Genomic DNA, 44,559 nt, shown 5'->3' on the forward strand with positions numbered 1-44,559 from the left:
GAACCGGCGATGCCCAATGCCGAGGTCGCGCACTGGGCTTGGCAGACATATCTGGCTACAGAGCCGACAGACCTTTCCCAGCTCCAGCGGTCTATTCTCAACACCACTCAGCCTTTACTGGATGAACTGCTGAAAAGCCTGCTGGACGCCGAGCATGGCTGGCTTTGCCTGGCTAACGGCGAGGCCCCGGATGAGCGCTGGCAATAACCCAACCCACGCCGGGATTGTTACCTCAAACGCAACGGCGCTTTTCCAAGAATTAACCATTGCGTACAAAGTTTTCTTGTAAGATAGCGCAATCTCAGCCAATGGAACCTCCTGCTCCAGGCGGCGCCCAAGTAGATAGCTGACACCACCCCAACCCTGAACCGGCGATGCCCAATGCCGAGGTCGCGCACTGGGCTTGGCAGACATATCTGGCTACAGAGCCGACAGACCTTTCCCAGCTCCAGCGGTCTATTCTCAACACCACTCAGCCTTTACTGGATGAACTGCTGAAAAGCCTGCTGGACGCCGAGCATGGCTGGCTTTGCCTGGCTAACGGCGAGGCCCCGGATGAGCGCTGGCAATAACCCAACCCACGCCGGGATTGTTACCTCAAACGCAACGGCGCTTTTCCAAGAATTAACCATTGCGTACAAAGTTTTCTTGTAAGATAGCGCAATCTCAGCCAATGGAACCTCCTGCTCCAGGCGGCGCCCAAGTAGATAGCTGACACCACCCCAACCCTATCCGGAAGGAGCACCACCATGACCACCTGGACCAAACCTGCCTACACCGACCTGCGCATCGGCTTCGAAGTCACCATGTACTTCGCCAACCGTTAAGCAGCGCTGCAGTGCAACGCCTCGGCCCGCCGGGGCGTTTTCGTTTCATGGACAGGGTCGTCCGGCAAGAGAGTAGCCATGTATATCCAGATTCTCGGTTCCGCCGCCGGCGGCGGCTTCCCCCAGTGGAATTGCAACTGCGTCAACTGCAAGGGTTTTCGTGACGGCAGCCTGCGCGCCACCGCCCGCACCCAGTCGTCCATCGCCCTGTCCGACGACGGCGAACACTGGATCCTGTGCAACGCCTCGCCGGACATCCGCGCCCAGCTCCAGGCCTTCGCGCCCATGCAACCGGCGCGCGCCCTGCGCGACACCGGCATCGACGCCATCGTGCTGCTCGACAGCCAGATCGACCACACCACCGGGTTGCTCAGCCTGCGCGAGGGCTGCCCGCACCAGGTCTGGTGCACCGACATGGTCCACCAGGACCTGAGCACCGGCTTCCCGCTGTTCACCATGCTCAGCCACTGGAACGGCGGGTTGCAGTGGAACCGCATCGAACTGCAGGGCAGCTTCGTCATTCCGGCCTGCCCGAACCTCAGGTTCACTCCCTTCCCGCTGCGTAGCGCCGCACCGCCCTACTCGCCGCACCGCTTCGACCCGCACCCGGGCGACAACCTCGGCCTGCTGGTCGAGGACACCCGCACCGGCGGCAAGCTGTTCTATGCCCCAGGGCTGGGCCAGGTCGATGCCGCGCTGCTGGAGATGATGCACGGCGCCGACTGCCTGCTGGTGGACGGCACCCTGTGGGAAGACGATGAAATGCAACGTCGCGGCGTCGGCACCCGTACCGGCCGCGAGATGGGTCACCTGGCGCAGAACGGCCCTGGCGGCATGCTCGAAGTGCTCGACGGCTTCGCGCGCCAGCGCAAGGTGCTTATCCACATCAACAACACCAACCCGATCCTCGACGAGGCGTCGCCCGAGCGCGCCGAAGTCCTGCGCCGTGGCGTGGAAGTGGCCTACGATGGCATGAGCATCGAGTTGTAAGGAGCCCCGATGAGCGACGCACTGCCGATGTCCCCTGCCGAGTTCGAGCAGGCCCTGCGCGCCAAGGGCGCCTACTACCATATTCATCACCCGTATCACGTGGCCATGTACGAAGGCCGCGCCACCCGCGAGCAGATTCAGGGCTGGGTGGCCAACCGCTTCTATTACCAGGTGAACATCCCGATGAAGGATGCTGCGATCCTGGCCAACTGCCCGGACCGTGAAGTCCGCCGCGAGTGGATTCAACGCCTGCTCGACCACGACGGCGCACCCGGCGAGGACGGTGGCATCGAAGCCTGGCTGCGCCTCGGCCAGGCAGTGGGCCTCGACCCGGAGCAACTGCGGTCCCAGGAACTGGTACTGCCCGGCGTGCGCTTCGCCGTCGATGCCTACGTCAACTTCGCCCGCCGCGCCAGTTGGCAGGAAGCGGCCAGCAGTTCGCTGACCGAACTGTTCGCGCCGCAGATTCACCAGTCGCGCCTGGACAGTTGGCCGCAGCACTACCCGTGGATCGATCCGGCTGGCTACGAGTACTTCCGCACGCGCCTGGGCCAGGCCCGCCGTGATGTGGAGCACGGTCTGTCGATCACCCTGCAGCACTACACCAGCGCCGAGGGCCAGGCGCGCATGCTGGAAATTCTGCAATTCAAGCTGGATATTCTCTGGAGCATGCTCGATGCCATGAGCATGGCCTACGAACTGAACCGCCCGCCGTATCACAGCGTCACAAGCGAACGTGTCTGGCACAAGGGGATCGCACCATGAGTCTCGACCGCAACAAGGTGCCGAACTGGCGCCCGGGCTACCGTTTCCAGTACGAGCCCGCCCAGCAAGGCCATGTGCTGCTGTACCCCGAGGGCATGATCAAGCTCAACGACAGCGCCGGACTCATCGGCGGGTTGATCGATGGCCAGCGCTCTGTCGCCGCGATCATCGCCGAGCTGGAACAGCAGTTCCCCGGCATTCCCCAAGTGGCCGAGGACATCGAGCAGTTCATGGAGGTGGCCCGTGCCGAACACTGGATCGTCCTCGCCTGAAGTGCCGGTGGGCCTGCCGCTCTGGCTACTGGCGGAACTGACCTACCGCTGCCCGCTGCAATGCCCCTATTGCTCGAACCCGCTCGACTTCGCCGAACAAGGCAAGGAACTGAGTACCGAGCAGTGGTTCAAGGTGATGGCCGAAGCCCGCGAAATGGGCGCGGCGCAGATCGGTTTCTCCGGCGGTGAGCCGCTGGTGCGCCAGGACCTTGCCGAGCTGATCGGCGAAGCTCGGCGCCTGGGCTACTACACCAACCTGATCACCTCCGGCATCGGTTTGACCGAACAGAAGATCGCCGCCTTCCGCCAGGCTGGGCTGGACCACATCCAGATCAGCTTCCAGGCCAGCGACGAGCAGGTGAACAACCTGCTGGCCGGCTCGAAAAAAGCGTTTGCGCAGAAGCTGGAGATGGCGCGGGCAGTGAAGGCCCATGGGTATCCGATGGTGCTCAACTTCGTCACGCACCGGCACAACATCGACCGCATCGACCGCATCATCGAGCTGTGCCTGGCCCTGGAGGCCGACTTCGTCGAGCTCGCCACCTGCCAGTTCTACGGCTGGGCGCACCTCAATCGCCTCGGCCTGCTGCCGACCCGCGAACAGCTCGAACGCGCCGAACGGATCACCAACGAGTACCGTGACCGGCTCAAGACCGAAGGTCATCCGTGCAAGCTGATCTTCGTCACCCCGGATTACTACGAAGAGCGCCCCAAGGCCTGCATGAACGGCTGGGGCAGCCTGTTTCTCACCGTCACCCCGGATGGCACCGCGCTGCCCTGCCACGGCGCGCGGCAATTGCCGGTGCAGTTTCCCAACGTGCGCGAGCATGACCTGCGCCACATCTGGTACGACTCCTTCGGTTTCAACCGCTTCCGCGGCTACGACTGGATGCCCGAGCCTTGCCGTTCGTGCGACGAAAAGGAAAAGGACTTCGGCGGCTGTCGCTGCCAGGCCTTCATGCTCACGGGTGATGCCAGCAAGGCCGATCCGGTGTGCGCCAAGTCGCCGGACCACGGCATCATTCTCAAGGCGCGCGAAGAGGCGCAGACCGCGCAAATGGAGATCGAGCAGATGACCTTCCGCAACGAGCGCAACTCCCGGGTCATCGCCCGTGGCTGAGTTCAGCGCCGCCCAGGCCGTGGCCGCTGGCACCGACTTCGCCGAGCTGAAGGTGAGCGCGCAGGGGGTGTTCTGGAACGAGTTTCGGCCGGCGGATGGCGCCTGCCGGATCTGGCGCTGGCACCAGGACCAGGCCCAGTGCCTCACGCCGGACGGGTTCAGCGTGCGCAGCCGGGTGTACGAATATGGCGGCGGCAGTTTCTGCCTGGCGCATGACGCCGTGTTTTTCGTCAATGAACAGGACCAGCAAGTCTACCGACAGGCGCTCGACGGCGCGGCGCCGCAGGCACTCACCTCCATGGCGGACTGCCGCTACGGCGACCTGCTGTGGCACGACGGTCAACTCCTGGCAGTTGAGGAACGGCATGCCGAGCGCGTCGAGCATCGGCTGGTGGCGTTGACGGTCGAGGGCCGCGAGGTGCTGGCCGAAGGGGCAGATTTCTACGCCTCACCGACGCTGAGCGCCGACGGTAAACGCCTGGCCTGGATCGAATGGGACCGCCCCGCGCAGCCTTGGACCGTGACGCGACTGATGTGCCGCGAACGGCTAGAAGCCGGACATTGGGGCACGCCACGCTGTGTCGCTGGCCTGGACGAATCCTTGCAGCAGCCGCGCTTCGACGCCGAAGGTCGCTTGTACTGTCTGTCGGACCGCGATGGCTTCTGGCAGCCCTGGGGCGAAGTCGACGGCCGCTGGCAAGCCCTGCCAGCGCTCGCCGCCGACCACGCCGCAGCGCCCTGGCAACTCGGTGCCTCGACTTGGCTGGTGCTCGGCGCGCAACAGTACGTGGCCACCTGGTTCGAGAACGGTTTCGGCGTGCTGAGCCTGCGCGAGGGCAACGATGTCCGTACCTTCGCCCAGCACTACACCCGTTTTCGCAGCCTGGCGCTGGATGCGCAGCACCTCTACGCGATTGCCGCCTCACCCACGCGGCCTCCGGCGGTGCTCGCCATCGCCCGCGACGGTTCCGACTGCCAGGTACTGGCCGGCGGCAGCCAGATACTGCCCGATGCGCACATCAGCCAGCCGCAACCGATCAGCTATCCCAGTGGGGACGACCAGGCCCACGGTTTCTTCTACCCCGCCCAAGGCGGCGACCCCCTGCCGCCGCTGGTGGTCTTCATCCATGGCGGCCCAACCTCCGCCTGCTACCCGGTTCTCGACCCCCGTATCCAGTACTGGACCCAGCGTGGCTTCGCCGTCGCCGACCTCAACTATCGCGGCAGCAGCGGCTATGGCCGCGCCTATCGCCAGGCCCTGCACCTGCGCTGGGGCGAAAGCGACGTGCAGGATGCCTGCGCCGTGGTCGACTACCTCGCTGGCCGTGGATTGATCGATCCGCACAAGGCCTTCATCCGCGGCGGCAGCGCCGGTGGCTACACCACCCTGTGCGCATTGGCCTTCGCCGACGTGTTCCGCGCAGGCGCGAGCCTCTATGGGGTCAGCGATCCCATCGCCCTGGGCAAGGCCACGCACAAGTTCGAAGGGGATTATCTGGACTGGCTGATCGGTGACCCACAGGCCGACGCTGACCGTTACCGCGCACGCACGCCGCTGCTGCATGCAAGGCGAATCAAGACGCCGGTGATTTTCTTCCAAGGTGAACTGGATGCGGTGGTGGTGCCGGAACAGACCCGCAGCATGCTTGAGGCCTTGCAGGCCAACGGCGTGGAAGCGGTGGGGCATTTCTACCCTGGGGAGCGTCATGGCTTTCGCCAGGCAGGCAACTTGGCCCATGCGCTGGAGCAGGAATGGGCGTTCTATCGCCGGGTGCTGCAACGCTGAAAACACGCCGGGGCCGCGAGACGGCCCCGGCTTCGTTCAGCGCTTGGCGATGATGTACACCGCATGCACGATGCCCGGGATGTAACCGAGCAAGGTCAGCAGGATGTTCAGCCAGAACGCACCGGCGAAACCGACTTGAAGAAAAACACCCAGTGGCGGCAGAAGAATAGCGATGATGATGCGAATGAAGTCCATGGGAATCTCTCCTGAATAGTCTTCAACACAGACTAGCCCGGCGCCCCGGAGGTTCAACCGCTGAAAGCGAAGCGGGTTGAATACCTGAAATAAAAAAAGACCGCCTACCGATCAACGGCAGGCGGTCTTTTCGTTTCAGGCCGATTCGGCTATCAGCACGACAGGCCGAAGTCTTCCTCTTTCATCGCCATCAGGTTGTCGGCACCGGACAGGATCGCCGCCATGTGGGCACGGGTGCGCGGCAGGATGCGCTGGAAGTAGAAGCGCGCGGTCTGCAGCTTGGCGGTGTAGAAGGCCGCTTCGCCGGTGCCGGCGGCGAGCTTCTCGGCGGCCACACGGGCAATGTCGGCCCAGAAGTAGGCCAGGCAGGCGTAACCGGAGTACATCAGGTAATCCACCGACGCCGCCCCCACTTCCTCGCGGTCCTTCATGGCCGCCATGCCGATCTTCATGGTCAGCTCGCCCCATTCCTTGTTCAGCGCCGCCAGCGGCTCGACGAACTCTTTGGTGGCGTCGTTGCCTTCCTGGCCCTGGCAGAACTTGTGCACGATCTTGGTGAAGCCCTTGAGCGCCTCGCCCTGGGTCATCAGCACCTTGCGCCCGAGCAGGTCGAGGGCCTGGATGCCGGTGGTGCCTTCGTACAGCATGGAGATGCGGCTGTCGCGCACGTTCTGCTCCATGCCCCATTCGGCGATGAAGCCGTGGCCGCCGTAGATCTGCACGCCGTGGTTGGCGGCCTCGAAGCCGACTTCGGTCATGAACGCTTTGGCGATCGGGGTCAGGAAAGCCAGCAGGGCGTCGGCCTTCTTGCGCGCCTCTTCGTCCTGGCTGTACTTGACGATGTCCACCTGCTGGGCGGTGAAGTACACCATCGCCCGGTTACCCTCGGCGAAGGCCTTCATGGTCAGCAGCATGCGCCGCACGTCGGGGTGCACGATGATCGGGTCTGCGGCTTTTTCCGGGGCCTTGGGGCCGGTCAGCGAACGCATCTGCAGACGCTCGCGGGCGTACTTCAGGCCACCCTGGAAGGCCACTTCGGCGTGGGCCAGGCCTTGCAGCGCGGTGCCCAGGCGTGCGGTGTTCATGAAGGTGAACATGCAGTTCAGGCCCTTGTTGGCAGGGCCGATCAGATAGCCGGTGGCCGCGTCGAAGTTCATCACGCAGGTGGCGTTGCCGTGGATGCCCATCTTGTGTTCCAGCGAGCCACAGCTCACCCCGTTGCGCTCGCCCACGCCGCCCTCGGCGTTGGGCAGGAACTTCGGCACGATGAACAGCGAAATGCCCTTGGTGCCGGCCGGCGCATCGGGCAGGCGAGCCAGGACGATGTGCACGATGTTGTCGGCCATGTCGTGTTCACCGGCCGAAATGAAGATCTTGGTGCCGGACACTTTGTAGCTGCCGTCAGCCTGAGGCTCGGCCTTGGTGCGCAGCATGCCCAGGTCGGTGCCGCAATGCGGCTCGGTCAGGCACATGGTGCCAGTCCATTCGCCAGACACCAGCTTGGTCAGGTAGACCTGTTGCTGCTCAGGCGTGCCGTGCTCGGAAATGGTGTTCATCGCGCCGTGGGACAGGCCTGGGTACATGCCCCAGGACCAGTTGGACTCGCCGACCATCTCGCTCAGGGTCAAGCCCAACGATTCAGGCAGGCCCTGGCCGCCGTGCTCGACATCATGGGCCAGGCTCGGCCAGCCACCTTCGACGAACTGCTTGTAGGCTTCCTTGAAGCCGGTCGGCGTCTTCACGCCCGACTCGCTCCAGGTGCAGCCTTCCAGATCGCCGACGCGGTTCAGCGGCGACAGGACCTGCTCGCAGAACTTCGAGCCTTCTTCAAGGATGGCATCGACCATGTCCGGGGTGGCGTCCTGGCAACCTGGCAGGCTCTGATAGTGCGCTTCATACCCGAGCAGCTCGTCACGGACGAAGCGAATATCACGCAAGGGGGCTTTGTATTCGGGCATGGCGATGAACCTCTGGCTAGTTCGTTGGGGACCGCGGGCACCGACCAGCTCTTGGCGGCTTTCGGTCAAACAGTTGTTTGAAACTTACGTTTAGCCCGGAACAATGTCAAGGAGGGACCATGGTGCCAATTTGGTCGCGCAAGAGGGCGTTTCGGTCATGGCAGGGCGGCAGCAACGCCCGAAGAGCGGGCGCGCTGGGAGAGCGGGATCAGGCGTAGGTATCGATGAACTTGCCGAGCATTTCGTCGGATGCCTTGGCGACTTTCACGCCCAGCTCGACCTCGTGCTTGCCCAGGGCGAGCTGCACGGTGCTGGTGGCCAGGTCTTGCTGCTGGCTGCGGTCCACGCCACGCAGGCGCTCAGCCTGGAAATCGGTGGACTGGTTGCTGGTCGCGCGTTCGACGCCATTGCTGGCGATCTGATTGGCGGCCTGGTCGAGGCGGTTCTGACCGTTCTGGATGGCGCCCAGACCTGCGTAGAAAGCAGAGCTGCCGTTGATTTCCATGTCAGGACTCCACATGACGGATTGAGAAACGAGCCCTGATTAAACCAGCCTGGCGGCAAAAAGGCCCGTTTAAATCCCTAATAGCCCAGTGCCATCCGATAGAGAGAGGGCATGTGCCCGCCCGCGACCGCTATTGCAGCACGTCCAGATGCAGGTACTCGGCCACCATCTGCGCCTGGGCCGTTTTCAGCCAGGGCACGCGTCCCAGACACGGCGCGGGCAAGCGCTCAGCGAGGCTGGCGAGGTTGTCTTCCAGCCGTGCCGTTCGCGGATCCACCACATTGGCCACCCAGCCGGCCAATTGCAGACCGTCGCGGGCGATAGCCTCGGCGCTGAGCAGGGCATGGTTGATACAGCCCAGGCGCACACCCACCACCAGGATCACCGGCAACTTCAGCGCCACTGCCAGATCGGACAGGTTGGCCTGGTCGGACAACGGCACCCGCCAGCCACCGGCGCCTTCGATCAGGGTGAAGTCGGCGCCCTGTGCCAGCACCTGTCGCATGGCGTCGCGCAGGGCTGGCACGGCCAGCGCCACACCGGCCTCGCGGGCGGCCACGTGCGGCGCGATGGCGGGCTCGAAGGCACAGGGATTGACCTGCTCGTACGGCAGCTTGATCGAGCTCTGTTCGATCAGTGCCAGCGCATCGCTGTTGCGCAGGCCCTGGGCCCCGAGCACGCAACCGGAGGCTACCGGTTTGCCGGCCAGGGTGCTCCAGCCCTTTCGTTGCGCGGCATTGAGCAGGCCGGCGGCGATGGTGGTCTTGCCGACGTCGGTGTCGGTGCCGGCGATGAAGTAGGCGTGGTTCATGTCAGTGCTCTTGATCGTTGCGCAGGACGCCATAGACCACTTGGTACGTGGCGGGCAGCCCTTGGGCGTCGCGGAACTGTTCGTAGGCCTGGAGCATGCCCTGCACCCGCGCCCGCCCTGTCAGGCCCGAAGGGCGTCCGGGATTGAGGTTGTGGGCGCCGAGGGCCTTGAGTTCGTGGGTCAGGCTGCGCACGTCCGGGTAATGCAGCACATGGGCGCGACGCTCCAGGCCAAGCACGGTCAGGCCACTGTCGGCGCACAGGCGTTGGTAGTCGTCGAAACGGCGGAAGCGGTTGACGTGCACCTGCCCGTCCACCGCCTGCCAACTGGCGCGCAGTTCCTCCAGCGTGCCGACGCACAGGCTGCTGAACGCCAGCACCCCGCCCGGGCGCAACGCCCGCTGCGCCTCGGCCAGCACGCTGGCAAAGGCGTCGCACCATTGCACTGCCAGGCTACTGAAAATCAGGTCGAAGACCTGGTCGCGCACCGGCAGGCGCTCGGCATCGCCCGCCGCATGATGATGCGCCCGGCCGTGCTGACGCGCGTGCGCCAGCATGCCTTCGGCGATGTCCAGCGCCAGGCCGTGGGCGCCCGGGAAGCGTGTGGCCAGGGCTCGGCTGAAATGGCCGGTGCCGCTGCCCAGGTCGAGCCAGCGCGCGGGGGGCAGCGATGCCGGCAGGCGTTCGAGCAGCGCCTCGCCCACTGCGCGTTGCAGCGCAGCGACGCTGTCGTAGCTGGCCGCTGCGCGGGAAAACGAGGCCGCCACCTGGCGCTTGTCGGGCAAGGCGCCGGGCAACGGCGGATGGGAAAGGTCAGTCATCGCCACTCTCATGCAAAAAACTCTTGATGCCCGACGCCAGCTCCTGCGGGTACTCCAGCAGGAATGCGTGGGAACTGTCTTCGACCAGACCCACTTCGACGTCTGGCAGCAATTCGCTGAGGGCCTTGGCCGCATCGGCCGGCACCAGCGCGTCGCTGCCGGCGTACAGGTGCAACTGCGGCCCGGCGTAGTGCTCCAGGGCCTGTCGGGTGTCCAGTTGCGCCAGCACCTCCAGGCCATTGGCCAGGTACAGCGGGTCGGTGTCCGGCACGCCCACGCCGAGTTGACGCAGCAGCGTGCGCGGCTGCTGTGCACCCTCGCTGCACAGGCTGCGAAAGCGCTTGAGGGTCACCTGCGGATGGCTGCGACAGCCGTCGAGGAAGGTGCCGAAGGTGTCCTCGGCCATGCCATGGGGCCAGTCGGGGCGCGCCACGAAACTGGGGTTGCTGGCCAGGGTCAGCAGGCCGCAGCAATGATCGCCGCGTTTATGCGCCAGGGCGCTGGCGAGCATGCCGCCCAGCGACCAGCCGCCCAGCCAGACATCGGTGGGCAGCTTGCGGTCCAGGTAGTCGATCCAGACCTGCGCACTGGCCTCGGCCAGCTCGGGCAAGGGCGCCAGTTCGACGTGCAGGCGCGGGTCCTGGGCGCGCAGGCTGGCGGCCAGGGGTTGCAGTGAAGCGGTGCCCAGCCCCCAGCCGGGCAGGAGGATCAGTCGATTACGCATGGGCGGACTCCAGCTGTGCATGACACTCGGCCAATGCATTCAACAATAGCTGGACCTGCGCCTCGCTGTGCGCCGCACTGAGGGTCACGCGCAGGCGAGCGCCGCCAGCCGGAACCGTGGGCGGACGAATCGCGGTCACCAGTAGCCCGCGCTGGCGCAGCATCGCCGACAACTTCAACGCCCGCGCCGCATCGCCCACCAGGATCGGCTGGATGGCCGTGGGACTGTCCATCAACACCAGGCCGATCTGCTGCGCGCCCGCGCGGAACTGGCCTATCAGCGCCGCCAACTTCTCCCGCCGCCAGGTTTCGTCGCGCAGCAGTTGCAGACTTTTCAAGGTGGCGCAGGCCAGCGCCGGGGGCTGGCTGGTGGTGTAGATGTAGGGCCTGGCGAACTGCACCAGCGCCTCGATCAGGTCGTCGCTGCCGGCCACGAAGGCGCCTGCCGTGCCGCAGGCCTTGCCCAAGGTGCCGATCAGCACCGGCACCTCGTCCACGCCCAGGCCGAAGTGCTCGACGATGCCGCCGCCCCGGGCGCCCAGCGTGCCGAAGCCATGGGCGTCGTCGACCATCAGCCAGGCGCCCTTGGGCCTGGCCACGGCCGACAGCGCGGGCAAGTCGGCCAAGTCGCCGTCCATGCTGAACACGCCGTCGGTGATCACCAGCGTGTCGCCACTGGCCTTGCCCAAGCGGTTCGCTAGGCTGGCCGCATCGTTGTGCAGGTAACGGCTGAAACGCGCGCCGCTGAGCAGCCCGCCATCGAGCAGTGAGGCATGGTTGAGGCGGTCCTGTAGCACCGTATCGCCCTGGCCCACCAGCGCCGTGATGGCGCCCAGGTTGGCCATGTACCCGGTGCTGAACAGCAGCGCACGCGGGCGTCCGGTGAGTTCGGCCAGGGCTTCTTCGACCGCATGGTGCGGCGTGCTGTGACCAATCACCAAATGCGAGGCTCCGCCGCCGACGCCCCAGCGCTCGGCGCCGTCGCGCCAGGCCGCGATCACGTCGGGGTGATTGGCCAGGCCCAGATAATCGTTGCTGCAGAAAGCCAGCAGGCGCTGGCCATCGACGATGACCTCCGGGCCTTGCGGGCTTTGCAGCAGCGGCCGTTGCCGGTACAGGTCCGCGGCGCGGCGTTCGGCCAGACGCGCCGCCAGATCGAACGCCATGTTCAGGCCGATGCGGCGTCGTAGAACAGTTCGCTGCTGCGCTGCTCGACCAGTGCCTGCTCAATGGCCGCCTGGTGCACCTCATCGGCGTGCTCTTCGCGGGCTTCGGGCTTGATGCCCAGACGGGCGAACAGTTGCATGTCCTTGTCGGCCTGCGGGTTGGCGGTAGTCAGCAGTTTCTCGCCGTAGAAGATGGAATTGGCCCCGGCCATGAACGCCAGCGCCTGCATCTGCTCATTCATCTGCTCGCGACCGGCGGACAGGCGCACGTGCGACTTGGGCATCAGGATGCGCGCTACGGCCAGCATGCGGATGAAGTCGAACGGATCGACATCGGCCTCGTCGGCCAGCGGCGTGCCGGCGACCTTGACCAGCATGTTGATCGGCACCGACTCCGGGTGCTCGGGCAGGTTGGCCAACTGGATCAGCAGGCCCGCGCGGTCGTCCAGCGACTCGCCCATGCCGAGGATGCCGCCGGAGCAGATCTTCATGCCGGCGTCACGCACATAGGCCAGGGTCTGCAGGCGCTCGCTGTAGGTGCGGGTGGTGATGATGCTGCCGTAGAACTCCGGCGAGGTGTCCAGGTTGTGGTTGTAGTAGTCCAGGCCGGCCTGGGCCAGCGCCTGGGTCTGCTCCTGGTCGAGCTTGCCGAGGGTCATGCAGGTTTCCAGCCCCATGGCCTTGACGCCTTTGACCATTTCCAGCACGTAGGGCATGTCTTTGGCCGAGGGGTGTTTCCAGGCAGCGCCCATGCAGAAGCGGGTCGAGCCGATGGCTTTGGCCCGTGCGGCTTCCTCCAGCACTTTCTGCACTTCCATCAGCTTCTGCTTTTCCAACCCAGTGTTGTAGTGACCGGACTGCGGGCAGTACTTGCAATCTTCCGGGCAGGCGCCGGTCTTGATCGACAGCAGCGTGGAGACCTGCACGCGGTTGGGGTCGAAGTGCGCGCGGTGGACGATCTGGGCTTGGAACAACAGGTCATTGAAGGGTTGCTGAAACAGCGCTTTGACCTCGTCCAGGGACCAGTCGTGACGTGTTGTTGCAGTTGCGCTGGCGCTCATCGGCGTTTCCTTATCTAGGCTCTGACAGGCGCCGGGACAGGTAGAGCCCGCCAGCGCATCACGGATAGCGCGCATAGTCAGGGAAGGCCCATGCACTGTCAACCACGCTTAAAACAACTGGTCAACAACTGGTTAAATAGTAACCATTTCTGTTTGCTGTGCGATGCGCGGGCCGAACAGCCTTATCCACTCTGTCCGGCCTGCGAGCACGACCTGCCCTGGCTCGATGAGCAGTGCTCGCGCTGCGCCCTGCAACTGCCGATGCGCGGCCTCACCTGTGGCCCGTGCAAACGCCGGCCGCCGCCGTTCGAGCAGGTGGTGGCGCCATGGCACTTCGGTTTCCCGCTGGATACCGCTATCAGTAGCTTCAAGCACCGTGCGCAGTGGCCGCTGGGGCGGCTGCTGGCGCAGTTGCTGGGGCACGCCTTGCAGCACCGCTATGACCAGGACCTGCCCCGACCCGACCTCCTGCTGCCGGTGCCCCTGTCCAGGCGACGGCTGCGCCAGCGCGGTTTCAACCAGGCCGGCATGCTCGCGCGCTGGTTGTCCGGCCCGTTGCTGATCCCCTGCGAAGAGCGCTGGCTGCTGAGACCACGCGACACCGTGGCGCAACAGAGCCTCGACGCCAAGGCGCGCTGGCAGAACTTGCGCCAGGCCTTTGCACTCGCCCCACAGGCGGTGCTGCAAGGGCGGCATGTGGCGCTGGTGGACGACGTGCTGACCACCGGTGCCACGGCCCGCGCGCTGGCCAGCCTGCTGCGCCAAGGCGGCGCGCGCCGCGTCGATGTCTACTGCCTGGCCCGCACGGCCAGACCCGAGCAGGCTTGACGTGCCTGGCCGGCAGAGGCAAGTTTCTGCCCTATCGCCTTCCTGGTCATCGCACCCATGTCACTGCCCGCCCTGCTCGCTCAACACATCCTGCGCCGCCCCCAGCGCATCGGCCTGCTGCAGCACATCGCCGAACAAGGCTCGATCACCGCGGCCGCCAAGGCGGCGGGCATCAGCTACAAGAGCGCCTGGGACGCCATCGACGAGCTCAACAACCTGGCCGCGCAGCCGCTGGTCGAGCGCAACGCCGGTGGCCGGGGCGGTGGCGGTGCCCGGCTGTCGGCAGAAGGCGAGCGCGTGCTGCGCCTGTATCAGCGGTTGCAGGCCCTGCACAGCGAAATCCTCGAGTCCAGCGATGAGCCAGGCGACTTGGACCTGCTGGGGCGGTTGATGCTGCGTACCAGTGCCCGCAACCAGTTGCGCGGACAGGTCGGCCGGCTAGTGCGCGACGGACGCCATGACCGCGTGACCCTGACCCTCGGCGGCGGCCTGGAAATCGATGCGCTGATCACCCCGGACAGTACCGAGCGCCTGGAGCTGGCGCCGGGCAGCACGGTGGTGGCGCTGCTCAAGGCCGGCTGGGTCACGCTGCTCGGCGCCACGGCGCAGGCCGACCCGCACAGCAACTGCGTACAGGTGCGAGTCGAAGAGATCCTCGCCGATCAGGCCGACACCCGCGAACTGCGCCTGGCCCTGGGCAACGGCCAGACCCTCTGCGCGTTCGCCGAAGCCGCTTGGCTGCAACAGGAAGGGCTGGCGGCGGGCAGCACCGTGCGGGCGCAGTTCCACCCCTCGTTCGTGCTGCTGGGCGTGCCGGTCTGAGCACAGGCGCCAGAGTTGGCCGCAGCGCAATGGGTTACCATGATCGGCCTGCCTTCCCTTGCCGGAGCTTTCATGTCCCACCCCTTCGACACCCTCACCCCCGACCTGGTCCTGGACGCCGTCGAAAGCCTGGGCTTTCTCAGCGACGCGCGGGTACTGGCGCTCAACAGCTACGAGAACCGTGTCTATCAGGTGGGCATCGAAGGCCAGCAGCCACTGATCGCCAAGTTCTATCGCCCGGACCGCTGGAGCGATGCGGCGATCCTCGAGGAGCATGCGTTCAGCTTCGAGCTGGCCGAGCACGAAGTGACGATCGTCGCGCCCTTGCAACATGAGGGTCGCAGCCTGTTCGCCCACCAGGGTTTTCGCTTCGCCCTGTTCCCGCGCCGCGGCGGACATGCGCCGGAGCCCGGCAACCTCGATCAGTTGTACCGCCTGGGTCAATTGCTCGGGCGCCTGCATGCCGTGGGGGCGACGCGACCGTTCGAGCACCGCGAAACCCTGGCGGTGGACAACTTCGGCCATGCCTCGCTCAAGACCCTGCTCGACGGCCACTTCGTGCCTCGCGAACTGCTACCGGCCTTCGAGTCCGTCGCGCGCGATCTGCTGGCGCGGGTCGAGGCGATCTACGCACGCACCCCGTGCCAGGCCATCCGCCTGCACGGCGACTGCCATGCCGGTAACCTGATGCACCGTGACGACGTCTACCATGTCGTCGACCTGGACGACTGCCGCATGGGCCCAGCGGTACAGGACCTGTGGATGATGCTCGCCGGCAGCCGCGAAGAACGAATGGGGCAACTGGCCGAACTGGTGGACGGCTACAACGAGTTCCATGACTTCGACCCGCGCCAGTTGGCCCTGATCGAGCCGCTGCGCGCCCTGCGCCAACTGCACCACAGCGCCTGGCTGGCGCGGCGCTGGGACGATCCGGCGTTCCCGCGCAGCTTCCCCTGGTTCGGCCAGCCCCGTTACTGGGGCGATCAGATCCTGGCGCTGCGCGAACAGATCGCCGCGCTGGACGAAGCGCCACTTAAAGTGTTCTGACCCCAAAGTCCCACCCAGTCGTTCAAGCAAGGACTCTGCATGCAAGCCGCCAACCCGCAACGCGGGTACATCCTGGGCCTGAGCGCCTACATCATCTGGGGCCTGTTCCCCCTGTATTTCAAAGCCATCCAGAGCGTGCCGGCGGTGGAGATCATCGTCCACCGGGTGCTGTGGTCGGCACTGTTCGGCACGCTGCTGCTGGCGGTCTGGAAGCATCCGCAGTGGTGGCGCGAACTGCGTGACAACCCGCGCCGCCTGGGCATCCTGGCGCTGAGCGGGACGCTGATCGCCGCCAACTGGCTGACCTACGTGTGGGCGGTGAACAACGGACGCATGCTGGAGGCCAGCCTGGGCTACTACATCAACCCGCTGATCAACGTGCTGTTGGGCCTGCTGCTGCTTGGCGAGCGCCTGCGCCGCCTGCAATGGCTGGCGGTGGGGCTGGCGGCCGCTGGGGTGGCGCAACAGGTCTGGCAGGTCGGTGGCTTACCGTGGGTGTCGCTGGGCCTGGCCTTGTCGTTCGGTTTCTATGGCCTGATCCGCAAGCAGGCACCGGTGGCGGCGCTGCCGGGTCTGGTGGTGGAGACGTGGATGCTGGTGCCGTTGGCCCTGGGCTGGCTGCTGCTGCATCCAGAGGCCAACAGCGCGCACCTGGCATTCTTCGGCAGCAGCGAGGCGCTGTGGCTGATGGCCGCGGGCCCGGTGACCCTGGTGCCGCTGCTGTGCTTCAACGCGGCGGCGCGCCACCTGCCCTATACCACGCTGGGTTTCCTGCAGTACCTGGCACCGACGCTGGTGCTGCTGCAGGCGGTGCTGCTGTTCGACGAGCACCTGTCGGCGAGCACTCTGGTGGCCTTCTTCTTTATCTGGGCAGGGCTGGCGATCTATAGCGTCGACGCCTGGCTGACCCTGCGCAAGCGCAGATGATCGACGCGCCGCAGACAGGAACGCTCCAGCAAAACGAAACGGCCCGAGAATCGTGTACCGTTTTTAGATTTATCTGGAACAATCTGTCTGTTTTTTGCGAACATGCCTTTTCCTAGCGTGACCCCAAGCGACCGAGCGGTCGCGGGACGACGCTTTTAGTCTGATGTTCACGCGTCTGGCGCATCATGTAGTATTCGCCAGCGCAGACTACAAAACGTCGTCCGGGGGTCTGCCGAGGCGCCTGTGACACCATGCGATTCGTCCTCCAGCCCGCTGGCTGGCCGGACACTTCGCGTGTTGGGAGAAGCGCTACAGGCTCAATACAGAAGAGCGAAACAGCTGAGCAGAGTGAGGCAAGCAATGACTGGATACGTTCAAGTCGGTGGCCTTCAGGTCGCCAAGGTTCTCTACGACTTCGTCAACGACGAAGCCCTGGCGGGGACCGGCATCGTCGCCGAGCAGTTCTGGAGCGGTGCAGAGAAGATCATCAACGACCTCGCTCCAAAGAACAAAGCCCTGCTCGCCAAGCGCGACGCGCTGCAAGCCAAGATCGATGCCTGGCACCAGGCACGCCAGGGTCAGGCCCACGACGCCGCGGCCTACAAGGCATTCCTCGAGGAAATCGGTTATCTGCTCCCCGCAGCAGGCGACTTCCAGGCCACCACGCAAAACGTCGACGAAGAGATCGCCCAGATGGCCGGTCCGCAGTTGGTGGTGCCGGTGATGAATGCCCGCTTCGCCCTGAACGCCGCCAACGCCCGCTGGGGCTCGCTGTATGACGCGCTGTACGGCGCCGACGCCATCAGCGAAGACGGCGGCGCCGAAAAGGGCCAGGGCTACAACAAGGTGCGCGGCGACAAGGTCATCGCCTTCGGCCGCGCCTTCCTCGACGAGGCCGCGCCCCTGGCAGCCGGCTCGCACGTCGACGCCACCGCCTACCGCATCGACGCCGGCAAGCTGGTCGTGGCGCTGAAGGGCGGCAGCAACAGCGGCCTGCGCGACGACGCGCAACTGATCGGCTTCCAGGGCCAGGCCAGTGCGCCGACAGCCGTGCTGCTCAAGCACAACCGCCTGCACTTCGAGATCCAGGTCGACGCCAACACGCCGGTCGGCAGCACCGATGCCGCCGGGGTCAAGGACATCCTCATGGAGTCGGCGCTGACCACCATCATGGACTGCGAAGACTCGGTCGCGGCGGTGGACGCCGACGACAAGGTCATCGTCTACCGCAACTGGCTGGGCCTGATGAAGGGCGACCTGGCCGAAAGCGTGAGCAAAGGCGGCAAGACCTTCACCCGCACCATGAACCCTGACCGCGAATACAGCGCGCCGAACGGCGGCACGGTCACCCTGCACGGCCGCTCGCTGCTGTTCGTGCGTAACGTCGGTCACCTGATGACCAACCCGGCGATCCTCGACGCCCAAGGCCACGAGGTGCCCGAAGGTATCCAGGACGGCCTGTTCACCAACCTGATCGCCCTGCACAACCTCAACGGCAACACCACCCGCCGCAACACCCGTTCGGGCAGTGTGTACATCGTCAAGCCGAAGATGCACGGCCCCGAGGAAGTGGCGTTCGCGGCTGAAATCTTCAGCCGCGTCGAAGACCTGCTGGGCATGCCACGCAACACCGTGAAGGTCGGCATCATGGACGAGGAGCGCCGTACCACGGTCAACCTCAAGTCCTGTATCCAGGCTGCCGCCGAACGCGTGGCGTTCATCAACACCGGTTTCCTCGACCGCACCGGCGACGAGATCCACACCTCGATGGAGGCCGGCGCCATGGTGCGCAAAGGTGCCATGAAGAGCGAGAAATGGATCGGTGCCTACGAGAACAACAACGTCGACGTGGGCCTGGCCACCGGCCTGCAGGGCCGTGCGCAGATCGGCAAGGGCATGTGGGCCATGCCGGACCTGATGGCGGCGATGCTCGAACAGAAGATCGCGCACCCGATGTCCGGCGCCAATACCGCCTGGGTGCCGTCACCGACCGCTGCCACGCTGCATGCCCTGCACTACCACAAGGTCGATGTGCAGGCACGTCAGCGCGAGCTGGCCAGCCGTACCCCGGCGTCGGTGGACGACATCCTGAGCATCCCGCTGGCGACCGACCGCAACTGGTCGGACGACGAGATCCGCAACGAACTGGACAACAACGCCCAGGGCATCCTCGGCTATGTGGTGCGCTGGATCGACCACGGCGTGGGCTGCTCCAAAGTGCCGGACATCAACAACGTCGGCTTGATGGAAGACCGCGCCACGCTGCGCATCTCCGCGCAGTTGCTGGCCAACTGGCTGCGCCATGGCGTGGTGACCCAGGAGCAGGTGCTGGAAAGCCTCAAGCGTATGGCAGCGGTGGTCGACCGGCAGAACGCCGGCGATGCGCAGTATCGCCCGATGGCGCCGAACTTCGATGACAACATCGCGTTCCAGGCCGCCGTGGAACTGGTGATCGAAGGGGCCAAGCAGCCCAACGGTTACACCGAGCCGGTGCTGCATCGTCGTCGTCGCGAGTTCAAGGCCCGCAACGGGCTGTAAGCCGTTCCGGCCCCGTCGCGCTCACTGCGCGCGCGGGGCCGGACTAATCAAGCCGCAACTCCGTCTTCACCAACTCCAGCAGCTTGCCCAAGTCGACCGGCTTGAGCAGGAAGTCCAGCACGCCCAGGTGCATCACATCCACCGCTTCCTTCACGTCGGTGTCGCCCGACACCACGATGATCGACACTTCCGCGCGGTCCGACTCGCGCACCTTGCGGATCAGCTCCAGTCCGTCCACCGGCAGCATGCGCAGGTCGGTGATCATCAGTGCGATGCGCGGCTCGTAATGCAGCTTGAACAGCGCTTCTTCGGCACCGTCGGCCGTCATGCAGTCGATACCGCGGCTTTTCAGGTACAGGCTCAACGCCTCGCTGTTCACCGGATTGTCGTCCACCACCAGCACCACCGGCCTGGGTGGGGTCGGCGCACTCACCACGGCCAGGGCCTCGCGCTCGGCGTCACTCAATATGTCGTCATGCTCAGCCATGGCCATCTCGTCAAAAAAATCCCGCAGTGTTGTTAAGACCGTCGAAACCGTCGTAACGGCCTTCCTTTCGTCGGAACCTTGACGGAGCCCTCGCCCGCTAGACTTACGTCCAATGGGCATCCCCCGACGCTCGGCCGACCATGGGGTTCGACAACAACAAAGCCGCCCCTATAGATAGATATATATAGTTCGGCATAAGGCAGACGGTCAGCCCCATGAGCAAAAAGGACGCCTTCACCCAGGCCGGCAGGACAGCCGTCCTGCAGAACGTTCAAGGCACGTTGCAATTCCTGCAGCGTTTTCCGCCCTTCAACCAGATGGAACAGGGTCACCTGTCGTACTTGGTAGAGCAGTGCCAACTGCGCTTCTATGCCAGCGGCGAGAGCATCATCAAGCCCGCCGACGGCCCCGTGGAGCACTTCTACATCGTCAAGCAGGGCCGGGTGATGGGCGAGCGCCAGCACGTGACTGGCCCTGGCGTGGAAACCACCTTCGAGATCGCCACCGGCGAGTGCTTCCCCCTGGCCGCGTTGCTCGGCGAACGGGCCACGCGCACCGAGCACCTGGCCGGCGAAGACACCTTCTGCCTGCAACTGAACAAAGCCGCGTTCATCCGCGTGTTCTCGCTGTCCGACGTGTTCCGCGACTTCGCCCTACGCGGGGTCAGCAGCCTGCTCGACCAGGTCAACCAGCAGGTGCGCCAGCGCGCGGTGCATACCCTCGGCACCCAGTACTCGCTGAATACGCCACTGGGCGAACTGGCCATGCGTCACCCGGTGGTGTGCCCGCCGGGCATGCCGCTGCGCGATGCCGTGCGCCTGATGCACGAGCAGCAGGTGGGCAGCATCGTGATCGTCGATACGCAGCGTTTCCCCATCGGCATCTTCACCCTGCGCGACCTGCGCCAGGTGATCGCCGACGCCAGCGCAGAGCTGGATGCGCCGATCCAGCGCCACATGACCGCCGCGCCCTTCTCCCTCGCGCCACAGGCCAGCGCCTTCGATGGCGCCCTGGCGATGACCGAGCGGCACATCGCCCACATCTGCCTGGTGGATAACGGGCGGCTGTGCGGCGTGGTCTCCGAGCGCGACCTGTTTTCCCTGCAGCGCGTCGACCTGGTGCACCTGGCGCGCACCATCCGCCACGCGCCACGGCTGGAAGCGCTGGTGGCCCTGCGTGGGGAAATCGGTCAACTGGTCGAGCGCATGCTCGCCCACGGCGCGTCCTCGACGCAGATCACCCAGATCATCACCCTGCTCAACGACCACACCGTGTGCCGGGTGATCGAACTGGCCCTGGCCGAACACGGCGATCCGGGGATCGCCTTCAGTTGGTTGTGCTTCGGCAGCGAAGGCCGCCGCGAACAGACCCTGCACACCGACCAGGACAACGGCATCCTCTTCGATGCCGCAGACGCCGCCGAGGCCGAAGCGTTGCGCGCGCGCCTGCTGCCGTTGGCGAACAGCATCAATCAGGATCTGGCCCAGTGCGGCTTCAGCCTGTGCAAAGGCAACGTCATGGCCGGCAATCCCGAGCTGTGCCTGTCACGCGCCGAATGGGCACAACGTTTCGCCGGTTTCATCCGCGAGGCCAGCCCGGAGAACCTGCTGGGTTCGAGCATCTATTTCGACCTGCGCGTGGTGTGGGGCGACGAGCAGGGTTGCGAACAGTTGCGCCAGAGCATCCTGGCGCAGGTCGCGGACAACCGCATCTTCCAGCGCATGATGGCCGACAACGCCCTGCGCCAGCGCCCGCCCGTGGGGCGCCTGCGCGACTTCGTGCTGACCCGGCAGGGCAACGACAAGACCGCCACCCTCGACCTCAAGGTCCAGGGCCTGACCCCCTTCGTCGACGGTGCGCGGCTGCTGGCCCTGGCCAACGGCGTCGCCGCCAACAACACCTTGGAACGCCTGCGCCAACTGGTGGCCAAGGGGGTCATCGACGCCCTCGACGGCGCCGCCTTCGAGGAGGCCTATCACTTCATCCAGCAAACTCGCATGCAGCAGCACCAGCGCCAGAGCCGCGACAACCAGCCCTACTCCAATCGCCTCGACCCGGACAGCCTCAATCACCTGGACCGGCGCATCCTGCGCGAATCGCTGCGCCAGGCTCAGCGCCTGCAAAGCAGTCTGGCCCAGCGGTATCAACTGTGAAACTGTTCCCCTGGCTGCGCCCGCGCACGCCGACGCTCGACGTCGATCTGCAACAGCGCCTGGCCAGCCTGCCACGTCCGGCCGCGCTCGGTGTGTGCTCGCTGCGCGAGCAGCGCTGGGTGGTGCTGGATCTGGAGACCAGCGGCCTGAACCTGCAACGCGACCAGGTGCTGTCGATCGGCGCGGTGGCCATCGAGGACGGCGCCATCGCTCTGGGTGGGCAATTCGAGCGCACCCTGCGTCGGCCAGAGCAGAAGACCAACGCCAGCGTGCTGATCCACGGCCTGGGCCCCAGCGCCCTGGCTGCCGGCAGCGATCCTGCCCAGGCGCTGGTCGAGTTGCTGGAGTTCATCGGCGACAGCCCGGTACTGGCCTTCCATGCCCCATTCGACCAAGGCATGCTCGGCCGGGCACTCAAGGACACCCTCGGTTACCGCCTGCAACAGGTCTTCATCGATGTCGCCGAACTGGCGCCCATGCTCAACCCCGACACGGTGCTGCGCGAGGCGGGGCTGGACGACTGGGTGGCACGCTTCGGCCTCGAGGTGCAGGCGCGTCACCACGCCAGCGCCGACGCCCAAGTGACCGCCGAGCTGGCGCTGATCCTGTTCAGCCAGGCGCGGCGCCAGCAACTGGATAGCCCCCTGCAACTGGAGCAGCGGCTACGCCAATGGCGGCGGCGCGCGCTGCAGCCTCACGGTCTGTAAAAGCCGCGGAGCAACGTCGAGCATTCTGACAAGCGTCAATTGCATCCTCCGGTGCAGCTCTGCCACAATCGCGAATCATTATCGTTATTTAACGCATTCTTTTCGGGGAACGCCCTTGTCGTCCGTGCACAGCCCACATGCCGAGCTGGTCGGCAGCCTGTACCGCGACCATCGCGGCTGGCTGATGGCCTGGCTGCAGCGCAGCACCGCCTGCCGCCAGCGCGCCGAAGACCTGAGCCAGGACACCTTCGTGCGCCTGCTGGGGCGCGAGCAGTTGAGCGCGCCACGCGAGCCGCGCGCGTTCCTCGTCGCCGTGGCCAAGGGTTTGCTGTTCGACCACTTCCGCCGCGCCGCGCTGGAGCAGGCCTACCTCGCCGAACTGGCGCTGCTGCCCAGCGCCGAACACCCCTCCCCGGAAATGCAGCACCTGATCCTCGAAGACCTCAAGGCCATCGACCGGCTGCTGGGCAAACTGTCGAGCAAGGCGCGCGCGGCGTTTCTGTACAACCGCCTGGACGGCCTGGGCCACGCCGAGATCGCCGAGCGCCTGGGCGTCTCGGTCTCGCGGGTGCGCCAGTACATCGCCCAAGGCCTGCGCCAATGCTACGTGGCGCTGTACGGAGCGCCGACGTGAACAACCTGCCGGTCTCGGCCAAGGTGCTGGAAGCCGCCATCGCCTGGAAGCTGTGCCTGGAAGGCGGCGATGGCACGGCCGATGAGCGCGATGCCTTCAAGCGCTGGCAGGCCGCCAGCGAGGAACATGCCCGAGCCTGGTTTCAACTGAGCCTGCTCGACCAGCGCGTCGGCGCGGCGACCGGTCCGGCCCGCCATGCCCTGCTGCAATCGCGTGCGGGCCTGCGCCAACGGGTCGGCAAGCTTGGCGGCGGGCTGGCCGGCATGCTGCTGCTCGGCGGGCTGCTGGCCTGGAGCGCAGCACCCTCGCTGGCGCCCAGTTACTGGCTGGCCGACCAGCGCACCGGCACCGGGGAACTGCGCACCCTGCGCCTGGAAGATGGCACGTTGCTCAGCCTGGACACCCACACGGCGGTGGATATCGACTTTGCCGGCGAACAGCGGGTGATCGTGCTGCACCAGGGCGAGATTTCGGTCGAAACCGGTCACGACGACCCGCGCCCGCTCTGGGTACGCACCGACGACGGCCGCCTGCGTCCGCTGGGCACGCGCTTTTTGGTCAAGCGCGAGACCGCCGGGACGCGGCTGGAAGTGCTGCAGGCCCGGGTCGCGGCGCAACCGCGTGATCAAGGCAACGAACAGGTGCTGGAGGAAGGCCAGCAGGTGCTGATGAATGCCCAGGGGCTGGGGTTGATCGGCCCGGTCCAGCCCGGCGCCGATGCCTGGACGCGCGGCATGCTGGTGGTGGACAACGTGCGCCTGGGCGACCTGGTGGCCGAGTTGAGCCGCTACCGCAGCGGCCACCTGAGCGTATCCGGCAAGGTCGCGCAACTGCGGATCAGCGGCAGCTTCCCCTTGACCGACACCGACCTGGCGCTGGCCTCGCTGGTACCGGCGTTGCCGGTGAAGATCGAACGGCGCACGCCGTGGTGGGTGACGGTCGAGGCCAAGTGAGCCTTCGACCTCCCGCCTTCTGTAGCAACCCAAAAATTTTCAAACAGCCCTGTCACTTTTCATCGTTCGCTCGGCAAGGAAGCAGTCAGCACTTATCCGTTTAGGAGCCACTGCATGTCCCGCGCTGTCGAGTCTTACCTGCGTCCCAGCCTCATGGCCCTGGCCATCGGCCTTGCCACCCCTGTGTTCGGTCCGCTGGCGTTCGCCGCCGAACAGGCCGCCGTACGCACCTATGATGTGCCCAGCGGCCCCTTGGCCGCGACGCTCAACCGCATCGCCAGCGAAGCCGGCATCGCCCTGGCCCTGGACCCGAGCCTGGCCAGCGGCCGCACCTCGGCGCCGGTCAAAGGCAGCTTCAACGGTGTCGGGGCCTTGCAGGCCGCCCTCCGCGGTACCGGCCTGCAACTGCAACTGGGCAGCGCCGGCAGCTACAGCCTGGTGAGTGTGCCGCAGGGCAGCGTGGCGCTACCGGAAACCACCGTGAATGCCAGCGGCGACAGCGAGAGCGCGTGGGGCCCGGTCGACGGTTACCTGGCCAAGCGCACCGCAGCCGGCAGCAAAACCGACACCGCGCTGGTGGAAGCCCCCCGCTCGATCTCGGTGGCCACCCGGCAACAGATGAGCGACCGCGGCGTTCACAGCCTGGATGACGCGGTGAAGTACATGCCCGGCATCGTCTCCTCCAGCTTCGGCAGCGACACCCGCTACGACTGGATGCGCGTGCGCGGCTTCGAGCCGACCCAGTTCCTCGACGGCCTGCCGCTGCCGCGCGGGGTGTATGCCAACCCGAAACCGGAAACCTGGAACCTTGACCGCCTGGCCCTGCTACGCGGTCCGGCGTCGTCGGTGTACGGCCAGACCCCGCCAGGCGGGCTGCTGGACATCGTCAGTCGTCGCCCGCAAGCCGAAAGCCTGCACGAAATCGAAGTGCAGTACGGCAGCGACAACCATCGCCAGATCAACTTCGCCAGCACCGGCAAGATCGACGACGACGGCCGCCTGCTCTACGGCGTCAGCGGCGTGGTGCGCGATGGCGGCACGGCCATCGACCATATCGACGACAAACGCTACAACATCGCCCCGAGCCTGACCTGGCATATCGACGAAGACACCTCGCTGACCTTGTTGAGCCAGTTCACGCGGGACGATACCGGCGTCACCAGCCAGTTCTACCCGATTCAGGGCACCAAGATCGACATGCCGTTCGGCAAGGTGTCACGGCACAAGAACCTGGGCGATCCCAACTACGACTTCTACGACCGCACCTACTACGCACTGGGCTATGCCTTCGAGCATCGCATCAACGATGTCTGGCAGTTCCGTCAGAACCTGCGCTACACCAAGTCGGACCTGTCCTTCCAGAACGTGACCGTCAACAGTTACAACCCTGGGTTCGGCATGGTGGTGGACAATCAGGGCAACACGGGTCGCGGCACCACCAATGTCGATGAAGACATCAGCCAGTTCGCCGTCGACAACAACTTCCAGGGCGACTTCGACACCGGCAACATCCGTCATACCCTGCTGGTCGGCCTGGACCACCAGCGCATGAACAACAACTACCTGGCCATCTTCGGCGGCGCACCGGCGATCAACCTCAACCGTCCGGTCTATGGTCTGCCCATCGAGCGCCCGGACCGATCCACCGCGTTCTACGACTACGACCAGAAGACCCGCCAGACCGGCCTCTACGTTCAGGACCAGATGGCCCTCGACAACTGGCGCCTGACCCTCGGCGGGCGCGAAGACTGGGTGCACACCGGGACGCAGTTCCGCAATCAAGGCGACGCCACCAACACCCAGCGCGACAAGAAATTCAGCGGCAACGCCGCGATCAGCTATGTCTTCGACTCAGGATTCGTGCCTTATCTGTCCTACGCCGAGTCATTCCAACCCAGCAGCAAGGCTGATGTATCGCCCACCAACGGCCTCAAACCCACCGAAGGTCAGCAATGGGAGCTGGGCATCAAGTATCAGCCACCAGGCTCCAACACACTGCTGAGCGCAGCGGTCTATGACTTGACCCAAAAGAATGTGGCCGTCACCAACAACGTAGGCAACGTCACCGTCACCAGCCAGACCGGCGAAGTAAAAGTCCGCGGCCTGGAACTGGAGGCCACCTCCGAGGTGACCGAGAACCTCAAGGTGATCGCCGCCTACACCCTGGCCAAATCCGAGGTGCAGAACGGCCTCTACAAAGGCAACCGTCTGCAACTGATGCCCAATCAGCAAGCCTCGCTGTGGACCGACTACACCTGGCACAGCGGTGTGCTCGACGGCTTCGGCGTCGGCGCCGGGGCGCGCTACACCGGCAACACCTACGGCGACCAGGGCAACACCTACCTGGGCAAGGCCAAGGCCTACACCGTGTTCGATGCCGCCGTGCACTACGACCTCGGCCGCCTGGACAACAGCCTCAAGGGCGCCTCGGTGGCGGTCAACGCCACCAACCTGCTGGACAAGAACTATTTGTCCACCTGCGACAGCTACTACTGCTACTACGGTGACCCACGCAGCGTGGTGGTCAGCGCCAAGTACCAGTTCTGATCGACTGCGCCCTCGCAAACCCGCTGCGCGAGGGCGCGGCCCAAGACCCCTGCGGGACCTGAGATGAAAAGCCAAACCCTGCGCCGCTGGTCGGCGATCCATACCTGGAGCAGCCTGGTCTGCACGCTGTTCCTGCTGCTGCTGGCCCTGACCGGCCTGCCGCTGATCTTCCACCACGAACTCGAACACCTGCTCGGCGACGCGCCCGAGCTGCGCGAATTGCCGTCCGGCACGCCTCACCTGGACCTGCAACAACTGGTGCTCAAGGCCGAGCAGCATCGACCCGGCGAGGTGATGCAGTATTTCGGTTTCGATGAGGACACTCCCGACGGCGTGGTGGCGATCACTGCCGCCACGGCGAGCAGCGATCCCAACTCATCGCACACCTTCATGCTCGACGCGCGCACGGGCGAGGCGGTGGCCATGCCGGCGGCCAATGGCGGTCTGATGATGGTGCTGCTGCGCCTGCATGTGGATATGTTCGCCGGCCTGCCCGGCAAGCTGCTGTTGGCCTTCATGGGCCTGCTGTTCATCGTCGCCCTCGTTTCCGGCACCGTGCTCTATGCGCCGTTCATGCGCCGCCTGCGCTTCGCCTCGGTGCGCACCGACAAGTCGTCGCGGGTGCGCTGGATCGACCTGCACAACCTCATTGGCATCGTCACCCTGACCTGGGCGCTGGTGGTGGGCGTGACCGGCGTGATCAGCGCCCTGTCCGACCTGGTCATCGCCGCCTGGCGCAACGACAGCCTGGCCGCGATGGTCGCGCCCTATCGCGAGGCCGCGCCGTTGACCGAACGCGCCCCGGCCACGCAGCTACTGAGCATCGCCCAGCAAGCCGCGCCGGGCATGCGCCCGGACTTCATCGCCTTTCCCGGCACCCGCTTCTCCAGCGAGCACCACTACGCGGTGTTCATGAACGGCGCCACGCCCCTCACCTCGCACCTGTTCACCCCGGTGCTGATCGATGCCCGCACGCTGCAAGTGACAGCCGTCGGCGAGCGTCCCTGGTACATGGACGCCATGGGCCTGTCGCAACCGCTGCACTTCGGCGACTACGGCGGACGACCGATGCAGATCCTCTGGGCGGCGCTGGACCTGCTGACCATCGTCGTGCTGCTCAGTGGCCTGTACCTGTGGTGGGGCAAGCAGCGCAAACGGCGGGAGGTGCCAGCATGAGTCACAGATCGCAAAGCACGCGACGCATTTTCGCCTGGCCGCTGGTCATCGCCGTGCTCGGCGGCGCCGGGCTGTTCGCCGCACTGCTGGGCGATGGGGCCTGGGACGCGCTCGCCTGGGTGGGCCTGGGCGCACCGGTACTCCTGGCTGTGCGCGGGTTATGCGCCAAGTGAGGTAATCGACTAACGCGCGCGCCGCAGCAAGGCGCGCCAGGCTCGCACGCTCCCCCACCACGGAGCGCCGCTCATGAGTCTTCAGCAGTTCATCGCCTTCGATCAACAATTGAGCGACCTGCTCGCCTCGCCACCCAGCCCCGACGCTCAACTGCCCTGGCTGAGTGCGCGCCAACGTTACTTTGCGGACCTGGCCCAGTACTGGCTCGATACGGACGTCACCGGCCAGACCCGCCAGGCGCGGATGACGGCCGTGCTACGTGAACAGATGCTGGCGCAGATCACCCTGCGCGTCGGCGATCACACCTTGGGCTCGAACCACGCCGAACTGATGGAAACCTGCATACGCCTGCCGTTGCCCTGGCAGCGTCAACACCTGGGCAGCGCGGCGCGCCCGCAGGTGTACCGGCCCGTCCTGGACATCGGCACCCCCAGTTGGCGCAGCTACCTACCCGGTGCTTTCGTCATCGTCGAGGGAGGCCCCGAGGGCCGCATGCCCGATCCGCAACAACCCAGCGAGTACGCACTGCTGTGCAGCCTGTCCCATGGCATCGAGGCCTTCGATGACCTGGCAGAACTGCATGTCGAGCTGTGCGAGCGGCTGGACGATCCGCAGCAAAGCCAGCCACTGCTGCGTCATATGGCCAGCGACCGCGACCGGGACCTGGCGCTCAATGCCGAGCGTCTGCGCTACGAGTGGTTCAGCGATGATCTGCTACTGGCCCAGGCACAGGTCTTGATCGACGGGCAACGCACACGCTTGACCCAGGTGTGGGAAGATCTCGCCCAGCGCGATCCGCTCGACCGCGCGCAGTTGGCAAGCCGACTGCAACAGGCCGTCGACCTGCTGCCCTGGGCCGGCAGCCAGTCGGCCCTGCAGACACGCTATGGCCTGCTGCTGGAGCGCAACTCACCCGCCTGGCTGAAGAACGCCTCGCCCCAGGCCCTGACCCACATCATGCAGACCATGCAGGAGCTGGTGATCGCCATCGACCGTGCAGCGGCACCGGGCATCCTCAGCCACGAACAATTCCTCGATCAGAACGCCCTGAACATCTGGACATGCCAGCAATTGCGCGCCCGATTGCGCCATCAGTACCAATTCGATATCGATCCGTTGGAGGTTCATGTGAGCGTGACCTTGGCGCGACAACGCGGCCCGGTCATGCATCCAGGCCTGGCCAGCGGCTACATCCCCGTCGCCAGCCGGCCGCAGGTGGGCGATACCATCGAACTGGTGCCACGCACCTACCGCCTCGACGAGCTGGCCGCGCTCAATGTCGCCTGGCTCGACGTGGACTATTGGTTGACGGCACGCGTTCACCGCAAGGACGGCAGCCCCATCCCCGAGATCACGGCCGAGCAGGTCAAGCAACTGGTGCGCGAGTTGAACGTGGGCGAAAGCTACAGCCAGTACCTGCGTCTGCACCTGCTGGAATCGCCGACCGGCCACTGGCGGCAAGAGCGCTTCGTCGCCATCGGCAAAGCACGCATGAACGCCGAGGCGGCCAAGGCGCGCTATGCCGGTCACTACCTGGAGGATCCGTTCGAGCGCGGTTATGCCTGGAGTCGCACCGTCATCGACTACCCTGCCAGTGCTCAACGCGGCGCGCTGGGCCATCGACTGAAAGTGCGCCAATGGATGATCGACAACCACACGGTGATGGGCGTGCTTTTGATCACACCCGAGATCGCCGGCCTGCAGCGCTTCGTGGTGTACACCCCCGACGCACCGGATCGCCGCGCCTGGCGTGAATACCGCAATGCCCGGCATTTGCTGCGCACGCTGCGTGACAAGCCGGCGTTGCGCGATTACCTGAAGGAGCGACTCCCGCTGGCCGACCCTGCGGCACTTGAACGCGGGATACTCAACGGGCGACTCGGCCCCCGAGTGAACACGCCGGAGATCGTCGGTGATTTCCAGCAGGCGCGTTATCGGGCCGAAGTGCATGCAGCCCTGGCACTGGTGGATGCCAGTACTCACACCAAACTGGAACTGTTGGGCGAGTTCAGCTTGCATGTGCTGTGGGTCACGCTCGACCTGGTCAGTCTGGTGCTGCCCAACCGCGCCCTGACCCCGCTGTCGTTCGCACGCGCGGCACTCTCGGTGTTCGACATGGCCAAAGCCTACCGCCAGGACGACCGTGTCGGCGCGCTGAAGCACTTCGTCGAAGCCTTCACCCATGTCAACGACGCCATCAACAGCATCGGCGGCTCGACCGTGGTTCGCCGTGCGATCCGCGGCATGCCGCCGACGCCACCGCTGACGCTGCCGCCCGCGCTGGCCCTGAAAGTCGACGCCAGCAAGCTGCGTTATCGGGTCGATGGGGTCCACAAGGAAGGGATCTACGAACAGGCCTCACCCTATCCGGGGTTGACCTTCTATTTCGTCAAGGACTCGGCCGGCCGCACCTACCAGGTCGCCTTCGATGGCTACCGCTGGCGGGTACTCGACCCGCGTCAGCCCGACGCCTACACCAAGGTGCCCATCAAGCGCCGCGAGGATGGTGAATGGGTCGTGGACTCGCCGGTGCTGTGGTACGACGGCTTGCCGGACTTGCAGGTACTGCTCGATGGCTGTCGCCTCGCCGAAACGCCCAGCGGTATCCGCGAAGCGTCGGCCGCCGGCCTGTATCGCGCAGGCGACAGGCTTTACCTGCTGGCCGGCGAGCATGCCTTGCCGCTGCGCGGTCACCTGCTGAGCGACCACTATCACCTGCTGATGCGCAGCGAGCCGGGTGCTGCGGTGAAGCCCTGGGCGATCCTGCGCTGGCAAGACCAGCAATGGCGCATTCGCGTGCGCCAGGCCGGGCGCAGCAGCGACTGGCTGGCGCTGCCGCCCGCCTACTCGGTAAGCCTGGGCAGACGCTGATCCAGCCGCTGATACAGCGCGCTGCGGGTCGGCCAGTTGCGCAGCAGCCGCGCGCGGTCGCGGGCGTAGGCCGGGGCGAAACTGAGCTGGGTGGCGTGCTGGGTCATGGCGTCCAGATCGATGAGCGACCACTGGCCGTCCTGCCAGAACAGGTTGTGACCTTTGAAATCGCCATGGCTGATGCGCTCGGCGATCAGCCGCTGCATCAGCTCGATCAGCGCCTGCACCTGTTCTTCGGGCGCCTCGCCGCTCTCGACGAAGGGTGCGAAACAGGCGCTCAAGTCAGGGCCATCGGCGTATTCGGTTATCAGATAGGCCGTACTGCGCAGCCCCATCACGCGGCGTTCGAGCACCGCCAGCGGGCGCGGCGTGGGGATGTCGAGGAAGGTCAGACGATTGCCTTCGATCCAGGAATGCCAGGCCCGGCTCGGGCGCCAGAAACGCTTGAACCAGTGGGCGGTGTTCTTGATGTTGTAGCGCTTGAGCACCAGGGTACGGCCGCCGACGTCCACGCGCGCGACGCTGGCTGCCCCGCCGGTCTTGTACACGTGGCCCTGGTCGATCAGCGCATCGGCTTGCGCCAGCGCCGGGGCAAGGGCTGCGTCTTCCTCACGGCGAATCGCCTGTAGCCCTGACAGGCTGCGCTGCACGCTGAACAGGCTGCAGTCGCGCCCGGCCTTGTCCAGGTAATCCTTAAGGCGCCATGTGCGCACTTTGTCGATCTGCTTTTGCAGTGCCTCCAGCGGCAGCGCATGCTCGGCGTTGGCCAGCAGGTAATGCACCAGGGCTTCTTCGATGAACGGCTGCAAGCGCTTGGGCAACTGAGCGAAGAACACCCCGAGGTTTTCCAGCACGCGCTGACGCGACAGCTGCTGACCCGGCGTCTCGGCCTTGATCCCGGCGCCGTCGATCAGGTACAGGCGACCATCGTGGCGCAGCAGGTTGTCCAGGTGTAGGTCTTCCTGCCACAGGCCTTTGGCATGCATCTGCGCCACCGCCGTCAACGCTTCGCCGAGTACGGCATGTTGTTCATCGGCAAGCATCGGCAGGTGCTCGACCTTGGCCCAGGCAGCGCCCAGGCTTTCGGCGTGCTCCAGGAACTCGAACAGCAGCCAGCCGCCTTCGCCGTCTTTCAGGCCATCAGCCAGCAGGCGTGGTGTGACCAGGCCCTGGGCGGCCAGCAGGCGCACGCCATCCAGTTCGCGCTGGAAATGTCGCGCAGCGTTGCCGCCCACCAGCAACTTGGCCAGCACCGGCGTGCCGCGCCACAGGCCGGCGCCGACGTAACGCTGGCCAGGCAGCACGCGCAGCAGGCTGAACAGCTGCAGTTCGGCGCTGCCAGCGGCATCCTCGAGGATCACGTTCAGGGGCAGAGTCGGGCTGCGCCCGGCGTTCTTCAATTCGGACAGGCGCATCAACGGGCCTCTTTCTCACGACGACGTGTGCTCAGGCGCTGCAACCAGGCAGACACCGGCGGGCTATCGGCCGGTTGTGCCAGGTAGGCGGCGAGCAGGTGACGCAAGTCCGCCTCGCTCCACACCGGCGCACGACGCAGCAGCGGTTCCAGGTCCTTGAGACGGTCACGGCGACCGAGCAGCAGCGGCCGGGTCTTTTCCAGGTCGATCAATTGCGCCTGCCAACCTTCCCGGCGCTCGCGCAGGAAAATGTGCTTGGGGTAGAAACAGCCATGCACCTGACGGGCGCCGTGCAGCGTGCGCGCCAGTTCGCCACAGGCACCGAGAACGCCCTGGCGTTGCGCGGGATCGAGCTGCGGCCATTGCAGCAGCAGGCTGTCCAGGTCGCGCCACTCGTCCAGCGCACGGGTCATCAGGATCGCCCGATGCTGGCCACCTTGCTTGCGCTCACCGTAGAACACCGCCTGCAAAGCCGGGATGCCGAGCGCCTGATAGCGCTGGATATTGCGAAATTCGCGAGCGAAGGTGGGCTCGCCCAACGGCCGGTGCAGGGTGTGGGTGAGGTAGTCGCTCTGGCGCTTGAGGTAATAGCCCTTGCCCTCGAGCTCCAGGCGGAACACGCTGCTCCAGCCGCCGCGCCCGGTGTTGGGCTCGTCGACGGCCTCCAGTTGCAGCGCCCACAGCGCCTCGAAATCGTCGAGGCCATGGCGTTGCAGCAGCGCCGCTTCGGCGCTGGCCAGGTAATCGGTCATTCCCTTCCCTCGAAAAAGCTCACCACCTGACGGATACGCCGCTTGTCGCGCGCGTTGAGTCGGGTGTGCCCGCGGTACTGCAGGTAGAAACGCAGACGCTGGGTCGCGGACAGGTGGTACTTGGCCACCTTGTCCAGGCAGGCCAGGTCCTTGATCAGTCGATGACGCAGCATGAAACCGCGCCAGAAGTCGCCGGTCGGGCAGTCGATGAAGAACACCGTGGCCTGGTCGTCCACCAGCAGGTTGCGCCACTTCAGGTCGTTGTGCGCGAAGTGGTGGTTGTGCATCACCCGGGTGTGCCGGGCCAGTTGGCGACTGATGTGATCGACCCAGGCACGGTCCGCCAGGCGTGGATCGTTGCGATCGGCCAGTGCCGACAGGTCCTCGGTGCGCGGCAGCTCGCGGGTGATCATCGCCCCACGGCCGAACGCAAGACCCTTGCGCTCAAGGCCCCAGGCCACCACTTCGGCGGTGGGAATGCCCCACTTGGCGAACTGCTTGAGGTTCTGCCATTCGGCCTTGATACGAGGCCGTCCGAAGAAGCGGCGCATGTGCTTGCCGGCCCCGGTGTAGCGCTTGACGTAATAGCTGACGCCCTCGCGCTCGATGCGGATGACCTCGCTGAGCGGGTCGCGGGTCAGGCGTTCGCCTTCCAGGGCGAACACCGCCTCGAGGCTGCCGAAGTCGGCGGCCAGCCACGCGTAGTCCGGCGCCAGTGTCCAACTCGCCATCAGAGCGCATCCCCATAGCGTTGCTTGCGGTCGTAGAGTTTGCGCGCCTTGCGCTCCAGCCAGGCGAGCAACGCGGCTTCCTCGGCCAGCACCTGGCGCAGCGGGCGCTGGAAGTAGCCTTTGAGAAAGCGCAGTTTGTCGCGACGCGTCAGGCCGATGTCCAGTGCCGAAAAGTACAGGGCGGCCAGGTCCTTGTTGCGCCAGCGACGGGTGATTGTGGCGCGGGTCTGTGCGCGGTGCAGGTCGATGACCGACAGTTTGAAGTCTTGCGCCGTCACCGGGCGGTCGGTGTGCAGCAGGAAATGGCAGATGTAGCAGTCGCGGTGGTTGACCCCGGCGCGGTGCATGGTGCCGGTCATCTTCGCCACTTCGGCGATGAGGGCGCGCTTGAGCGCCGGTGGCGGCGGCTGACGGCGCCAGTCGAGGCTGAAATCTTCCAGGCTGACGGTAGGCGCCAGTTCTTCGGTGACGATGAACGAATGCTGGGTCGCAGGATTGGCGCCGCGCTCGCCATAGGCCACCGCGGTCATGGTCGGCACCCCGGCTTGATGCAGGCGTTCGATGGCTCGCCATTCCTGGCCGGCACCCAGCACCGGCAGCTTGGCGCTGAACAGGTTCTTGAAGATCTCGCCCCAGCCGATGCCGCGGTGAATCTTCACGAAGTAGCCCGCGCCGGCCACCTCGGTGCGCAGCGTCCGACGCCCTTCCAGTTCGCGGTACACCTCGCCCTGCAAGGCCTCGACGGCCTCGAAGGGATCGCGCCCGGCCCACAGGCGCTTGAACGGTTCGGCCAGCATCAGTTTCATGCGCGCTCCTGGAGAATCACGTCAGCGGCGTGCTGAGGCATGCTGTACAGGTCGGCCGAGGCGGCGAAGGCCAGGCCATTGCGCGCCCAGTCGGCACGCGCCTGAGGATCGTCGAGCATGCGCTGCAGGTAGGCGTCGAGCTGCGACTGCTCGAACGGCTCGTCGAGCACCAGCCCGCTGTCGGCCTCGGCGATGTAATGGGCGTAACCACACACCTGCGAGACCAGCACCGGCAGGCCGGCCACCAGCGCTTCGAGCAGCACCGTGCCGGTGTTCTCGTTGTAGGCCGGGTGGATCAGCAGGTCGGCACCGAGCAGGAAGCGCGGAATGTCGCTGCGCCCCTTGAGGAACTGCACCTGATCGCCCAGGCCGAGGGTAGCGCTCTGCAACTGGAACACCTTGGGGTCGTCCTGGCCGATGACCATCAGCCGAGTGCGCTTGCGCAGGTTCGCCGGCAGCGCGGCCAGGGCCTTGAGGCTGCGGTCCACGCCCTTGGTCTTGAAGCCCGAACCGATCTGCACCAGCAGCAGGTCGTCCTCGCCCAGGCCGAATTCCTGGCGAAACGCCGCGCGGATGTCTGCCGCGTTGGCCGGCGCCCGGCGGTCCTGGGAAATACCTGGCGGCAGCAGATGGAAACGCTCGAGGGGGGTGCCGTAGTGCTTGATGAACAGCGGCTGCTGCACTTCGGAGATCATCAGGATTTCAGTGTTGGCGTGCGGGTCGAACACCGCGCGCTCGTACTCGGCGAAGTGCCGGTAGCGGCCCCAGCGCCGGTACAGGCCGCCGCGCAAGGTCTGGGCCTTGTCTTCGAAGCAACCGTCGGCGGCGTAGTACACGTCCAGCCCCGGCATCTTGTTGAAACCGATCAGCCGGTCGACCGGCTCTCTGGCCAGGTCCTCGGCCATCCAGGCACTGAGCTTCTCGTTGCGCCGGTGATTGGACAGCGCCTTGACCGGCGCCACCCGCACGTCGAAGCCCGGTGGCACATCACCTTCCCAGATCAGCGTGTAGACACGGATCTGGTGGCCACGCTGCTGGCACTCCAGGGCGATGCGCATGAAGTCGCGCTGCAGGCCACCGAAGGGGAAATATTTGTAAAGCACGAAAGCCAGTTGCATCAACGAACATCCTCAGCCAGCAGCAGCGCGCTCAAGCGGCCCGCCACATGCTCGGGATTCAGGCGAGTGAAGCACAATGGCCACTCGCGTTTGAGATCGAACCGGCGCAGGTCCTCGGCGCTCGGTTTGTAGGTGCACTTCTTCTGCAGGCAGGGGGCGCAGGGGAAGTCGCTGGCCTGGTGGATTTGCGCGCGTCCGTAGGCGCCGGTCAGGCCGGGGTTGGTCGGGCCGAACAGGGAGATGGTCGGCACGTCCAGCGCGGCGGCCAGGTGGCCGAGGCCGGTGTCCACCGCGACGCAGGCCTTGGCCGCCGCCAGAATGCGGGCCACGCCTGCCAGGTTCAACTTGGGCAGTACCTGGCAGTGCTCCAAGCCCTGGGCGATGCGTTCGGCGCGCGCCTGTTCGGCGGCGTTGCCCCAGGGCAGCACCACCTTCATGCGACGCCGCCCCATGCGCTCGGCCAACTCGCGCCAGTAGGCCTCAGGCCAGTGTTTGGTGGCCCAGGTGGTGCCATGCAGAAACACCACGTAGGGGGCGGTGGGCGGCAGTTGCAGGCGTTTGAGGTCCAGGCCGTACTGACCGAGCCCCTCGGGCAGGTCGTAGGCCAGGGCCAGGGCAAACAGTTGGCGCACACGCTCCACCGCATGCTGACCCACGGCCACCGACAGACGCCGGTCGTAGAATCGGCTGGCCAGGCCTTCGCGCGCCGAATAGCGGTCGAGCCCGGCCACCGGCGCCTTGATCAGACGCGTCAGCCAAGCCGACTTGACCAGCCCCTGGGCGTCGATCACCAGGTCGTAACGGCGCTCGCGCACACGCTGCTTGAAGGCCTTCCATTCGCCGCTCTTGAGGGTCTGCCAGAGGTTCTTGCGCCAGCGCCGAATGGCCACCGGGATGACCTGATCCACCGCCGGGTGCCAGCTCGGAATCTCGGCGAAGCCCTCCTCCACCACCCAGTCGAAGCGGATGCCGGGGACGGCGTGGGCCGCATCGGTGAGGGCTGGCAAGGTGTGGATCACGTCGCCCAGCGACGAGGTCTTGATAATCAGTACCCGCACTTAGTCGACCTCGACACGGGTATCGATCAGGCCCGGCGCGGCCAGACCGTGCAGGGCGGCGATGACCTTCTGCGGCTCGAGCAGGCGCAGGCAGTTGTAGTGCCCGAAGCGGCAGGTACGGTCGAAACAAGGGCTGCATTCGATGCCGGTGCGCACCACTTCGACCTGATCGGCCAGCGGCGGCGTGAAGCCCGGCGAGGTGGAGCCGTAGACCGCCACCAGCGGGCGATTCAGGGCGGCGGCGACGTGCATCAGGCCGGAGTCGTTGGACACCACGGCATCGGCGCAGGACATCAGGTCGATGGCCTCGGCCAGCGAGGTGTCGCCGGCCAGGTTGCACGACTCTTCGCGCAGCCCTGGGATCAGGCGCTCGCGGATCTGCTCGCCGACCGGGTGATCGTTCTTCGAGCCGAACAACCACACTTGCCAGCCCTGGCGAATCATCGCCTCGGCCACGGCGGCATAGTGCTCCACAGGCCAGCGCTTGGCCTCGCCGAATTCGGCGCCCGGACACAGTGCCAGCACTGGACGGTCGAGCTGCAGGCCGAACTTGGCCAGCGCAGCCTCTCGGCTGGCGGCTTCGATGCGCAGGCTCGGACGTGGATAAGGTTGCGGCAATTCGGCGCCCGGCTCGAAGGCCAGGGCCATGAAGCGCTCGATCATCAACGGGTAGCGCGCCTTGTCGAGCTTGCGCACGTCGTTGAGCAGCAGGTAGCGCATCTCGCCGCGCCAGCCGGTGCGCTTGGGGATGCCGGCGAACCACGGCACCAGCGCCGACTTCAGCGAATTGGGCAGCAGGATGGCCTGGTCGTACTGGCCGGCCAGCGATTTGCCGATACGTCGCCGCGTGGCCAGCTCGAGCGCACCGTGGCCGAGCGGGAAGCTCAAGGCCTGGCGCACCTCGGGCATGCGTTCGAGGATCGGCCGGCTCCACTCGGGGGCCAGCACGTCGATCACGCATTCGGGATGACGTTGGCGCAGGCACTGGAACAGGGTCTGTGCCATCACCATGTCGCCGACCCAGCTGGGTCCGATGATCAGTATTCTCATGCTTTATCCAGAAACAGTCGGGGAGGCTGCAGGCTGCGTTTCAACCTGGCCTCCCCTCTTTATATTCAGGCTATTTGGCGGACAGTGTATCACCGGTGCTGCGCCATGGACCTTCGCGCCTGACAGGCCGCCCCGGCTACAGGCCCAGCTCGCTCCAGATCCGCCGCACCTGGCGACGCTCATCGACGAACTGTCCGGCATCGATCACCCCGGCCTGCTTCTGCAGGGCCTGGCGGTGCGAGGCCGAGCGGAAGGTCTTGTACACCTCGCGCAGCAGCACGGCGTCTGCGGCGGGCATCAACCCGGCCTGTTCGAGCTCTTCCAGAATGCGGATGTTATCGGTCCAGCGCAGCAGGGCCGGGTGCTCGTGGGACCAGGCCAAAGCGGCGTATTGCACCATAAATTCGATGTCCACGATACCACCGGCATCCTGCTTGATATCGAACGGCTGGCCCGGCTCGAAGGCATTGTCGGCGGTGCCGGCGACCGTCGCCTTGCTGCCCAGGCTGGCGCGCATCTTGGCGCGCATCTCGCTCACCTGCGCGCGCAGCGTGTCCAGCTCGCGGGGCTTGCCCAGCACCGCCGCGCGCACGCGTTCGAAGGCGGCGCCCACCTGCGGGCAGCCCACCAGCACCCGGGCGCGCACCAGGGCCTGGTGCTCCCAGGTCCAGGCTTCCTGCTGCTGGTAGCGCTCGAAGGCCCCCAGCGAGCTGACCAGCAGCCCCGACGCGCCGGAGGGGCGCAGGCGCATGTCGACGTCGTAGAGCTGGCCGGAGTTGGTCTGGGTGGTCAGCAGGTGAATGATGCGCTGGCCCAGGCGGGTGAAGAACTGCGCGCCGTCGATGGGCTTGGCGCCGTCGGTCTCGGCATTGGCATCGCCGTCGTGGATGAACACCAGGTCAAGGTCCGAGCCGTGCCCCAGTTCGATACCGCCGACCTTGCCGTAGCCGACGATGATGAAGCTCGGCGCGCACAGGCTGCCGTCGCTGCGCTTGGGTTGACCGTGGCGGGCAACGGTATGACGCCAGGCCAGGGCCAGCACTTGGTCGAGAATGGCTTCGGCGAGCCAGGTCAGGTAGTCGCTGACCTTCATCAGCGGCAGGTTGCCGCTGATTTCCGAGGCCGCTACGCGCAGGCTGTGGGCCAGCTTGAAATGCCGCAGCGCCTCCATCTGCTGCTCCAGGTCGTCCTCGGGAATTCGGGTCAGACGCTCACGCAACTCCGAGGCCAACTCCGGCGCCAGCGGCGGACTGAACAGCCGCCCTTCGTTGAGCAATTCGTCGAGCAACAGCGGGAAACGGGCGATCTGCTCGGCGATCCAGGGACTGGCCGCGCACAGCGTCAGCAGGCGGCGCAGTGCCCCTGGGTTCTCACTGAGCAGCACCAGGTAGGCCGAACGCCGCGCCACCGCTTCGACCAGCGGCAGCACGCGCTCGAGCACCAGGTCCGGATCCTGGTGCTCGACGGTCTGCGCCAGCAAGCGCGGAATGAAGGCATCCAGACGCTCGCGACCGAGGCGCTGCATCGAGCGCAGCGATGGACTGGTGCGCAGTACCGAAAGACGCCGCAACGCTTCGCCGGCCTGCTTGAAACCGGCCTCCTCGAGCTGCCGGCTGGCAGCCTCCTCGTCCTGGGCCTGCTCCCACAACGGCGACCACTCGCCCCCGACCACCAGCTCGCCTTCACCCTCTTCGTCGTCGGGGTCGGCGATTACCTGGCGGAAGTGCCAGTCGACGCGACCGCGCCAATGCATCAATTGCGCGTGGAAGGCGTCCCAGTCGGCGAAACCGAGCATATAGGCGATGCGCGCGCGGTCCAGCTCGGCGTCCGGCAGCATCTGTGTCTGCCGGTCGGCGATGGCCTGGATGGCGTGCTCGGTGTAGCGCAGGAAGCGGTAACCATCGCGCAGCTCGCTGACCACCGCCGGCGGCAGGTAGCCCTGGCCTTCCAAGGTGGCGAGAACGTTCAGCAACGGGCGCTGCTGCAGGCTCAGGTCACGCCCGCCGTGAATCAACTGGAACGCTTGGGCGATGAACTCCACCTCGCGGATGCCGCCCGCGCCGAGCTTGATGTTGTCGGCCATGCCCTTGCGTCGCACCTCCTGCTGGATCAGCTGCTTCATGGTGCGCAGCGCCTCGATGGCGGAGAAGTCCAGGTAGCGGCGGTAGACGAAAGGCCGCAGCATGTCCTGCAACTGAGCGCCGGCCTGCTGATCGCCCGCCACTACCCGCGCCTTGATCATCGCGTAGCGCTCCCAGTCCCGCCCCTGGTCCTGGTAGTACTGCTCCAGGGCATTGAACGACAGCACCAGGGCACCGGCCGAGCCGTAGGGGCGCAAGCGCATGTCGACACGGAACACGAAGCCGTCGACGGTGACCGGGTCCAGCGCCTTGATCAGCCGCTGGCCCAGGCGGGTGAAGAACGCCTGGTTGTCCAGTGCCCGCTTGACGCCCTCGGTCTCGCCGCCTTCCGGGAAAGCGAAGATCAGGTCGATGTCCGAGGACAGGTTCAGCTCCACCGCGCCCAGCTTGCCCATGCCCAGCACCACCATGTGCTGGGGCTGGCCGCTGCGGCTGCCGATGGGCGTGCCGAACTGCTGGCAGTGACGCGGGTACAGCCACTGGTAGGCTTCGTCGATCGAGGCGTCGGCCAGGTCCGAGAGGTCGCGGCAGGTCTCGCCGAGGTCGGCCTGACGGCTGAGGTCGCGCCAGATGATCCGCACCTGCTGGCGGTTGCGCGCACGGCGCAGGTTGCGCGCCAGCTCGTCTTCGCTCTGCGCCGCGTCGGCCGCTGCCTTTATATGGCTGCGTAATTGTCCGGGGGCATAGCCCTGCGCCAACTCACCGCGTGCGACCAGCTCCAGCAGCATGCCTGGCTCGCGCTGCACCTGCTCGAGCACGAACTCGCTGGCGGCAGCGACCTGGTCGAACTGAGCCCAGTGGGCATCGCTCAGGACGGCAGGGTCGAGGTCGGCGTGTGCCGCCAGGGCCTCGCGCAGGAATTGGCGGTTACGGGCGACCAGCGGTTGCAAGGCGGCGGGCAGATCGGACGGCAAAGGCAGGCGCATGGTCTATCCTTGATCGGCGTGAAAGGAGGGGTAGTCGCGGTGGAGGGGGAGAAGCGCCAAGGTTGGACTGTCATACAAAAGTGGTAAATAGCTGAAAAATACGAATCATTGGTACGATTCATCAGCAAACTTCGCACTAGCGTGCACATCCAACCACGAGGAACGATTTTCTCCACAACCCGGAAGGCGGCCACATGCCGCATTCCTGTAGTGTTACTACTCCCATGTATGCTCAAAAGCATGAAATGCCGAAGCATTTGTAGTAAAACTACACGGCGCCGGAAGACGCTCCGGCAAATCCAAGAATTCACGACGTCTGCCCAAAAGGCCAGTCGCAAACTCAGGCTTCCGATTCTGGTTGCCTTTCCGCCCTGGAGCAAGCCATGCAAGACCTCGATCCTATCGAAACCCAGGAATGGCTGGATGCCCTGGAGTCGGTCCTCGACAAAGAAGGCGAAGACCGCGCTCATTACCTGATGACCCGTATGGGCGAGCTGGCCACCCGCAGTGGTTCGCAGCTGCCCTATGCCATCACCACGCCATACCGCAATACCATCCCTGTCACCCACGAAGCACGCATGCCTGGCGACCTGTTCATGGAACGCCGCATTCGCTCGATGGTACGTTGGAACGCTCTGGCCATGGTCATGCGTACCAACCTGAAGGATTCGGACCTGGGCGGACACATCTCGAGCTTCGCCTCCAGCGCCACCCTGTACGACATCGGCTTCAACTACTTCTTCCAGGCCCCGACCGAAGAACACGGTGGCGACCTGATCTTCTTCCAGGGCCATGCCTCCCCCGGCATCTACGCCCGCGCCTTCCTCGAAGGTCGCATCAACGAAGACCAGATGAACAACTTCCGCCAGGAAGTGGACGGCAATGGCCTGTCCTCCTACCCGCACCCCTGGCTGATGCCTGACTTCTGGCAGTTCCCGACCGTATCCATGGGTCTGGGTCCGATCCAGGCCATCTACCAGGCACGCTTCATGAAGTACCTGGAGGCCCGTGGCTTCATCCCGGCCGGCAAGCAGAAAGTCTGGTGCTTCATGGGTGACGGCGAGTGCGACGAGCCGGAATCCCTGGGCGCGATCTCCCTGGCCGGCCGCGAGAAGCTGGACAACCTGATCTTCGTCATCAACTGCAACCTGCAGCGCCTCGACGGCCCTGTGCGCGGCAACGGCAAGATCATCCAGGAACTCGAAGGCGTGTTCCGTGGCGGTGGTTGGAACGTCAACAAGGTGGTCTGGGGCCGTTTCTGGGACCCACTGCTGGCCAAGGACACCAACGGTGCCCTGCAGCGCCGCATGGACGAAGTCATCGACGGCGAATACCAGAACTACAAGGCCAAAGACGGCGCCTACGTGCGCGAGCACTTCTTCAACACCCCAGAGCTCAAGGCCATGGTCGAAGACCTGTCCGACGACGAGATCTGGAAGCTCAACCGTGGCGGCCACGACCCGTACAAGGTGTATGCGGCCTACCACCAGGCGGTGAACCACAAGGAACAGCCGACCGTCATCCTGGCCAAGACCATCAAGGGTTATGGCACCGGTGCTGGCGAAGCCAAGAACACCGCGCACAACACCAAGAAGGTCGACGTCGACAGCCTGCGCAAATTCCGCGACCGCTTCGACATCCCGGTCAAGGACGCCGAGCTCGAGAACCTGCCGTTCTTCAAGCCTGAGGAAGGTTCTGCCGAAGCCAAGTACCTGGCCGAGCGTCGCGCCGCCCTGGGTGGCTTCGTGCCGCAGCGTCGCGCCAAGAGCTTCAGCGTGCCGACCCCGCCACTGGAAACGCTCAAAGCGATCCTGGACGGCTCGGGCGACCGCGAAATCTCCACCACCATGGCCTTCGTGCGTATTCTGGCGCAGCTGGTCAAGGACAAGGAAATCGGCCAGCGCATCGTCCCGATCATCCCGGACGAAGCCCGTACCTTCGGTATGGAAGGCATGTTCCGTCAGCTGGGCATCTACTCCTCGGTCGGTCAGCTCTACGAGCCTGTCGATAAAGACCAGGTGATGTTCTACCGCGAGGACAAGAAGGGCCAGATCCTCGAGGAAGGCATCAACGAAGCCGGCGCCATGTCGTCGTTCATTGCGGCCGGTACCTCGTACAGCTGCCACAACCAGCCGATGCTGCCGTTCTACATCTTCTACTCGATGTTCGGCTTCCAGCGTATCGGCGACCTGGCCTGGGCCGCTGGCGACAGCCGCACCCGTGGCTTCCTGATCGGCGGTACCGCCGGCCGTACCACCCTCAACGGTGAAGGCCTGCAGCACGAAGACGGTCACAGCCACATGATGGCGGGCACCATCCCGAACTGCCGCACCTACGATCCGACCTACGGCTACGAGCTGGCGGTGATCATCCAGGACGGCATGAAGAAGATGACCGAAGAGCAGCAGGACATCTTCTACTACATCACCGTGATGAACGAATCCTACCAGCAGCCTGCCATTCCGGCCGGTGCCGAGGAAGGCATCATCAAGGGCATGTACCTGCTCGAAGAAGACACCCGCGACGCCGCACACCACGTGCAGCTGATGGGCTCGGGCACCATCCTGCGCGAAGTGCGCGAGGCAGCGAAGATCCTGCGTGAAGAGTTCAACGTCGGTGCCGACGTGTGGAGCGTCACCAGCTTCAACGAACTGCGTCGCGACGGCCTGGCCGTGGAACGCGCCAACCGCCTCAAGCCTGGCCAGAAGCCACAGCAGACCTACGTTGAGCAGTGCCTGAGCGGCCGCAAAGGGCCGGTCATCGCCTCCACCGACTACATGAAGCTGTTCGCCGAGCAGATCCGCCAGTGGGTGCCGAGCAAAGAGTTCAAGGTCCTGGGTACCGACGGTTACGGTCGCAGCGACAGCCGCAAGAAGCTGCGTCACTTCTTCGAAGTCGACCGCCACTTCGTGGTGCTGGCTGCCCTAGAAGCCCTGGCTGACCGCGGCGAGATCGAACCCAAGGTTGTGGCTGACGCCATCGTCAAGTTCGGCATCGATCCGGACAAGCGCAACCCACTGGACTGCTGAGGAGTATTTTTAAGTGAGCGAACTCATTCGCGTACCTGACATCGGCAGCGGTGAAGGTGAAATCATCGAGCTGTTCGTCAAGGTCGGCGACCGCATCGAGGCCGACCAGAGCCTGCTGACCCTGGAGTCGGACAAGGCCTCCATGGAAATTCCAGCTCCCAAGGCTGGCGTGGTCAAGGAACTGAAGGTCAAGCTGGGCGACCGTCTGAAAGAAGGCGACGAACTGCTGGTGCTGGAAGCCGAGGGCGCCGCTGCGGCGCCTGAGGCGGCCGCCGCCGAGGAAAAACCCGCAGCCGCCCCCGCAGCTGCCGAGAAGCCGGCCGAACAGGCCGCTCCAGCGCCGGCGGCTGCCCCTGCGGCAGCCAGCGTGCAGGACATCCACGTGCCGGACATCGGCTCGTCGGGCAAGGCCAAGATCATCGAAGTGCTGGTCAAGGCGGGCGATACCGTCGAAGCCGACCAGTCGCTGATCACCCTGGAGTCGGACAAAGCGTCCATGGAGATCCCTTCCCCCGCCGCTGGCGTGGTCAAGGAAGTGATCGCCAAGCTGGACGACGAAGTCGGCACCGGTGACCTGATCCTCAAGCTGGAAGTGGCCGGTGCTGCGCCGGCAGCCGCTGCGGCCCCGGCCGAAGCACCCGCTGCCGCCAAGACCGAAGCCGCCCCAGGC

Annotated in this window: 40 protein-coding genes; 23 read left to right on the forward strand and 17 right to left on the reverse strand. The window is 65.6% G+C overall.

Annotation, left to right across the window (positions count from 1 at the left end):
• From Q6A47_RS21300 to Q6A47_RS21335, 8 genes are all read left to right on the forward strand, one after another.
• Positions 1 to 207 (forward strand): hypothetical protein (locus tag Q6A47_RS21300; protein WP_304485299.1); only part of this gene is annotated, 207 nt, incomplete at its 5' end.
• A 167-nt stretch (positions 208 to 374) separates the two neighbouring features.
• The gene (locus tag Q6A47_RS21305; protein ID WP_369811580.1) at positions 375 to 572 is read left to right on the forward strand and encodes a hypothetical protein; all 198 of its coding nucleotides are present in this window, start codon (positions 375 to 377) and stop codon (positions 570 to 572) included.
• 177 nt (positions 573 to 749) lie between these two features.
• The gene (gene pqqA / locus Q6A47_RS21310; protein ID WP_080754815.1) at positions 750 to 827 is read left to right on the forward strand and encodes a pyrroloquinoline quinone precursor peptide PqqA; all 78 of its coding nucleotides are present in this window, start codon (positions 750 to 752) and stop codon (positions 825 to 827) included.
• Positions 828 to 905: 78 nt separating this feature from the next.
• On the forward strand, positions 906 to 1,817 hold the full coding sequence (pqqB, locus tag Q6A47_RS21315; protein WP_029614026.1) for a pyrroloquinoline quinone biosynthesis protein PqqB: 912 nt from the start codon (positions 906 to 908) through the stop codon (positions 1,815 to 1,817).
• A 9-nt stretch (positions 1,818 to 1,826) separates the two neighbouring features.
• On the forward strand, positions 1,827 to 2,582 hold the full coding sequence (gene pqqC, locus Q6A47_RS21320; protein ID WP_029614025.1) for a pyrroloquinoline-quinone synthase PqqC: 756 nt from the start codon (positions 1,827 to 1,829) through the stop codon (positions 2,580 to 2,582).
• On the forward strand, positions 2,579 to 2,854 hold the full coding sequence (gene pqqD / locus Q6A47_RS21325) for a pyrroloquinoline quinone biosynthesis peptide chaperone PqqD (RefSeq protein WP_304485300.1): 276 nt from the start codon (positions 2,579 to 2,581) through the stop codon (positions 2,852 to 2,854). The genes pqqC and pqqD overlap by 4 nt, the downstream gene beginning before the upstream one ends.
• Entirely contained in the window at positions 2,826 to 3,974 is a 1,149-nt protein-coding gene (gene pqqE / locus Q6A47_RS21330; protein ID WP_304485301.1) for a pyrroloquinoline quinone biosynthesis protein PqqE, read from the forward strand. The genes pqqD and pqqE overlap by 29 nt, the downstream gene beginning before the upstream one ends.
• Positions 3,967 to 5,760 (forward strand): alpha/beta hydrolase family protein, encoded by a 1,794-nt coding sequence (locus tag Q6A47_RS21335; protein ID WP_304485302.1) that lies wholly within the window; start codon positions 3,967 to 3,969, stop codon positions 5,758 to 5,760. The genes pqqE and Q6A47_RS21335 overlap by 8 nt, the downstream gene beginning before the upstream one ends.
• A 36-nt stretch (positions 5,761 to 5,796) precedes the next feature.
• On the opposite strand, the gene Q6A47_RS21340 is transcribed toward Q6A47_RS21335, so the two are convergent.
• The 8 genes from Q6A47_RS21340 to bioB form a co-directional block, all read right to left on the reverse strand.
• A complete protein-coding gene (locus Q6A47_RS21340; protein WP_033727371.1) occupies positions 5,797 to 5,955 on the reverse strand; it encodes a YqaE/Pmp3 family membrane protein in 159 nt (52 codons plus the stop codon).
• Positions 5,956 to 6,107: 152 nt separating this feature from the next.
• A complete protein-coding gene (locus Q6A47_RS21345; protein ID WP_304485303.1) occupies positions 6,108 to 7,913 on the reverse strand; it encodes a phenylacyl-CoA dehydrogenase in 1,806 nt (601 codons plus the stop codon).
• Positions 7,914 to 8,121: 208 nt separating this feature from the next.
• Positions 8,122 to 8,418 carry a hypothetical protein gene (locus Q6A47_RS21350; protein ID WP_029614020.1) on the reverse strand — a complete coding sequence of 99 codons (297 nt, stop codon included), beginning with the start codon at positions 8,416 to 8,418 and terminating at the stop codon, positions 8,122 to 8,124.
• 130 nt (positions 8,419 to 8,548) lie between these two features.
• Entirely contained in the window at positions 8,549 to 9,229 is a 681-nt protein-coding gene (gene bioD / locus Q6A47_RS21355; RefSeq protein ID WP_304485304.1) for a dethiobiotin synthase, read from the reverse strand.
• A gap of 1 nt (position 9,230) precedes the next feature.
• A complete protein-coding gene (bioC, locus tag Q6A47_RS21360) occupies positions 9,231 to 10,049 on the reverse strand; it encodes a malonyl-ACP O-methyltransferase BioC (RefSeq protein WP_304485305.1) in 819 nt (272 codons plus the stop codon).
• A complete protein-coding gene (locus Q6A47_RS21365) occupies positions 10,042 to 10,773 on the reverse strand; it encodes an alpha/beta fold hydrolase (RefSeq protein WP_029614017.1) in 732 nt (243 codons plus the stop codon). Before Q6A47_RS21365 ends, bioC begins: the two co-directional genes overlap by 8 nt.
• Positions 10,766 to 11,938: an 8-amino-7-oxononanoate synthase gene (bioF, locus tag Q6A47_RS21370; RefSeq protein WP_304485306.1), complete on the reverse strand. Its 1,173-nt coding sequence runs from the start codon at positions 11,936 to 11,938 to the stop codon at positions 10,766 to 10,768. The genes Q6A47_RS21365 and bioF overlap by 8 nt, the downstream gene beginning before the upstream one ends.
• 2 nt (positions 11,939 to 11,940) lie before the next feature.
• Positions 11,941 to 12,999 carry a biotin synthase BioB gene (bioB, locus tag Q6A47_RS21375; protein WP_029614016.1) on the reverse strand — a complete coding sequence of 353 codons (1,059 nt, stop codon included), beginning with the start codon at positions 12,997 to 12,999 and terminating at the stop codon, positions 11,941 to 11,943.
• 90 nt (positions 13,000 to 13,089) lie between these two features.
• Between bioB and Q6A47_RS21380 the strand changes: the two genes are divergently transcribed.
• The 5 genes from Q6A47_RS21380 (at position 13,090) to Q6A47_RS21400 (ending at position 19,161) form a co-directional block, all read left to right on the forward strand.
• Positions 13,090 to 13,827: a ComF family protein gene (locus Q6A47_RS21380; RefSeq protein WP_304485307.1), complete on the forward strand. Its 738-nt coding sequence runs from the start codon at positions 13,090 to 13,092 to the stop codon at positions 13,825 to 13,827.
• 57 nt (positions 13,828 to 13,884) lie between these two features.
• Positions 13,885 to 14,649, forward strand: a complete 765-nt coding sequence (locus tag Q6A47_RS21385; RefSeq protein WP_295488343.1) for a TOBE domain-containing protein — start codon at positions 13,885 to 13,887, stop codon at positions 14,647 to 14,649.
• A 72-nt stretch (positions 14,650 to 14,721) separates the two neighbouring features.
• Positions 14,722 to 15,696, forward strand: a complete 975-nt coding sequence (locus Q6A47_RS21390) for a serine/threonine protein kinase (protein WP_304485308.1) — start codon at positions 14,722 to 14,724, stop codon at positions 15,694 to 15,696.
• Between the two features lie 39 nt (positions 15,697 to 15,735).
• Positions 15,736 to 16,623 (forward strand): EamA family transporter RarD, encoded by an 888-nt coding sequence (gene rarD / locus Q6A47_RS21395; RefSeq protein WP_116889603.1) that lies wholly within the window; start codon positions 15,736 to 15,738, stop codon positions 16,621 to 16,623.
• A 360-nt stretch (positions 16,624 to 16,983) separates the two neighbouring features.
• Complete coding sequence (locus Q6A47_RS21400) at positions 16,984 to 19,161, forward strand: malate synthase G (RefSeq protein WP_304485309.1); 2,178 nt, start codon at positions 16,984 to 16,986, stop codon at positions 19,159 to 19,161.
• A 43-nt stretch (positions 19,162 to 19,204) separates the two neighbouring features.
• Here Q6A47_RS21400 and Q6A47_RS21405 read toward each other — a convergent pair whose 3' ends face one another.
• Positions 19,205 to 19,648 (reverse strand): response regulator, encoded by a 444-nt coding sequence (locus Q6A47_RS21405; RefSeq protein WP_029614012.1) that lies wholly within the window; start codon positions 19,646 to 19,648, stop codon positions 19,205 to 19,207.
• Between the two features lie 215 nt (positions 19,649 to 19,863).
• Between Q6A47_RS21405 and Q6A47_RS21410 the strand changes: the two genes are divergently transcribed.
• The 8 genes from Q6A47_RS21410 (at position 19,864) to Q6A47_RS21445 (ending at position 30,863) form a co-directional block, all read left to right on the forward strand.
• On the forward strand, positions 19,864 to 21,801 hold the full coding sequence (locus Q6A47_RS21410; RefSeq protein WP_304485311.1) for a putative nucleotidyltransferase substrate binding domain-containing protein: 1,938 nt from the start codon (positions 19,864 to 19,866) through the stop codon (positions 21,799 to 21,801).
• Positions 21,798 to 22,508, forward strand: coding sequence for a 3'-5' exonuclease (locus tag Q6A47_RS21415; protein ID WP_029614011.1), 711 nt, complete (start codon positions 21,798 to 21,800; stop codon positions 22,506 to 22,508). Before Q6A47_RS21410 ends, Q6A47_RS21415 begins: the two co-directional genes overlap by 4 nt.
• A 115-nt stretch (positions 22,509 to 22,623) precedes the next feature.
• Positions 22,624 to 23,142 carry an RNA polymerase sigma factor gene (locus tag Q6A47_RS21420; RefSeq protein WP_039581223.1) on the forward strand — a complete coding sequence of 173 codons (519 nt, stop codon included), beginning with the start codon at positions 22,624 to 22,626 and terminating at the stop codon, positions 23,140 to 23,142.
• Positions 23,139 to 24,095, forward strand: a complete 957-nt coding sequence (locus Q6A47_RS21425) for a FecR domain-containing protein (RefSeq protein ID WP_304485312.1) — start codon at positions 23,139 to 23,141, stop codon at positions 24,093 to 24,095. Before Q6A47_RS21420 ends, Q6A47_RS21425 begins: the two co-directional genes overlap by 4 nt.
• A gap of 114 nt (positions 24,096 to 24,209) precedes the next feature.
• The gene (locus tag Q6A47_RS21430; RefSeq protein WP_304485313.1) at positions 24,210 to 26,642 is read left to right on the forward strand and encodes a TonB-dependent siderophore receptor; all 2,433 of its coding nucleotides are present in this window, start codon (positions 24,210 to 24,212) and stop codon (positions 26,640 to 26,642) included.
• A 63-nt stretch (positions 26,643 to 26,705) separates the two neighbouring features.
• Entirely contained in the window at positions 26,706 to 27,818 is a 1,113-nt protein-coding gene (locus Q6A47_RS21435; RefSeq protein ID WP_304485314.1) for a PepSY-associated TM helix domain-containing protein, read from the forward strand.
• Positions 27,815 to 27,991, forward strand: a complete 177-nt coding sequence (locus Q6A47_RS21440; protein WP_304485315.1) for a hypothetical protein — start codon at positions 27,815 to 27,817, stop codon at positions 27,989 to 27,991. The genes Q6A47_RS21435 and Q6A47_RS21440 overlap by 4 nt, the downstream gene beginning before the upstream one ends.
• A 73-nt stretch (positions 27,992 to 28,064) precedes the next feature.
• A complete protein-coding gene (locus Q6A47_RS21445; protein WP_304485316.1) occupies positions 28,065 to 30,863 on the forward strand; it encodes a dermonecrotic toxin domain-containing protein in 2,799 nt (932 codons plus the stop codon).
• On the opposite strand, the gene Q6A47_RS21450 is transcribed toward Q6A47_RS21445, so the two are convergent.
• The 8 genes from Q6A47_RS21450 to glnE all read right to left on the reverse strand — a co-directional run bounded on the left by Q6A47_RS21450 (position 30,836) and on the right by glnE (position 40,860).
• Complete coding sequence (locus Q6A47_RS21450) at positions 30,836 to 32,278, reverse strand: lipopolysaccharide kinase InaA family protein (protein WP_304485317.1); 1,443 nt, start codon at positions 32,276 to 32,278, stop codon at positions 30,836 to 30,838. The genes Q6A47_RS21445 and Q6A47_RS21450 overlap by 28 nt on opposite strands.
• A complete protein-coding gene (locus Q6A47_RS21455; protein ID WP_116889615.1) occupies positions 32,278 to 33,030 on the reverse strand; it encodes a lipopolysaccharide kinase InaA family protein in 753 nt (250 codons plus the stop codon). Before Q6A47_RS21455 ends, Q6A47_RS21450 begins: the two co-directional genes overlap by 1 nt.
• Complete coding sequence (locus Q6A47_RS21460) at positions 33,027 to 33,761, reverse strand: lipopolysaccharide kinase InaA family protein (protein ID WP_029614008.1); 735 nt, start codon at positions 33,759 to 33,761, stop codon at positions 33,027 to 33,029. The genes Q6A47_RS21455 and Q6A47_RS21460 overlap by 4 nt, the downstream gene beginning before the upstream one ends.
• Positions 33,761 to 34,567 (reverse strand): lipopolysaccharide core heptose(I) kinase RfaP, encoded by an 807-nt coding sequence (gene rfaP, locus Q6A47_RS21465; protein ID WP_039581242.1) that lies wholly within the window; start codon positions 34,565 to 34,567, stop codon positions 33,761 to 33,763. Before rfaP ends, Q6A47_RS21460 begins: the two co-directional genes overlap by 1 nt.
• A complete protein-coding gene (locus tag Q6A47_RS21470) occupies positions 34,564 to 35,685 on the reverse strand; it encodes a glycosyltransferase family 4 protein (RefSeq protein WP_304485318.1) in 1,122 nt (373 codons plus the stop codon). Before Q6A47_RS21470 ends, rfaP begins: the two co-directional genes overlap by 4 nt.
• Complete coding sequence (gene waaC, locus Q6A47_RS21475) at positions 35,685 to 36,743, reverse strand: lipopolysaccharide heptosyltransferase I (RefSeq protein WP_039581248.1); 1,059 nt, start codon at positions 36,741 to 36,743, stop codon at positions 35,685 to 35,687. Before waaC ends, Q6A47_RS21470 begins: the two co-directional genes overlap by 1 nt.
• On the reverse strand, positions 36,744 to 37,793 hold the full coding sequence (waaF, locus tag Q6A47_RS21480; protein ID WP_116889619.1) for a lipopolysaccharide heptosyltransferase II: 1,050 nt from the start codon (positions 37,791 to 37,793) through the stop codon (positions 36,744 to 36,746).
• 136 nt (positions 37,794 to 37,929) lie between these two features.
• Complete coding sequence (glnE, locus tag Q6A47_RS21485) at positions 37,930 to 40,860, reverse strand: bifunctional [glutamate--ammonia ligase]-adenylyl-L-tyrosine phosphorylase/[glutamate--ammonia-ligase] adenylyltransferase (RefSeq protein ID WP_039581255.1); 2,931 nt, start codon at positions 40,858 to 40,860, stop codon at positions 37,930 to 37,932.
• A 383-nt stretch (positions 40,861 to 41,243) separates the two neighbouring features.
• Here glnE and aceE point away from each other — a divergent pair, with 383 nt between their 5' ends.
• Both aceE and Q6A47_RS21495 read left to right on the forward strand, forming a co-directional pair.
• Positions 41,244 to 43,889, forward strand: a complete 2,646-nt coding sequence (gene aceE / locus Q6A47_RS21490; RefSeq protein WP_304485319.1) for a pyruvate dehydrogenase (acetyl-transferring), homodimeric type — start codon at positions 41,244 to 41,246, stop codon at positions 43,887 to 43,889.
• 13 nt (positions 43,890 to 43,902) lie between these two features.
• Positions 43,903 to 44,559, forward strand: a 657-nt coding sequence (locus tag Q6A47_RS21495; RefSeq protein WP_304485320.1) for a biotin/lipoyl-containing protein, incomplete at its 3' end; no start/stop codon positions are given.

It is taken from the genome of Pseudomonas boreofloridensis (assembly GCF_030580795.1).
Classification (GTDB): Bacteria; Pseudomonadota; Gammaproteobacteria; order Pseudomonadales; family Pseudomonadaceae; genus Aquipseudomonas; species Aquipseudomonas boreofloridensis.

Bases quoted from the DNA above. Each gene is read 5' to 3' on its own strand.
- aceE (WP_304485319.1), top strand. From the start codon at position 41,244: ATGCAAGACCTCGATCCTATCGAAACCCAGGAATGGCTGGATGCCCTG.
- bioB (WP_029614016.1), bottom strand. From the start codon at position 12,999: ATGAGCGCCAGCGCAACTGCAACAACACGTCACGACTGGTCCCTGGAC.
- Q6A47_RS21470 (WP_304485318.1), bottom strand. From the start codon at position 35,685: ATGCAACTGGCTTTCGTGCTTTACAAATATTTCCCCTTCGGTGGCCTG.
- Q6A47_RS21345 (WP_304485303.1), bottom strand. From the start codon at position 7,913: ATGCCCGAATACAAAGCCCCCTTGCGTGATATTCGCTTCGTCCGTGAC.
- Q6A47_RS21445 (WP_304485316.1), top strand. From the start codon at position 28,065: ATGAGTCTTCAGCAGTTCATCGCCTTCGATCAACAATTGAGCGACCTG.
- Q6A47_RS21440 (WP_304485315.1), top strand. From the start codon at position 27,815: ATGAGTCACAGATCGCAAAGCACGCGACGCATTTTCGCCTGGCCGCTG.
- pqqD (WP_304485300.1), top strand. From the start codon at position 2,579: ATGAGTCTCGACCGCAACAAGGTGCCGAACTGGCGCCCGGGCTACCGT.
- waaF (WP_116889619.1), bottom strand. From the start codon at position 37,793: ATGAGAATACTGATCATCGGACCCAGCTGGGTCGGCGACATGGTGATG.
- Q6A47_RS21390 (WP_304485308.1), top strand. From the start codon at position 14,722: ATGTCCCACCCCTTCGACACCCTCACCCCCGACCTGGTCCTGGACGCC.
- Q6A47_RS21305 (WP_369811580.1), top strand. From the start codon at position 375: ATGCCCAATGCCGAGGTCGCGCACTGGGCTTGGCAGACATATCTGGCT.
- pqqB (WP_029614026.1), top strand. From the start codon at position 906: ATGTATATCCAGATTCTCGGTTCCGCCGCCGGCGGCGGCTTCCCCCAG.
- bioD (WP_304485304.1), bottom strand. From the start codon at position 9,229: ATGAACCACGCCTACTTCATCGCCGGCACCGACACCGACGTCGGCAAG.
- Q6A47_RS21380 (WP_304485307.1), top strand. From the start codon at position 13,090: ATGCACTGTCAACCACGCTTAAAACAACTGGTCAACAACTGGTTAAAT.
- rfaP (WP_039581242.1), bottom strand. From the start codon at position 34,567: ATGAAACTGATGCTGGCCGAACCGTTCAAGCGCCTGTGGGCCGGGCGC.
- bioC (WP_304485305.1), bottom strand. From the start codon at position 10,049: ATGACTGACCTTTCCCATCCGCCGTTGCCCGGCGCCTTGCCCGACAAG.
- Q6A47_RS21410 (WP_304485311.1), top strand. From the start codon at position 19,864: ATGAGCAAAAAGGACGCCTTCACCCAGGCCGGCAGGACAGCCGTCCTG.
- pqqA (WP_080754815.1), top strand. From the start codon at position 750: ATGACCACCTGGACCAAACCTGCCTACACCGACCTGCGCATCGGCTTC.
- Q6A47_RS21365 (WP_029614017.1), bottom strand. From the start codon at position 10,773: ATGCGTAATCGACTGATCCTCCTGCCCGGCTGGGGGCTGGGCACCGCT.
- bioF (WP_304485306.1), bottom strand. From the start codon at position 11,938: ATGGCGTTCGATCTGGCGGCGCGTCTGGCCGAACGCCGCGCCGCGGAC.
- Q6A47_RS21385 (WP_295488343.1), top strand. From the start codon at position 13,885: ATGTCACTGCCCGCCCTGCTCGCTCAACACATCCTGCGCCGCCCCCAG.
- Q6A47_RS21455 (WP_116889615.1), bottom strand. From the start codon at position 33,030: ATGACCGATTACCTGGCCAGCGCCGAAGCGGCGCTGCTGCAACGCCAT.
- Q6A47_RS21450 (WP_304485317.1), bottom strand. From the start codon at position 32,278: ATGCGCCTGTCCGAATTGAAGAACGCCGGGCGCAGCCCGACTCTGCCC.
- Q6A47_RS21460 (WP_029614008.1), bottom strand. From the start codon at position 33,761: ATGGCGAGTTGGACACTGGCGCCGGACTACGCGTGGCTGGCCGCCGAC.
- Q6A47_RS21430 (WP_304485313.1), top strand. From the start codon at position 24,210: ATGTCCCGCGCTGTCGAGTCTTACCTGCGTCCCAGCCTCATGGCCCTG.
- pqqC (WP_029614025.1), top strand. From the start codon at position 1,827: ATGAGCGACGCACTGCCGATGTCCCCTGCCGAGTTCGAGCAGGCCCTG.
- Q6A47_RS21435 (WP_304485314.1), top strand. From the start codon at position 26,706: ATGAAAAGCCAAACCCTGCGCCGCTGGTCGGCGATCCATACCTGGAGC.
- rarD (WP_116889603.1), top strand. From the start codon at position 15,736: ATGCAAGCCGCCAACCCGCAACGCGGGTACATCCTGGGCCTGAGCGCC.
- Q6A47_RS21340 (WP_033727371.1), bottom strand. From the start codon at position 5,955: ATGGACTTCATTCGCATCATCATCGCTATTCTTCTGCCGCCACTGGGT.
- Q6A47_RS21405 (WP_029614012.1), bottom strand. From the start codon at position 19,648: ATGGCTGAGCATGACGACATATTGAGTGACGCCGAGCGCGAGGCCCTG.
- glnE (WP_039581255.1), bottom strand. From the start codon at position 40,860: ATGCGCCTGCCTTTGCCGTCCGATCTGCCCGCCGCCTTGCAACCGCTG.
- Q6A47_RS21400 (WP_304485309.1), top strand. From the start codon at position 16,984: ATGACTGGATACGTTCAAGTCGGTGGCCTTCAGGTCGCCAAGGTTCTC.
- Q6A47_RS21350 (WP_029614020.1), bottom strand. From the start codon at position 8,418: ATGGAAATCAACGGCAGCTCTGCTTTCTACGCAGGTCTGGGCGCCATC.